Here is a 56,893-nt window from a genome sequence, read left to right on the forward strand (position 1 = left end):
TCTGCCAAGCCATCACCCGCGGGACCCTCAGCATCGACAGCGCCGACGCCCTCCGACGCGGACTCGGCAAGCCCACCGAGACCATCGCCGGGGAAATGCTCAGCGACGTGGCCGAGCGGCTCATCCGGGAGAAATCAGACCTCAGCGCCGACCGGCTGTACAAGGCGGCGCGGGTCGAGCGGGAACTCATCGACCTCGATGGCATCCAGGCCAGGCAGCAGGAACTCTACGACCGAGGCGGGTTGAAACTGTTTCCGCAACCCGACGGCATGTGGCGACTGAGCGGCCAGGTCGACCCGGAATCGGCGGCCATCCTGACGACGGCGCTCGACCCCTACACGAGCCCGCGGCGCGGTGGTCCGCGCTTTACGAGACCCGACGACATCGCTCGAGCGAAGGCCATCATCGACGACCCGCGCACGACCGAGCGCCTGACGCTCGACGGACTCCTCGAACTCGTGAAGCTCGGGGCAGGCGTCGACCCTCAGAAGATGCAGCCGAAACTGCGCACGCTCGTCAAGATCGTCACCACTGTCGATACTGCGTGCAGCGATACTGCTGACGATGCCGACGATGCCGACGATGCTGCCGACGGTGCCGGCGACGCGGAGTCGGCGGGCGGATTCGGTGTGATCGAGGGTAATGGCGAGGTGGTATCAGCCGCGACGATTCAGCGCATCCTGTGCGACGGCGACGCGATCGAACTGACCCTTGATCGCAACGGCACGCCGCTCGACCTCGGGCGAACGAGCCGGCTCTACGATCGCCGCCAGCGCGAAGCGCTCGCGGTGCGCGACGGCGGATGTCTTTGGCCCGGCTGCGACCGGCCACCCGCCTTCACCGAAGCGCATCACACGAAACAGTGGAAACGCGACCGCGGGCGAACGGATGTCGACGACGGAGTGCTGCTGTGCCGGTTCCATCACCTGCAACTGCACAACAACCACTGGGAGATCGAGCGGCGCGGATCCGCATTCTGGCTCATTCCGCCTCCCACGGTCGACCCGGCGCAGGCACCCATACTGCTGCAGACCAAGAGCACACTCATCGAGCATCTTCGAAGAAGCGCTGCCGGCTGACGCTGCCACCAACTGCGACGGAGGGCGTCCCGGGGCAGTCGACACCTGAGAATTCACCCTAAAACTGACCGATCGGACAGTTTCTGACCGATCGGTCAGCTAGCGTTGATCACATGTCCACCAGTGCAGAAGACCTGCGCACGATCGCGCTCGAAGAGTTCGCCACAGCAGGCTACGCAGCCACCTCGCTCCATCGCATTGCCGACCTCGCCGGTCTCTCCAAGTCGAGCGTCCTCTACCACTACGCCTCGAAAGACGCTCTGCTCGAAGCCGCCGTGGCGCCGGCGATCGAACAGATCAGCAGGATCCTCGAAACCCTGGCGACCCGGCCCGTCACGAAGGAGAGCCGCAACGAATTCATCATCGAGTTCGTCGACTTCCTGCTCGCCCACCGACTCGAAGTGCACCTCTTCATCAATCAGGGCCCCTCCCTGGTGGATGTCCCTGTCGTCGATCGCGCCAACGAGCTCGTCCAGCGCCTCGCAGAGTTCTTCGCTTCCGCCGCACCGACGACCGAGCACCGGATGCGATTCGGCGTCGCCCTCGGCGGTGCCGCCTACATGCTCGTCGCGCAGCACGCCATGGGCTTCGAGTCCGCCCCGGAGGACGAGACACGAAGCGCACTCGTGACGATCCTCAGCGAGCTTCTCGCCTCCGTACCCGTTCCAGCACACCAGGAGTAACGACGTGGCGACCCTTCTCTACCGGCTCGGCCGGTTCTCCTTCCGGCGCCCCTGGCGGGTGATCGCCACCTGGCTCGTGCTCCTCGTCGCGATCCTCGGCGGTGGTATCGCCCTCGGCGGGCAGAGCCAGGAATCGTTCGCGATTCCCGGTACCGAGTCTCAGCAGGCACTCGATCGGCTGGAAGCAGTCTTCCCCGAGGTCGCCGGTGCGGGTGCCGAGGCAGTGTTCGTCGCCCCGGATGGGAACGACATCACTGGCCCCGCCTACGAGAAAGCGATCGACCGGATGGCGACGGACATCCGCGCCATCCCCGGCATCAACTCTGTGACCACCCCCTTCGACGAGTATGCGGGCAAGCAGCTGAGCGACGACGGGTCGATGGCGATCACGCGCATCCAGTTCGACGGCGCGTCGACCGAGGTGACCGATGCGATGCTCCACGAGCTCACGGCGACCGCCTCGATCGCCGAAGATGCCGGCCTGCGCGTCGAGTTCGGCGGTCAGGTCTTCCAGGAGACGAGCTTCGGAATCACCGTCACCGAGGTCTTCGGCGTGGTGTTCGCCGGGATCGTGCTCCTCGTGACCTTCGGCTCGCTGCTCGCCGCCGGGATGCCGCTGCTCAGCGCCCTCATCGGGGTCGGGATCGTGATCGGCGGGATCACCACGGCATCCGCGTTCACGACGATTTCGAGCTCGGCGCCACTGCTGGCGCTCATGATCGGGCTCGCGGTCGGCATCGACTACACGCTCTTCATCCTGTCGCGGCATCGCAATCAGCTCGCGGCGGGGGAGGGTCTCGAAGAGTCCGCGGCGAAAGCGGTCGGCACCGCGGGGAGTGCGGTCGTCTTCGCGGGAGTGACCGTCATCATCGCCCTGCTCGGGCTGCTCGTCGTCGGTATACCGTTCCTGAGCGTCATGGGCATCGGGGCCGCGTTCGCCGTGCTCATCGCCATCGGCGTCGCGACGACACTCCTGCCGGCCATGCTCGGTGTCGCCGGTGAGCGCCTGCGTCCGAAGCCGGGCTCCCGTGCCGCGCGTCGGGCCCTCGCGCTCGCGGAAGGCGGGATCGTGCCCGACGGCGACACCGAGGCTTCTGCGGGCGCTGGGACCACAACACGCCGACGTGGTGGCAGCATGGGCTTGCGATGGGTGACCGCCGTGCTGCGGCATCCGATCCTCGCCTCGGTCGGTGTCGTCGGACTGCTCGGGGTGCTCGCGATCCCGGCCCTCGACCTGCAACTGAGCCTGCCCGACGGCGGTTCGGAGCCGGCCGCCTCCACCCAGCGGCAGGCCTACGACCTCGTGAGCGAAGGCTTCGGCGCCGGCTACAACGGTCCGCTCATCGTTGCGGTCGACATCACCCAGACGACCGACATCGTCGACGATCTCGACGGCATCGCGGACCGACTGCGGAGCCTTGACGACGTCGCGTGGGTCAGCCAGGGGCTTCCGGATGCCGGCCTCGACACCGCGATCATCCAGGTCGTGCCGGGCAGCGCCCCCGAGGCGGAGCAGACGAAGCAACTCGTACAGGCGATCCGCGACCTCGCCCCCGCGATCGAGGATGAGTACGGCACAGCGGTATGGGTTACCGGGACGACCGCCGTCGGCATCGACATCTCGAGCCGGCTGAGCGCAGCTCTCGTTCCGTTCGGCCTTGTCGTGGTGGGGCTCTCGATCGTGCTGCTCATGATGGTGTTCCGGTCGGTGCTCGTTCCGGTCAAGGCCGCACTCGGCTTCCTGCTCTCCGTGGTCGCCGCATTCGGCGTCACGGTCGCGGTGTTCCAATGGGGCTGGCTGGGCGACCTCGTACAGCTCGAACGCGCTGGGCCGATCCTCAGCTTCATGCCGATCATCCTCATGGCGGTGCTCTTCGGCCTCGCCATGGATTACGAGGTCTTCCTCGTCTCGGGGATGCGCGAGGAGTTCGTCCACGGCAGACGTCGCGGCGACGGCGACGCGAGGGCCGCGATCCCGCGCGGTTTCGCGAACGGCGCGCGCGTCGTGACCGCAGCAGCACTCATCATGTTCTTCGTCTTCTTCGCGTTCGTTCCGGAAGGCTCCGGCATGATCAAGCCCATCGCCCTCGGGCTCGCCACGGGGATAGCCTTCGATGCGTTCCTCGTGCGGATGACACTCGGCCCGGCGCTCATGGCGCTCATGGGAAGGGCGGCGTGGTGGATGCCGGCCTGGCTCGGCAGGGTCCTCCCCGATGTCGACATCGAGGGTGAGAGCCTGCGCGCGCACATCACCGCGGACGCCTGGGCGCGCAAACAGCGAGGCATGGCGATCACGGCGGAAGGGCTCGTCGCGGGTACCGCCTCGTCGAGGGTCGGGCCGATCGGTATCGCGGTCCCCGAGGGCTCTGTGCTGCTCGTCAACGGCCCGGCCGCCGATCGCCGGATGCTCGCCGCGACGCTCGCGGGGCGACTCGGGATAGTCGGCGGCCGGGCGCAGGTGGCGGGGCATCCTCTGCCCTCCGAGGTCGACCGCGTCGCCCGTCGCGTGGCGATGATCGACGTGGGCGGAGCAGATCGTTCCGCAGGGGACTCCGCCGCCTGGGCCGATCCGACCTGGCGCGAGCTCGTGGAGGAGCGGCTCCGTGTGACACTGCCCTGGTACCGGAGCTGGATCACCGGTCGCGCCACCGCGGAGTGGATGCGGCGGGTGTCGGCCGTTTCGCCGATCGCACCGGATGCCGGACTTCGCACCGTACCCCGTCTCGAGCGGGCGATCGCGCTCGCGAGCGTGGCACTCGCCGAGTCGCCGGCGGTCGTCATGCTCGACGCATCCGAGTACCTTCCGGGCCCGGAGGAGGAACAGGCGTTCCTCGACGCCGTGGCGACCATCGCCCGGGCCGACACCACGATCGTCGTCGGTTCGACCGAGCCGCTTGCGGTGGCAGCCGTCGCTGGCCGCGCGGTCGTCCGACTCGACCTCGACAGGGACCAGGCGACCGCATCGCCAGCCGGGCCCACGGCATCCGACAGCACGGCAATCGACAGCATCGCATCCGACAGCACGGGAGGCAGTTACTCATGAGCACGATGACACCCGAAACCGTGACGGGCGGCGGTGGACGACGTGGCCGAGGGCTTGGGGGCTCCCGGTGGCTGGGGATCGCCGCGGTGGTGCTCGTACCGCTCGCGTTCGCGGGGCTCTTCGTCGGCGCGCTCTCGCAGGCCGACACCGCGCTCGACCGCATTCCGGCCGCGATCGTCAACAACGACACCCTCGTCTACACGACCGCCGAGGACGGCACCCGGAGCCCGATGTTCGCCGGCCGCCAGCTGGTGACCGAACTCACCGGCGGTTCGGCTGGATTCGACTGGCTCGTCACGAATGAGGCCGGCGCGAAGGCGGCGCTCGCCAAGGGCGACGTGTACGCGGTGCTCACGATCCCGGATGACTTCTCCCGCTCGATCCTGTCGCTCAGCTCGAGCGACCCCACGCGTGCCGACCTCGGTATCACCACAGACGACGCGCACAGTTACCTCACGGGTGCTCTCGCGCAGTCGGTCGGCGAGTCGATGGCGAACACCTTCGGTACCGCGATCACGGCGCAGTACATCGAGGGCGTCTACTCGAGCGTCGGGCGACTGGGCGCGTCGCTCGGCGACGCAGCGGGCGGGGCCGAGGCGCTGTCGGGCGGTGCATCCGACCTGAGCAGTGGACTGTCGGCGCTGGCGGATGGAGTGGCGTCCGCGCACGGAGGCGCCGAGGACTTCGCCGCAGGGATGCGCGCGTACACCGGTGGCGTGGACGGGCTGAGCGCCGGTCTCACCCGATTGAAGGCCGGCTCGGCCGGGCTCGGCGGAATCGGTACCGGCGTCGCGAACTTCACCGGATCGGTCTCGGCGATCGCCGCGCAACTCGCCGTGGCGAACGCGGACCTGCAGGCCGACCCGGACGACGCCACCGCTCTCGCGACGGTGAATGCGCTGAGTGCGCAGTTGAGCGCGGCGGCATCCGGTGGTGCGACCCTTTCGGCCCGGACGACCGGGGCGATCAGCGGGGTGAGTGCGGGTATCGCCGAGAGCGCTGCTGGTGCGGCGAGGATCGCTTCGGGCTCTGCCGACCTGAGGTCGGGGGCGGAGTCGCTCGCGGCCGGGCTCGGCAGCCTGACCGGGGGAGCGTCGAAGGCCTCCGCGGGGGCCGGGTCTCTCGCCGAGGGTGCTACAGAGCTCGCCGACGGCCTCGCGGCCGGCGCGGCGCAGCTGCCGGCCGCGGATGGCGACGCCGCTGCGGTGTCGGCCGAGGTGGCCGCCGACCCGGTCTCGCTCACCGTCACCCGGGACAACGAGGTGTCGGGGATCGGCCAGTCCATCTCGACGTTCTTCATTCCGCTCGGCCTCTGGGTCGGGGCCCTCGCGGTGTTTCTCGTGCTGCGCCCGGTCAACCGCAGGGAGCTGGCCTCCACCGCCGGGAACGGTCGGCTGGTCTTCGACGCGCTGGCCCGGGCCGGGGCGGTCACGGCCGCCCAGGCACTGTTGCTCGTCGCGCTCCTGCACACGGTCGTCGGGGTGAGCTGGACTGCGCTGCCGGCGACCCTCGGGTTCTCGCTGCTCATGGCCATCGCCTTCACGGCGTTCCACCACCTGCTCACGATCGGTCTGGGTCGCGGCGGTCTCGTCGTCTCGCTCTTCGTGCTCGCGGTGCAGGTGACGGCGACCGGTGGACTGTATCCCGTGCAGTTGCTCGCGACGCCGTTCCAGTGGGTGAGTCCACTGCTGCCGCTCACCTATGGGATGTCCGGGATGCAGGGGATCATCGCCGGCGGTGCGCCCGGTCAGGTGCTGGGCGCGGCGTTCGTGCTCGCGCTGTTCGGCATCGGGAGCGTGCTCGTGGGACTCTTCGCGATCCGGCGGACGCGCCGGGCATGGGCGCTCGGGCTCGTACCGGTGAGTGTCGGCTGAGGTTCCCGGCAGGTTCCCCGAGGAGGCCCGGAGGGGTCGCCCGGAGGGGGTCGGCCGGAGGGCGGTCAGTCGGAGGAGCGCAACGCCGCGAGCGCGCGGCGCCCCGCACGGCGAATCGCGCCGACCGCATCGGCGGGGCGCGGATGCCAGAAATGCTTCCTTCGCTCGGTGCCGAGGTGGGCCTGCGCGAACGCCAGGGTCTCCCGCAGCAGCTCGAGCCTGGCATCCTCTGTGCGCGCCTTGCGGGTGTTCACCTCCGCGACGACAGAACCGTGCCAGTCCTGACCCACGAGGTATTCGAGCACCTCGGCGACGGGTTCGTTCCCGCGTCCGGGCAGCAGGTGCTCGTCGAAGATGCGCCCTTCGTCCATCGAGCCGGAACCGTCGCACAGGTGCACGTGCCGCAGCCTCGAACCCATGGCCATCGCGAGCTCGAGCGAGTCGCGGCCGGAGAGGGAAGCGTGCGAGAAGTCGAGGGTCATGGCGTCGCAGTCCATGGTGGTCGGGTCCGAGCCTGGCGCGTAGGCCTTGAGGTTCTGCCGCGCGAGCTTCCAGGGGAACATGTTCTCGACGGCGATCTCGACGCCGTAGGTGCCTGCGGTCTCACGCACGATCCGCAGGAAGTCGCGCGCGTACTGCGCCTGCCAGCGGAACGGCGGATGCACGACGACGGTCGACGCGCCGACCGAGCGCGCCAGTTCGGCGGAGCGCTCGAGCTTGACGCGTGGGTCGCGCCCCCAGACGAAGTGGGTGAGCAGCAGGACGGGGGCGTGGATGGCCAGGATGGGCAGTTCGTACCGGTCGGAGAGTTCGAGCAGGGCACGCGCATCCTGAGTCACCTCGTCGTTGGTGACCATGACCTCGACACCGTCGAAACCCGCGAGCCTGGCCAGCCGGAAGGCGTTCTCGGTGGGCAGCGGGTAGACCGCCGATGTGCTCATTCCGATCCTGATCATCGGTTCCAGTGTACGGGGCCGCCCGGATCGGGGCGCAGGCGCGGCCAGCTGCGGGCCTCAGGCGCCCTCGCACGCGGGCTCCGGGTTCCCCGGGTGCAGTTCCGGGCCCGCTGGTAGCCTTGGTGGATGCCGTCGTGGGGGTTCCCCGGCGTGCAACAGGACGGAAGCACCCTCGAATGACGACGCGCCCGGATGCGGAGGAACGGTTCTACGACTTCGTCGTCGTCTCCAACCGTCTCCCGGTCGACAGCGTCGTCGGCGGCGACGGCCGTCAGCGCTGGACGCAGTCGCCCGGCGGACTCGTCGCCGCGCTCGAGCCGGTCATGCAGTCGCGCGACGGGGCGTGGGTGGGCTGGCCGGGCCAGGCCGACCTCGATCTGGAGCCTTTCGACACCGACGGAATGCACCTCGTGCCGGTGCCCCTCAGCGCGCTCGAGGTGGAGCACTACTACGAGGGCTTCTCGAACGACACCCTGTGGCCGCTCTACCACGATGTCATCGCCGCCCCGTCGTTCCACCGTGAGTGGTGGGACACCTATCGGCTCGTGAACACCCGGTTCGCCGACCGCACCGCCGAGGTGGCGGCTCAGGGCGGACTCGTCTGGGTGCAGGACTACCAGCTGCAGCTCGTCCCGAAGCTGCTGCGCGAGCTCCGCCCCGACCTCACGATCGGGTTCTTCGACCACATCCCGTTCCCGCCGTACGGACTGTTCTCGCAGCTGCCCTGGCGCACGCAGGTGGTCGAAGGGCTGCTGGGGGCGGATGTCGTCGGTTTCCAGCGGGACGCCGATGCCGGCAACTTCCAGCAGGCGGTGCGCCGCCTCAAGGGGTACGCGACGAAGGGATCGCACATCGAGGTTCCCCTCGTAGACACGTCGCCGGGGGTGCGGGTGTACGGGCCGATCAAGCGGGGGCAGGCCTCCCGCACCGTCATCGCGAAGAAGTTCCCGATCTCGATCGACGCCGCCTTCTACCGGGAGGCGGCGGCGCGGCCGGACATCCGGGCGAGGGCGAGACAGATCCGCGGCGACCTCGGCAACCCGAAGACGATCATGCTCGGCGTCGACCGGCTCGACTACACCAAGGGCATCCGGCATCGTCTGGAGGCCTACGGCGAGCTGCTCGCCGAGGGCAGGGTCAACCCCGAGGAGGTCATCCTGGTGCAGGTGGCGAGCCCGAGCCGGGAGCGGGTGCTCAGCTACATGCAGTTGCGCGACGAGATCGAGCTCACGGTCGGGCGCATCAACGGCGACTATTCGGAGATCGGGCACCAGGCGATCAGCTACCACCACCAGAACTACCCGCGCGACGAGATGGTCGCCCTCTACCTCGCGGCGGACGTCATGCTCGTGACGGCCCTGCGCGACGGGATGAACCTCGTGGCGAAAGAATATGTCGCCTCGCGCTTCGACAGTGACGGGGTGCTGGTGCTCTCCGAGTTCGCCGGCGCCTCCGACGAGCTCACCCGCGCCGTACTCGTCAACCCGCACGACATCGACGGGCTCAAGGATGCCATCATGGCGGCCATCGAGCTACCGGCACGCGAGCGCGAGTCGCGGATGCGATACCTGCGCAAACGCGTCTTCGAGAACGATGTGGAGAAATGGTCGAGCGGGTTCCTGCACGTGCTGGTGCATCACCATGCGATCGTCGCGAGTGCGAGTGCGAGTGCGAGTGCAGGTGCGGGTGCGGACTCGAGTTCCGAGGCATGAGCGACAGCAGTGCCGAGCCGGCAAGCCCATCGCCACAGGATCCCGGGTCGGGTCTCGAGCCCGGATTGCGTGCCGACCTCCAGCGCATCGCAGGCGCCCCCGCCCTGCTCGTCGCGCTCGACTTCGACGGGACGCTCGCACCGACGGTCGACGACCCGGATGCCGCCCGCGCGCTGCCGGCGGCCCGTGCGGCCGTCGTGGCTCTCGCCGGGCTGCCCGCGACCCGCGTCGCGGTGGTCTCCGGCCGTGCGATCGCGAGCCTGGAGCGGGTTGCCCAGCTGCCGTCGGAACTGCTGCTCGTCGGCTCGCACGGGGCGGAGCTGCGCATCGACGGCGAGGAGTCCGGCCCCGACCTCTCAGCAGAGGACCTCGATCTGCTCGGTCGTCTCTACGGGGCCGTCGCCGGGGTCGCCACGCGGTATCCGGGCGTGCGCGTCGAGGAGAAGCCCGCCGGCTGCGGGCTCCACACGCGGACGGCATCGCCGGAGGATGCCGCGGCCGTAAGGAGAGAGGCGCTCGCCGCGGTCAGGTCCCTGGCCGGCGGCGAGGGCATCGCCGAGCGCTATGGCAAGGACATCCTGGAGTTCACGGTGCGCACGGCCGACAAGGGAACGGCGCTCCAGGTCCTTCGCGACCGCACCGCAGCATCCGCCGTGCTGTTCGTGGGCGACGACGTGACGGATGAGGACGGCTTCGCGGTGCTCGCCGGAGACGACCTCGGTGTAAAGGTCGGAGCCGGGGATACCAGGGCGACCCGGCGGGTCGATGACCCGGAGGCCGTGGCGGAACTGCTCGGCCTGCTCGTGCGATACCGAGAGCGGATCGCCCCATAGCCCCGGTAGAATCGTGCTGCGGATGAACACAACTTCGGGGTAATTCCATGCGCCGAGCGCCTGCCGCACTGACGCTCTGGGAGGAATCGTGCTCGCATTCCTCATCGTGTTCGCCCTGGCCCCCCTCGTCGTACCTCCGCTGACCCGCTGGCTCGGCCGAAGGATCTTCGTCGGGCTCGCATTCATTCCCGCCGCGGCATTCGTCTTCACGCTCACGCAGACCCCAGCGATCCTGGCCGGCTCGCCGCCCGCCGAGGTCATTCCTTGGATTCCCCAGCTCGCGGTGAGCCTCGCGGTGCGCGTCGACACGCTGTCCTGGCTGCTCGCCCTCGTCGTCACCGGCATCGGGGCGCTCGTGCTCCTCTACTGCGCGTGGTATTTCACGGATGCCGAGGAGGGCCTCGGCCGTTTCGCAGCCGTGCTGCTCGCCTTCACCGGCACGATGTACGGACTCGTGATCTCCGACGACGTATTCCTGCTGTTCGTGTTCTGGGAGGCGACGAGCGTCTTCTCCTACCTGCTCATCGGTCATTACACCGGCCGGCGCGCGAGCCGGGGCGCCGCGCTGCAGGCCCTCATCGTGACGACGGCGGGCGGCCTGGCGATGCTCGTCGGCCTCGTCATGCTCTCGGTGCCTGCCGGGACCTCCCGTGTCTCCGAGCTCGTGGCGATGGCGCAGGATGGCCGGCTCGACCTCGGCGCGCCTCTCGTGGTCGCCGCCGTGATCCTCATTCTGGTCGGCGCGCTCAGCAAGTCGGCGATCATCCCGTTCCACTTCTGGCTGCCCGCGGCGATGGCGGCGCCGACCCCGGTGAGCGCCTACCTGCACGCGGCGGCGATGGTGCAGGCCGGGATCTACCTCGTGGCGCGCCTGGCGCCAGGGTTCTCGGCGACACCGGGGTGGCATCCGCTGCTGCTCGGGCTCGGCCTGGCCACGATGCTCGTCGGCGGATGGCGTGCCCTCCGCCAGCACGACCTCAAGCTCCTTCTCGCGCACGGCACGGTGAGCCAGCTCGGCTTCCTCATCGTCGTCACGGGTTTCGGCACGCGCACGGCAGCGCTCGCCGGGGTCGCACTCCTGCTCGCGCACGCGCTCTTCAAGGCCGCGCTCTTCCTCGTCGTCGGGATCATCGACCACCGGGCCGGAACGCGCGACCTGCGCAAGCTCTCCGGGCTCGGCCGCGAGGCGCCGGTGCTCACGATCGTCGGTGCGCTTGCCGTGCTCTCGATGGCCGGTGTGCCGTTCACGGCCGGGTTCGTCGCCAAGGAGACCGTGTTGAGCGCGTTCCTGGATGCGGCACAGGGTGGAGCGGGAGCCGCAGCGGGTTCTGCTCCCGGTGCTGTGGCCGGCTGGATCGTCCTCGTCGGCATCGCCCTCGGCTCGACCCTCACGGTCGCCTACAGCGCGCGGTTCCTGTGGGGCGCCTTCGCCCGCAAGAGTGGTGTCGAGAAGGTCCGCCCGGTGCACGAGAGTGTGTCGTTCCTCGCCTCGCCCGCAGTCCTCGCGGTCGCCGGGATCGTGCTGGCCCCGCTGTTCCGGCTCGTGGGAGACCTGCTCGCCGGCTACCCGGCGCTCTTCCCGCCGGATGCGCGCGATTATCACCTCGCCCTCTGGCACGGCTTCGATGCAGCGCTCCTCGTCTCGGCGCTCACACTCCTCGCCGGGCTCGCCCTGTTCTGGGCCCGCGTCCCCGTCGCGGCGGCCCAGGCGAAACTGCCTCCCGTCGTCAACGCGAGCGAGCTCTACGGCAAGACGATGCGCGGACTCGACCGGCTCGCCGCCCGGGTGACCTCGACGACGCAGCGCGGCTCGCTCCCGTTCTATCTCGGCGTCATCCTGCTCACCCTCGTCGGCTCGGTGGGGACGACGCTCGTGCTCAACCGCACCTGGCCTGCCGAGTGGCGGCTCTGGGACAGCCCGGCACAACTCGCGATCGGGGGAATCATGGCGGTCGCCGCCGTCGCGCTGACGAGGGCCGACAAGCGCTTCGCCGCAGCACTCCTCGTCGGTGTCACGGGCTACGGGATGGCGGCGCTCTTCGCCTTCCACGGCGCCCCGGACCTCGCCCTCACCCAGGTGCTCGTCGAGACCGTCACGCTCATCGCTTTCGTGCTCGTGCTGCGCAGGCTCCCGGCCCGGCTCGGCCAGACCCATGGCACGGCGCACCGGGCGGTTCGCGCGATCGTGAGCGTGAGCCTCGGGCTCATGATGGCGGCCGTCGCGATCGTCGCCCTCGGCGCTCGCACCGCCCTGCCGATCTCACTCGACCTGCCCGACCTCGCGTACGAGGTGGGGCACGGCAGCAACGTCGTCAACGTCGTGCTCGTCGACGTACGCGGCTGGGACACCCTCGGGGAGCTCTCGGTGCTCATCGCCGCGGCGACCGGCGTTGCGAGTCTCGTGTTCCTGCGCAGCCGCACCGACAACCTGCCCCGGGTCCCGGATGCCGTGGGGCGCAGCCTGCGCTCCCGCCTCCGCCCGGTGCGCGAGACCGTCGCCGCGGAGTACGTGCCGGGCGTGCAGGACCCGTCGATCCGCAACGCCTGGCTGCTCGCCGGGCTCAAGCTCGCACCGGAGAATCGCTCCATCCTGCTCGAGGTCGTCGTCCGGCTCCTCTTCCACGCCGTCGTGGTCGTCTCGGTGTTCATCCTGTTCACCGGGCACAATTCGCCCGGCGGCGGGTTCGCGGGCGGCCTCGTCGCCGGACTCGCGCTCGCCGGGCGCTACCTCGCCGGAGGCCGCTACGAGCTCGGGGCGGCCGCCCCGGTGGATGCCGGGCGCCTCCTCGGCGTCGGCCTGCTGCTGGCCGCCGGTACCGCGACCGCTCCGCTGCTCTTCGGCGCGAATGCCCTCACCTCGACGTGGTTCGAGGCGACGGTACCCGTTCTCGGCCACCTCGAGTTCACGACATCCACCATCTTCGACATCGGGGTGTACCTCGTCGTCATCGGCATGGTGCTCGACGTGCTGAGGAGCCTCGGCGCCGAGGTCGACCGCCAGCAGGAGGACGCGAGCGAAGAACTCGAAGAGGGGAGCACGATATGAGCGTCTCCCTCGTGCTCGTCGCCGTCATGGCGGTGCTCTATGCCGGCGGCGTCTACCTGCTCCTGGAGCGCAGCATGACGCGCGTGCTGCTCGGGTTCCTGCTCGTCGGCAACGCGACCAACCTGCTCATCCTCGTGGTCTCCGGCCGCGCGGGTGCCGCCCCGTTCCACGGCGAGACTGAGCCGCTCGCCGACCCGCTCCCGCAGGCCTTCGTGCTCACCTCGATCGTCATCACCTTCGGGGTCTCCGCCTTCCTCATGGCGCTCATCTACCGCTCGTGGCGGCTCGCCCACGCGGATGTCGTCGAGGACGACACCGAGGACGTCGCCGTCGGCCGCCGCGACGTCTCGGTCGCGGCGGAACCGGAGCTCGCGAGCGACGACACCGAGTTCGGAACGCGGGCGACCGCCGCCGTCTCCACCGCGGTCGACCTCGAGGAACTGGAACGGGCGGAAGAGGTGGCGCGCCTCGAGGAGTTGCGCAGGCTGGATGAGCTGCGCCGGCTCGAGGAGGAATCGCTCGAGGGTGCCGACAGCGCCGATAGCGGCGACCGCGGTGGCAAGGGCGCCGAGGGCCGTGGCGACGAGGGTGGTGGACTGCCGTGAATATCCTCGTCCCGTTGGTCGTCCTGCTGCCGCTGCTCGGCGCGGCCGTCGCGCTCACCCAGGCGAAGCATCCGAGAGTCCAGACCCTCATCGCGGTCGGCGTGCTGGTGGCCGTTCTCGCCATCGGCGTCATCCTGCTGTTCGCCGTCGACGCCGACGGTGCGATCGCGGTCGCGATCGGCGGCTGGGACGCCCCCATCGGCATCGTGCTCGTCGTCGACCGGCTCGCCGCACTGCTCCTCGTCGTGTCGGCCGCCGTCCTGCTGTCGGTGCTCGTGTTCTCGGTCGGGCAAGGGCTCGCCGACGGCGACCGGGAGACCCCGGTGTCGATCTACTACCCGACCTACCTCATCCTCGCGACGGGCGTCTTCAACGCCTTCCTCGCCGGGGACCTGTTCAACCTGTACGTGAGCTTCGAGATCCTGCTCGTGGCGAGCTATGTGCTCATCACCGTCGGCGGTACGGAGCTTCGCATCCGCGCGGGCATCACCTACATCGTGGTGAGCCTCGTCTCCTCGATCATCTTCCTCGCGGCGATCGCCATGATCTACGCCGCGGTCGGCACGGTGAACATCGCCCAGCTCGCGATTCGGCTGGGGGAGTTGCCGCACGACATCCAGCTCGTGCTGCACGTCATGCTGCTCGTCGCCTTCGGTATCAAAGCGGCTGTCTTCCCGCTGTCGTTCTGGCTGCCCGACTCCTACCCGACCGCACCTGCGCCGGTCACCGCCGTCTTCGCCGGCCTCCTCACCAAGGTGGGCGTGTACGCGATCATGCGCACCGAGATGATCATGTTCCCCGGCGACGAGCTCGGCATACCCATCATGATCGTCGCCGCGCTCACCATGATCGTCGGCATCCTCGGCGCCGTCGCGCAGGCGGACGTCAAGAGGCTCCTCTCCTTCACCCTCGTGAGTCACATCGGCTACATGCTGTTCGGAATCGGGCTCGGCACGGCGGCTGGGCTCTCCGCCGCGACCTACTATGTCATCCACCACATCACGGTGCAGACGACGCTCTTCCTCGGGGTGGGGCTCGTCGAACGCCAGGGCGGCACGACCTCCATCAACCGGCTCGGCGGGATGCTCAAGGCCTCCCCGCTCATCGGCGTGCTCGTCTTCATCCCCATGCTGAGTCTCGGCGGCATCCCGCCGTTCTCCGGGTTCCTCGGCAAGCTCGCGCTGTTCGAAGCGGGGGCCCAGGACGGCTCGATCCTCGCCTGGGTGCTCATCGCATCCGGTGCGCTCGTCTCGCTGCTCACGCTGTACGCGCTCACCCGGGCCTGGAACATGACGTTCTGGCGTGACGCGGACGAGGTGGCCGACTACGACAATCCGCTTCCGGTACTCAGCCACGTGGGAGTCATGACCGAGGTGCGGTCGGCGCGCAGCATCCCGCGCATCATGGTCGGGGCGACGGCGGCCATGGTCGCGCTGAGTGTCGCGCTCACGGTGTTCGCCGGGCCGCTCTACGACGTGAGCTCGCGTGCGGGCGACAACATCGACGGCCCCGAGTACTACATCACCCTCGTCGTCACGGGGGAGTCGGAATGAGCGCAGGGAAGGAGATCGTGCCGAAGAAGACCGTGCCGGAGAAGACCGCGCTGGAGAAGACTGCGCCGGGGGAGAAGGACAACGAGCTGGGGGCCGACAGCCGCGAGGTGCGCCAGCGCCTGTGGCAGCAGCTGCCGCTGCTCGTCGCGCTCGTCGTGCTGTGGATGGTGCTCTGGGGGCAGTTCACCTGGCTGAGCCTCGCCACCGGGATCGTGGTCGCCATCGTCGTCACTCGCGTCTTCTACCTGCCGGCGATCGAGCTCTCCGGGCGGGTCAACCCGTGGTACGTGCTCGTGTTCCTCGCCCACTTCTTCCTCGACGTCGCGATCGCCTCCTTCCAGGTGGCGTTCCAGGCGCTCTGGCCGAAACCCATCCCACACTCCTCGGTCATCGGCATCCAGCTGCGCACGCGGTCGGACCTCGTGATGACGCTCGACGCGATCGCGATGTCGCTCGTGCCGGGCTCGCTCGTCGTCGAGGCCGACCGGGAACGCTCCGTCCTGTACCTGCACACCTTCGCGACCGAGACGCAGGAGGATGTCGAGGCGATGCGCAGGAAAGTGCTCGTCGTCGAAGCGCGCATCGTGCGGGCGATCGGGTCGAAGGCCGATCTCGAGCGCATCCGCGCCGCCGATCCGGCGAACCGGGGGGCCGGCTCATGACCGAGTGGGTGTTCCTCGTCGTCGGGGTGCTGCTGACCGCCGCGGCCGTCATGGCGCTGTATCGGATCGCGCGGGGGCCGTCGATCCTCGACCGGATGATCGCCTCCGACATGCTGCTCACGACCATCATCTGCGCCATGGGCGCCGAGATGGTCTACAACGGGCACACGCGCAACCTCACGGCGATGCTCGTGCTCGCCGCGGCGGCGTTCCTCGGCGCGGTCGTGGTCGCGCGCTACGTGTCGAGAAGGGGGAGCAAGTGAACCTCGACCTCGTGCTCGACATCCTCACCGGGATCTGCCTCGTACTCGGCGCGTTCCTGTCGTTCGCGGCCGGTGTCGGCCTCCTGCGGTTCCCGGATGCGATCGCGCGCATGCACGCGACGACCAAACCGCAGATCCTCGGGCTCATCTTCATCCTCGGGGCGATCGCCCTGCAGGAGCGGCGCTGGACGACCGTGCTCGTCCTCCTCGCGATCCTGCTGTTCCAGATGATGACCGCGCCGATCTCCGCGCACATGGTGGGTCGCGCAGGCTACCGCACCGGAGTCGTCGCGCCGGGGTCGCTGCTCGTCGACGAGCTCGAGCGGGCGGTCGAGGAGGCGCAGCGCGAGCGCGGTGAGGACGACGCTCCGCCACCGTGACCCGTTCGCCGCGAGTAGTAGGACGACCAAGCACCGAAGAACCCGAATGCGGGGAAGTTCTAGACTCGGGTGCATGCCTGAGCATGATCTGAAGCCCCGCTCGCGTGTCGTCACCGACGGGATCGAAGCCATGACCTCGCGCGGGATGCTCCGCGCGGTCGGCATGGGCGACGCCGACTGGGACAAGCCGCAGATCGGCATCGCGAGTTCGTGGAACGAGATCACCCCCTGCAATCTGAGCCTCGACCGGCTCGCCCAGGCCTCCAAGGAGGGCGTGCACTCCGGCGGCGGCTACCCGCTGCAGTTCGGCACGATCTCGGTCTCCGACGGCATCTCGATGGGCCACGAGGGCATGCACTTCTCGCTCGTCTCCCGCGAGGTCATCGCCGACTCGGTCGAGACCGTCATGATGGCCGAGCGCCTCGACGGCTCCGTGCTGCTGGCCGGATGCGACAAGTCGCTCCCCGGGATGCTCATGGCCGCAGCCCGCCTCGACCTGGCCTCGGTGTTCCTCTACGCCGGGTCCATCGCGCCCGGCTGGGTCAAGCTCTCCGACGGCACCGAGAAGGACGTCACGATCATCGACTCCTTCGAAGCCGTCGGCGCGGTCAAGGCCGGCACGATGTCCGCCATCGACGCCCACCGCATCGAGTGCGCGATCGCGCCGGGCGAGGGAGCCTGCGGCGGCATGTACACCGCGAACACCATGGCGAGCGTCGCCGAGGCCCTCGGGATGAGCCTTCCCGGGTCCGCCGCCCCGCCCGCAGCCGATCGCCGCCGCGACTACTTCGCGCACCGTTCCGGTGAAGCCGTCGTCAACATGCTGCGTCTGGGCATCACGACCCGCGACATCCTCACCAAGAAGGCGTTCGAGAACGCGATCGCCGTCGCCATGGCCTTCGGCGGCTCGACCAACGTCGTCCTGCACCTGCTCGCGATCGCCCGCGAGGCGGATGTCGAGCTCACCCTCGACGATTTCAACCGCATCGGGGACAAGACCCCCCACATCGGCGACCTCAAGCCCTTCGGCAAGTACGTCATGAACGACGTCGACCGGCACGGCGGTGTTCCCGTCGTCATGAAGGCGCTCCTGGATGCCGGGCTCATCCACGGCGACGCCCTCACCGTCACCGGAAAGACCGTCGCGGAGAACCTCGCCGAGCTCGACCCGCTGCCGCTCGACGGCGAGGTGCTGCGGACGCTCGACAATCCCATCCATGCGACGGGCGGCCTCACCATCCTGCACGGGTCGTTCGCTCCGGAGGGCGCCGTCGTCAAGACCGCGGGCTTCGACCTCGATGTCTTCGAAGGCCCCGCGCGCGTCTTCGAGCGCGAGCGCGCGGCCATGGACGCCCTCACCGAGGGGAAGATCGCCAAGGGCGACGTCGTCATCATCCGGTACGAAGGGCCCAAGGGCGGGCCGGGGATGCGCGAGATGCTCGCCATCACGGCAGCCATCAAGGGCGCAGGGCTCGGCAAAGATGTATTACTCTTGACGGACGGCAGATTCTCAGGCGGCACAACCGGCCTGTGCATCGGCCACATAGCTCCCGAAGCGGTGGACGCAGGTCCCATCGCCTTCGTGCGCGATGGTGATCTGATACGGGTCGATATCGCAGCTCGCTCCCTCGATCTACTGGTCGAGCCTGAAGAGCTCGAAGCTCGCCGCACCGGCTGGGCTCCGCTTCCTCCGCGCTACACCCGTGGCGTTCTCGCAAAGTATTCGAAGCTCGTGCACTCAGCAGCTGAGGGCGCGATCACCGGATAGCGGCGCGCCTTCGTTCTCGCCCACGGCGGACGACCGGACAGACAACCACAAAGGACACACCCCATGCCCACGGAATCGAAACCCGTGCCCCCCGCGGCCAGGTCCGCTACGCCGCTCCTGCCGCCGAAGAAGACACCGGCTGCCACCGCCAAGCCGGAAGTCCTCACCGGCTCCGGCGCGATCCTCCGTTCGCTCGAGAAGCTCGGCGTCAAGGATGTCTTCGGGCTGCCCGGCGGCGCCATCATGCCGTTCTACGACGAGCTCATGTCCTCGACGACGATCCGCCACATCCTCGTCCGTCACGAGCAGGGCGCCGGCCACGCAGCAGAAGGCTACGCCTCCTCGACCGGCAGGGTCGGCGTGGCGATCGCGACGAGCGGACCCGGCGCCACCAACCTCGTGACGGCGATCGCGGACGCCCACATGGACTCCGTGCCGCTGCTCGCGATCACCGGCCAGGTGTTCTCCACCTCGATGGGAACGGACGCGTTCCAGGAGGTCGACATCGTCGGCATCACCATGCCGATCACCAAGCACTCCTTCCTCGTCACGCGCCCAGAGGATGTTCCGGCCACGATCGCGGCCGCGTACCACATCGCCACAACCGGTCGGCCAGGCCCCGTGCTCGTCGACGTGACGAAGGATGCGCAGCAGAACAGCGCGCCGTTCATCTGGCCGCCGGCGGTCGACCTTCCCGGCTACCGCGCGGTGACCAAAGCGCACGGGAAGCAGATCCAGGCAGCGGCGAAACTGCTCGCCGAGGCGAAGCGACCGGTGTTCTACGTGGGTGGGGGTGTCATCCGCGCCGAGGCGTCGAAGGAGCTCTTCGCGCTCGCCGAGAAGACCGGCGTCCCCGTCGTCACGACGCTCATGGCCCGCGGCGCCTTCCCCGACTCGCACAAGCAGCACCTGGGCATGCCGGGGATGCACGGCACGGTGCCCGCGGTGCTCGCGCTGCAGGAATCCGACCTGCTCATCTCGCTGGGCGCCCGTTTCGACGACCGGGTCACCGGCAAGCCGAGCGAGTTCGCGCCGGATGCGACCGTCGTGCACGTCGACATCGACCCGGCTGAGATCTCCAAGATCCGGGTCGCAGATGTTCCCATCGTCGGCGATGCCAAAGATGTCATCGCCGATCTCACCGAGGCCTACACCGAGGCGGTCAGGAAGACGAAACCGGACATCGCCGCCTGGTGGGCGCGTCTCGAGGAGCTCAAGACGCGTTTCCCGCTCGGCTACGACGACCCGGATGACGGGCTGCTCTCCCCGCAGTACGTCATCGAGCGCATCGGCGCCATCACCGGCCCGGAGGCGATCTATGCCGCGGGCGTCGGCCAGCACCAGATGTGGGCCGCCCAGTTCATCAAGTACGAGCGGCCGAACGCCTGGCTGAACTCGGGCGGCGCCGGCACCATGGGCTACGGCGTCCCCGCCGCGATGGGGGCGAAGGTCGCCAACCCCGACCGCACGGTGTGGGCGATCGACGGCGACGGATGCTTCCAGATGACCAACCAGGAGCTCGCCACCTGCACGATCAACAACATCCCGATCAAGGTCGCGATCATCAACAACTCCTCGCTCGGCATGGTGCGGCAGTGGCAGACCCTGTTCTACAACGGCCGCCACGCCTTCACCGACCTGAACACCGGCGCGGACACCGTCATGATCCCCGACTTCGTGAAGCTGGCCGAGGCGTACGGCGCGCTCGGCATCCGGGTCACGAAGCAGGAAGAGGTGGATGCGGCCATCAAGCTCGCCAATACGACCAACGACCGGCCCGTCGTCATCGACTTCATCGTGAGCGCGGACGCCATGGTGTGGCCGATGGTCCCGCAGGGGGTCGGGAACTCGAGCGTGCAGTACGCGCGCGACAAGGCGCCGGAATGGGAGGAGGAGTAGCCATGAGCCACGTCCTGTCGCTGCTCGTCGAAGACAAGCCCGGCCTGCTCACGCGCGTCGCCGGCCTGTTCGCCCGCCGCGGGTTCAACATCGAGTCGCTCGCGGTCGGCAAGAGCGAGATCCCAGGGCTCTCCCGCATCACCGTCGTGGTGGATGTCGAGCAGGGCCCGCTCGAGCAGGTCACGAAGCAGCTCAACAAGCTCGTCAACGTGATCAAGATCGTGGAACTCGACCCGACCCAGACCGTCGAGCGGGAGCACCTGCTCATCAAGGTCAAGGTCGACAACACGACGCGCAGCCAGATCCTCGAGGCGACGAACCTGTTCCGCGCGCGGATCGTGGACGTCGCGACGGATGCCCTCGTGATCGAGGTCACCGGCGACACCGCCAAGACGCAGGCGCTGCTGCGCGTGCTCGAGCCCTACGGGATCAAGGAGATCGCCCAGTCGGGCCTCCTCGCGATCGGGCGCGGGTCGAAGAGCATCACCGAGCGCGTCTACAAGAACTAGCAGTTCCCCCTCCCCGGTCGAGTCCAGCACTCTCCGGTCGAGCCCGTCGAGACCCACCAACCGAAAACCCAGAAGCAAGGAGCACAACCCCATGGCCGAGATCTTCTACGACAAGGACGCCGACCTCTCCATCATCCAGGGCAAGAAGGTCGCGGTGATCGGTTACGGCTCCCAGGGCCACGCCCACGCCCAGAACCTGCGCGACTCCGGCGTCGAGGTCGTCATCGGGCTGAAGCCCGACTCGAAGTCGAAGCAGAAGGCCGAGGAGGCCGGCTTCACCGTACTGCCGTCCGCGGAGGCGGCGAAGTGGGCGGATGTCGTGGTCATCCTTGCCCCCGACCAGCACCAGCGCGGTCTCTACGCCGCCGACATCAAAGACAACCTCGCCGAGGGCGACACCCTCGTCTTCGGGCACGGGTTCAACATCCGGTTCGGCTACATCGAGGCTCCGGCGGGCGTCGACGTCATCATGGTCGCCCCGAAGGGACCAGGGCACGTCGTCCGCCGCGAGTTCGAGGCCGGGCGTGGCGTTCCGGTCATCGTCGCGGTCGAGAACGACGCGACCGGTAACGCCTGGCCGCTCGTGCTCAGCTACGCGAAGGCGATCGGTGGCCTGCGTGCCGGCGGCATCAAGACGACCTTCACCGAGGAGACCGAGACCGACCTGTTCGGCGAGCAGTCGGTGCTGTGCGGCGGCGTCTCGCAGCTCATCCAGTACGGTTTCGAGACGCTCACCGAGGCCGGCTACCAGCCGGAGGTCGCCTACTTCGAGGTGTTGCACGAGCTCAAACTCATCGTCGACCTCATCAACGAGGGCGGCATCGCCAAGCAGCGCTGGAGCGTCTCCGACACGGCCGAGTACGGCGACTACGTCTCCGGTCCGCGGGTCATCGACCCGCACGTCAAGGAGAACATGAAGGGTGTGCTCGACGACATCCAGTCCGGGGCGTTCGCGGAGCGCTTCATCGCCGACCAGGATGCCGGGGCGCCCGAGTTCATGGCGCTGCGCAAGAAGGGCGAGGACCACCCGATCGAGGCGACCGGACGCGAGCTGCGCAAGCTCTTCGCGTGGAAGCAGAAGGACGACGACTACACCGAGGGTACTGCGGCGCGGTAGGTCACCGTTCCCTGCTTCGCTCCCTGAGGAGCCGACGTAGTCGGCGTCACGAAGGGAGCCGCCGGTGACTCTAATCCGCGGGTCGCGGGCTGAGGAGGACGAGCGGGATCTCGCGGTCGGTTCGCTCCTGGTAGGCGGCGTAGTGGGGGTGGCGGGCAGTGACGCGCGGCCACAGGTCGGCGCGCTCGGCCGCCGTGGCGATGCGTGCCGTCATCGGTCGTGCAGGGCGTCCCTGCACGCCGACGGTTACCTCGGGGTTATCCCGCAGGTTCAGGAACCAGGCCGGATGCGTGTCTTCCCCGCCGCGGGAGGCCACGACGATGTAGCTGTCGCCGACCTGTAGGGGTGAGGTCAGCAGGGTGGTGCGCTGCTGTCCGGACTTCCGACCTGTCGTCGTGAGCTCGAGTACGGGCATGCCACGCAGCTCCCAGCCGATCCGTCCGCCGCTCAGCCGCTGCGCCATCCGGTTGAGCCCGTTCATGGCCTTGAGCATGCGGTCGCCGGGCATCCCCTCACCATACGCCCGTCCCAAATGAAGGCATTTCAGTTGGTCCCGCCCGCAGTTGCCCGTGAACACGTAGCGCATGTCGCCGAATGCCTTCATTTGGGACAGGCACTGGGGCGATAGGGTTTCTGCATGGGCGCGGATCCTGACGACGAGGCACTGAGCTGGGCCGGTGAGACCGACCCCACCCACGTCGCGGCGCCGGCATCCACGAAGGATGCGGCGAAAGCCGCCCCGCCGACGGGGGAGGCGAAGACCGGACTGGGATCCGTCCTCCTCATCGTGTTCGGCATACTGGCGGGGATATACCTTCTGTACGCGATCGGCTGGGGCATCCACGCCTTCTCGCACTCGGTGCCGGTCGCCGGGGTGTTCCCGGTCATCATGTACCAGCTCGGCGAATTCCTCGCGATCGTGAGCCCCTTCCTGTGGGCGGGTGCGGTGTGGCTGCTCCTGAGAAAGCCCGCGTGGCGACTGTTCTGGCTCTTCGTCGGAGTGCTCGTGCTCGCGCCATGGCCGTTCATTCTCGGCGGATAGGGGAGAGACGGATGGCGAAGAACGAAACCCCGGCGGCCGACCGCGGCCCGGCAGCGGAGGCTGCGCGGAAGGCACCCGACCAGAAGCAGGTGGTCCGCGAACCGGCAGCACACCCGGTATCCCCGGCGCGTGGGAAGGCGGCAGGAGGCAAGCCCGAGGCGGGATCCGCGAAGAAGCTGCCCTGGTTCCGGCTCACCGTCATCGTCCTGTTCGCCCTCGTCTACGTCTGGGACCTGTTCGAGGCGATCTCCGACCTCTTCGGCGTTGCCACCCAGATATCGAAGTACAACGAGAACGCGACGCTCATCGGGCTCAACACGATCGCGATCCCGTGGGCCGTGCTCGTGGCCAACCTCCTGCTCCCGCCCGTCGTGTTCGGACTCGCGCTCGTGGTCGCCCGCAAGCGCAACGTCGGCATCCTTGCGATCGTGCTGCTCGCCGGCCTCGGTGTCGTCGCCGCCGTGAGCCTCAGCCTTGCGGAGCTCGTCGGCGTGCTCTCCTGATCCCGGCCGGCCGCGTCACAGAATGGCTCGGGCAGCGAGCCAACCACTAGAGTGGTGAAATCTGGCGCCCCACGGTCGCGGCGCACCCATCATTGCCTGCCGCAATCGCAAGGAGCGCCGTCTTGTCGAAACCTGCCGTGTCGAAACCCGTCGTACTCATTGCAGAAGAGCTCTCACCGGCGACGGTGGATGCCCTCGGACCGGACTTCGACATCCGCTCCGTCGACGGTACCGACCGCGCGGCGCTCCTCGCAGCCATGCCCGAGGCGCACGCCATCCTCATCCGCTCGGCGACGCACGTCGACGCCGAGGCGATCGCGGCGGGCCGGCAGCTCAAGGTCATCGCACGGGCCGGTGTCGGCCTCGACAACGTCGACATCAAGACGGCGACCGAAGCCGGGGTCATGGTCGTGAACGCCCCCACCTCGAACGTCGTCTCGGCGGCCGAACTCGCGATCGGCCACCTGCTCTCGCTCGCGCGTCACATCCCGGATGCCAACCACTCGGCGAAGGCAGGGGAGTGGAAGCGCTCCGCGTTCACCGGCGCAGAGTTGTTCGAGAAGACCATCGGCATCATCGGCCTCGGCCGGATCGGCACCCTCGTCGCCCAGCGCCTCGCCGGTTTCGACGCGACGATCATCGCCTACGACCCCTACGTCACGCCGACACGCGCCCAGCAGCTCGGCGTGCAGCTCGCGAGCCTCGAGGAGGTCATGGAGCTCTCCGACTTCGTGACGATCCACATCCCGCGCACGCCCGAGACGACCGGCCTCATCGGCGCAGCGGAGTTCGCCAGGGCCAAGCCCTCCTTGCGCATCGTCAACTGCAGCCGCGGGGGGATCATCGACGAGGACGCGCTCTTCGAGGCGCTCTCGACGAAGCGCATCGCCGGGGCCGCCCTCGACGTGTTCGTGACCGAGCCGCCGACCGGCTCACCGTTGCTCGGCCTCGACAACATCATCCTCACCCCGCACCTCGGTGCGTCGACGGAGGAGGCGCAGGAAAAGGCCGGCGTCTCGGTCGCCCGCTCGGTGCGGCTCGCCCTCGACGGCGAACTGGTTCCGGATGCCGTGAACGTCGCAGGCGGGGTCATCAACCCGACGGTGCGTCCGGGAATCCCGCTCATGGAGAGGCTCGGCCAGGTGTTCAGCGGGCTCGCCGACAGCCCGGTCACGAGCATCGACGTGGAGGTGCGCGGCGAGATCGTCGAGTTCGACGTCAACGTGCTGAAGCTCGCCGCGCTCAAGGGCTACTTCACGAACATCGTGAGCGAATCCGTCTCCTACGTGAACGCACCGCTGCTGGCCGAGCAGCGCGGCATCCCGGTGCGCCTCGTGACCGACCCGGTGAGCGACGAGTACCGCAACCTCCTGACCATTCGCGGCGGCCTCGCCGACGGCACCGAGATCTCGGTCTCCGGAACGCTCACCGGCCAGAAGCAGATCGAGAAGATCGTCGGCATCAACGGCTACGACGTCGAGGTTCCGGTCGCCGACCACCTCATCGTCATGGTGTACACCGACCGACCAGGCATCGTCGCGATCTTCGGTCGCGAGTTCGGTGACGCCGGCATCAACATCGCGGGCATGCAGGTGAGCCGCAAGGTCGCCGGCGGCCAGGCGCTCAGCGTGCTGACCGTCGATTCTCCGGTTCCGGATGGCCTGCTCGAGAAGGTGCGCACCGCGATCGAGGCCGACCTGTTGCGCGAAATCGACATCACCGCGTAACCGAGCACGTCACCGGCACGGCAAAAGCCCGGCGACAGGGCCGCCGGGCCGTTGCCCCTGATCCGCTGCGCGCGGTGACGACGCGCAGTACGAGAGGCCTGCTTTGGGGGACTTCAGTTCCGCGGGATCAGACGAGCGGGTCGCTGTTGCTGCTGTCTGCACGCCTCTCGTGCTCGGTGATGCGCTCACCGGCCCCGTCGACGTGACGGATCGTCTCCACACTCGACCGCTTGCGCATGACGAGCACGAGCGAGATGACGAAGACGACGAAGCCGGCTCCCATGAGGATGTAGCCGATCAGGTCGAGGTCGGCCCAGCTGACATCGAAGTTGAGCGCGAAGGTGACAATCGCGCCGATGACGAAGAGCACTATTCCGGTTCCGATTCCCATGATCCTGCGTCCTTTCTCTGGTGGCCATCACCTTTCTCGCATCTCCTGTGGGATACCTGTACGAGTGCTGGGTGCTGCCTGTATCGGGCTCCCGGATAGGCTCGCTCTCGTGAAGCGATCGTGGGCAGCCCTCGCCATCCTGACTCTCGGGTTCGCCCTCGGGTCGCCGCTCGCCGCAGCGGCGGTCGCGTCCGAGGGCCGGCCCGCCGACGCCGGGCACTCCGTGCGTGCCGGAGTGCAGGACTTCGAGTTCGAGTCCTACTCGGCCGACTACTACCTCGGCCGGGACGCTCAGGGGCACGCGACGTTGCGCACGGTGGAGACCTTCGTCGCGAGGTTCCCGTCCTTCGACCAGAACCGGGGCATGATCAGGGCCATCCCGAACGACTACGACGGGGTCCCACTGCTCACGGACGTGCAGTCGGTCGTCGACGAGAACGGTGCCGATGTGCCCTACGAGGAGACGGTCAGCGGCGGGTTCACCGAGCTCGCGCTCGGCACCGACGACTTCGTGCACGGCCGCACGACGTACACGATCACCTACACGCAGCAGAACGTCGTGCGCGCCTTCGCCGACACGAGCGACGACGAGTTCTACTGGGACACCAACGGCACCGGCTTCCCCCAGCCGTTCGGCACGGTCTCCGCGCGCGTGCACCTCGACCCCGCGCTCACGCAGTATCTCACCGGCAACAACGCCTGCTACCGCGGCGGGCAGGGCGCGACCGACACCTGCCCGGTCGAGCACGCCCCGGATGCCGCCGGCGACGTCTTCACGGCATCCGTTCGCGACATCGGGGCCTACGAGAACCTCACGGTCGTCATCGGGTTCACCCTCGGGACGTTCGTCCAGGTTCCCGCGGAGGTGGAGCCCGACGATGGTTTCCCCGGCGACGTCAATCCCTTCTTTCCAGGGCAGACCGAGTCGCCCTGGTGGCTGAATGCGGCATCCATCGGCTCGGTCCTGCTCATCGTGCTCGGCACGGCGTTCACCGTCGTCTGGCGGTTCGTGAAGCCTGCCTCGGCGAAGGGCAGTGGCATCATCGTTCCCCAATACACGCCGCCGAAAGAACTCAACCTGCTCGAGGCCGCCGAGATCATCGGGCGTCGGGGCAGCGGGCTTCCGGCCCAGATCGTGAGCTTCGCGGTGCGCGGCAGGCTGCGAATCCTCGACTATCCGGTCACCGGAAGCGGCGCGAGCTACACGCTGCAACTCCTCGACCTCGACGGGCTCGACCCGACCGAGCTCGACCTCATGAAGGCGCTCTTCGGCGACAGCGCGGTCGACCATCTCGCCCGTCTGCAGACGAGCGGAATCCTGGATGAGGCGACGATGAGCGCCGTCGCCTCGTTCTTCGGTGGAGACTCGGCGGTGGTGGATGCGAGCCTCCCGCAGATCGGGGCGATCCAGGAAGTGGGAGTCGTCGACGATGCCGCGGCCACGGCGATCGCAGGAGTGCGTGCAGAAGTGCGGAGGTCGGTGATGGCGCGCGGGCTGCTGCAGAAGCGTTCGCCGCTCGTCGGGATCCTCGCGGCGGTCTTCATGTTCGTCATGAGCTTCGTGTCGATGGGGCTCTTCATGGTGTCGATCTTCTTCACAGACGTGAACGCCTGGGGAATCGTCGGATTCCTGCTCGCCATCCTCGGGTGCTTCGTGTGCGCGGGCTTCGCCTACCGGCCGGCCGTCGCCTCGGCCGCCGGGGCGGTGCATCGTGACTACCTCCTCGGCATCCGCGACTATCTGCAGCTCGCCGAGGCGGACCGGTTCCGGATGCTGCAGAGCCCGGAAGGCGCCGAGCGCGTGCGGGCGGAAGGCCTCGACATCCGCCAGCCCGCCCAGCGGGTCAAGCTCTACGAGAAGCTTCTGCCGTTTGCGGTGCTGTGGGGCGTCGAGAGGGAGTGGACGAAGGAGCTCACAATCCTCTACGGCGAGACCGCGCCGGACTGGTTCGTCTCGACCGGTTCCTTCGACGGGACGGTCTTCTCGAGCGCGCTCGGTTCGATCTCCACGTCGACGATCGCGCGGCAGACGGTTCGCTCATCCTCTTCCGGTTCGTCCTGGTCGCGCAGCGGCGGGGGAAGCTTCTCCGGTGGTTCCTTCGGCGGGGGCTTCTCCGGCGGGGGCGGGGGCGGCGGGGGCGGCGGAGGTCGCTGACCGTCGCGGTACTCTGGAACCCCAGCATCCACTCGGAGGTTCCATGTCGCGCACGCTCGATCTCGCCGTCATCGCGGGAGACGGAATCGGCCCCGAGGTCATCGCCGAAGCCGTCAAAGTACTGCGTGTGGCGGTGCCCTCCGACACGAAGGTCGAGACCACCGATTACCCGTTCAGCGCGGCGCACTACCTCTCGACGGGCGTGATCCTGGGCGACGACGACCTCGAGAGCCTCCGAGGCCACGACGCGATCCTGCTCGGCGCCGTCGGCGGCGACCCCCGCGACCCGCGGCTCGCCGGGGGAATCATCGAACGCGGGCTCCTGCTCAAGCTGCGGTTCGCCTTCGACCACTACGTGAACCTGCGCCCCACGCTCACCCTCCCGGGGGTCCAGAGCCCGCTGCGGGACCCCGGCGCCGTCGACTTCGTCGTCGTGCGGGAGGGCACGGAGGGGCCGTACGCGGGGACCGGCGGCAGCATCCGCACCGGCACGCCGCACGAGATCGCGAGCGAGGTGAGCGTCAACACCGCGTACGGCGTCGAGAGGGTCGTTCGGTTCGCCTTCGCGCAGGCCGAGGCGCGGCGCAGGAAGCTCACCCTCGTTCACAAGACCAACGTCATGACCTACGCCGGTTCGCTCTGGCAGCGCACCGTCGACGCCGTGGCCCTCGAGCATCCGGATGTCGAGGTCGGCTACCAGCACGTCGACGCCGCGACCATCCATCTCGTCACGAATCCGAGTAGATTTGACGTGATCGTCACCGACAACCTCTTCGGCGACATCATCACCGACCTGGCCGCCGCAATCAGCGGAGGCATCGGACTGGCGGCATCCGGCAACATCAACCCGGACGGCACCTTTCCCAGCATGTTCGAACCGGTTCACGGCTCGGCCCCGGACATCGCCGGCAAGCAACTGGCCGACCCGACCGCCGCGATCCTCTCTGTAGCACTCCTGCTCTCGCAGCAGGGCTACCCAGAGGTCGCGGAACGGGTCACGGCGGCCGTGACGGCGGATCTCGCCGCCCGCGGCGCCCAGACCCGGTCGACGACCGCCATCGGCGACGACATCGCCGGACTGCTGGCCAGAGCCTGATCGCACCACCTATCGACCTGAGAAGGACCCCATGAGCATCACCGCTGATTCAGAGAGTTCCACCGACCTCGAGTGGGCGGTCACCCGCAACCTCGTGCCGCGCAGCGCGCAGGAGCGCGCCGAGATCCTCGCCAACCCCGGGTTCGGCAAGTTCTTCACCGACCACATGGTCGACATCTGCTGGTCAGTCGGCGGAGGATGGCACCGGCCGCGCGTGCAGCCCTACGGGCCCATCTCCCTCGACCCCGCGGCAGCGGTGCTGCACTACGGGCAGGAGATCTTCGAGGGCATGAAGGCGTACCGCCACGCCGACGGGTCCATCTGGACCTTCCGTCCCGAGGCCAACGCCGGTCGGATGCGCCGCTCGGCGGAGCGCCTCGCCCTGCCGGAGCTTCCGCTCGAATACTTCGTCGACTCGCTGCGCCAGCTCATCGCCGTCGACGCCGACTGGGTGCCGTCGGCGCCGGAGACGAGCCTGTACCTGCGGCCGTTCATGTTCGCCAAGGAGGCGTTCCTCGGCGTGCGCCCGGCCGAGAAGGTCGCGTACTACGTCATCGGCAGCCCGGCCGGGGCCTACTTCCACGGCGGGGTCGCTCCCGTCTCCATCTGGCTCTCGACCACCTACGCGCGCGCGGGCAAGGGTGGAACAGGGGCGGCGAAGACCGGCGGCAACTACGCATCATCGCTCATCGCGCAGGCCGAGGCCTCGGAGAACGGCTGCGCCCAGGTCATGTTCCTCGACTCCTCGGAGGGCAAGTATCTCGAGGAACTGGGCGGTATGAACATCGTGCTCGTCTACAAGGACGGCACGCTCGTCACGCCACAGTCCGACAGCATCCTCGAAGGCATCACGCGCGACTCCATCCTGCAGCTCGCCCGCGACCGCGGCCACACGGTCGAGGAGCGCAGGGTCACGATCGACGAGTGGCGTGAGGGGTCGGCATCCGGCGACATCGTTGAGGTGTTCGCCTGCGGGACAGCGGCCGTCGTCACGCCCATCGCCCAGCTGAAGGCCGCCGACTTCACGATCGGGTCGGCGGATGCTCCGGCCGGCGAGCTCACGATGGCGCTGCGGCAGGAGCTCACCGACATCCAGTACGGGCGGGCAGAGGACCGTCACGGCTGGCTGACCAGGCTCGACTCCGTACGCGGCTAGGCTGGAATACGTGAAAATCGCGCGGTTCAGTACGGCCGGTGAAGATCCCCGCTATGGGATCGTGGATGACGAGGAACTCGTCGTGCTCGCCGGAGATCCCATGTTCAGCGGCTTCGACACCACGGGGGAGCGGGTCGCGCTCGCTGACGCGAAACTGCTGGCGCCCGTCATCCCGCGTTCGAAGGTGGTGTGCGTCGGCATGAACTACGCCGCGCACAAGGCCGAGCTGCACGCCGACACACCGAACAACCCGCTCATCTTCCTCAAGCCGAACACCGCCGTCGTCGGGCCGGGCGACACCATCCAGATCCCGCCGGTCGACGGTCGCATCGTGCACGAGGGCGAGCTCGCGATCGTCATCGGCAAGATCGCGAAGCTCGTGTCGGCGGCCGATTGGGCGGACTACGTCTTCGGCTTCACCATCGCCAACGACATCTCGGCGCGCGATGTCATGTTCGCGGACGGCCAGTGGGCGCGGGCCAAGGGGTACGACACGTTCTGCCCGATCGGGCCCTGGATCGAGACGGAGCTCGACATCTCGAACCTCGAGATCCAGACGTTCGTCGACGGTGAGCCGAGGCGGCACGGTAACACGGGGGACATGCTCTACACCGTTCCCGAGATCATCGAGTTCGCTTCGAGCGTGTGGACGCTTCTGCCGGGGGACATCATCTGCACGGGGACGCCCGCAGGCCTCGGCGGTTTCACGGACGGCCAGACCGTCGACATCACGATCGAGGGCATCGGGACGCTTTCGAACCCTGCGCGCAACCGAGCCGCGTGAGCCTCGGAGAGGTGGTCCCGGCAGCCATGAACCGGTTCGTGCCTCATGACGGCGAATGTTCGCCCTCACGAGGCACAACCCCCTCATGACCTCGGCCTCGTGCGAACTCTCGCTCGCAGGATGACGGGTTTTCCGGCTGTCACCCGCCTCCTGCCGGGGCTGGCGGCTGCGGCTGCAGCCGTGGTGGTCGCCTTCGCGGTGCACACGCTCGTGCCCGCGGTGCCGTTGCTGACCGCATCCGTCGCCCTCGGCATCCTCGTCGCCCAGCTGCCGTTCGCACGGGCCTGGCTCGACGGACCCCTCGCCCCTGGCCTGCACTTCGCGGCGAAGACGCTCATGCGCGCGGGTATCGTGCTGCTCGGGCTCAAGCTCAGCCTCGTCGACATCGGCCGGCTCGGTTGGCTCGCGATCCTCGTGATCGTGGCGCTCGTGATCGCGACGTTCTTCGGGACATGGTGGCTCGGCCGGATGTTCCGCCTGCCGGGCGACGAGCCGCTGCTCGTGGCGGCGGGGTTCGCGATCTGCGGCGCATCCGCGATCGGGGCGATGGGATCGGTGACCGGGAGCAGACGCGAGGAGCAGGCGACCCCCGTGGCGCTCGTGACCCTGTGCGGCACGCTCGCGATCGCCGTGCTGCCCTTGCTGCAGACGCCGCTCGGGCTCACGAACCTCGAGTTCGGGCACTGGGTCGGCGCGGGGGTGCACGACGTCGGGCAGGTCGTCGCGACCGCGCAGATCGCCGGGCCCGCCGCGCTCGCGATCGCGGTCGTCGTCAAGCTCACACGCGTGCTCATGCTCGCGCCGATGGTGGCCGGCGCGTCGCTCGTCGTGCGGCGTCGCTCGGCCGGTGCGACCGCATCCGGGAGGAACGAAAACGAAGGAGAAACGCGCCGTCCCGCCATCGTTCCGCTCTTCGTGGCCGGTTTTCTCGCGGCCGTGCTGCTGAACTCCTTCGTTGTCGTTCCTGCGCCGGTGCTCGCCGGGGCGGATGCCGTGCAGACCGTGCTGCTGGCCGCCGCGCTCTTCGGCCTCGGCTCGGCCGTGCGGTTCGCGACCCTCGTGAAGACCGGCGCGCGCTCGCTCGCGGTCGGCGGCCTCGCCTGGCTGCTCGTCGCGGCGCTCGCCCTCGCCGCCGTCCGTTTCGCGTGAACCAATTCGAAGGAGATCGGGCTCGGCACGCTCTACCCGATGCTCACCCGCCTGCGGACGCGGGGACTCGTCAGCAGTTTCGACCGGGCATCCGCCTCGGGACCCGTCCGCGAGTACTATCGCCTGACGGATGCCGGCACAGCCGAGCTCGACGCGTTCCGGGCGCAGTGGGCACCGTTCAGCAGCACCGTCGGCGAGCTCATCGGAAAGGACAGCACATCATGAGCCAGCGAACCCAGCCGCAGGTCGTGCGTGGGGGTACACCACAGGCGGGCGACCCGCGCTGGTACACGGTGCTCGCGAGCCTGCTCGTAGCATTCGGTGGGATTGTCGTTCCGCTCCTCGGCTGGGTCTTCGGGATCGCCATGGTGTGGATGTCGAAGACCTGGAGTACCGGGGAGAAGTGGGTCGCCACCGCATCCATTCCGGTGATCGCCGCAACAGTCGCCTTGCTCAGCTTCATCGGCTCAGGGTTCATGGCCTGGCACCTTCTCCTGCTCTTGGGAGTCCTGGGCAACGTCGTGGTCGGCCTCTGGCTGCTCTGGCGCGGGCTTCGTTCCGGGCGCTGAACGTCTGAGACCAGAGGGTGTGATCTCGAACCGGCGAATCTGCAGTGTTCCCGCCCTCGCCTAGAATTGCAGCGATGACTGCCTCCTTCACGACCGCGACCGGCTCCGACATCCGGGTACGGTTCTGCCCCTCGCCGACCGGCACACCGCATGTCGGGCTCATCCGCACGGCGCTGTTCAACTGGGCCTACGCCCGGCACACCGGCGGCAAGCTCATCTTCCGCATCGAGGACACGGATGCCGCACGCGACAGCGAGGAGAGCTACGAGCAGTTGCTCGACGGGCTCTCCTGGCTGCACATCGACTGGGACGAGGGCGAGGGCAAGGGCGGGCCGCACGGGCCGTACCGGCAGTCGCAGCGCAGCGACATCTACGCCGACGTGATCGAACGCCTGCGCGCATCCGGGCACCTGTATGAGAGCTTCGTGACGCCGGAGGAGATGGAGGCGCGCAACACGGCGAACGGGCGTGACCCCAAGCAGGGCTACGACAACTTCGAGCGTGACCTCACCGAGGAGCAGCGCGCCGCCTACCGCGCCGAGGGGCGGGAGCCGGCGCTACGCCTGCGCGTGCCAGACACCGACCTCGGGTTCGACGACCTCGTGCGCGGGGAGATCACCTTCCCGGCGGGCAGTTTCACCGACTTCGTGGTGGTGCGCCCGAACGGCAAGCCGCTCTACACCTTCGTCAACCCGGTCGACGACGCGCTCATGGGGGTGACGCACGTGCTGCGCGGTGAGGACATCCTCTCCAGCACCCCGCGCCAGATCGCGCTCTACCACGCGCTCATCGAGCTCGGCATCGCCACCGCGATCCCGCGCTTCGGGCACCTGCCCTACGTCATGGGCGAGGGGAACAAGAAGCTCTCCAAGCGCGACCCCGAGTCGAGCCTGTTCCACCACCGCGACCGCGGCTTCGTGCCCGAGGGGCTCATCAACTACCTCGCCCTGCTCGGCTGGTCGCTTTCCGCCGACCGCGACGTCTTCACGATCGAGGAGATGGTGGCGGCGTTCGACGTGGCCGACGTCAACCCCAACCCGGCGCGGTTCGACCTGAAGAAGGCGGAGTCGATCAACGGCGACCACATCCGGATGCTGGATGTCGCCGACTTCGCCGACCGGATGCTGCCCTACCTCGGCGACCTCGTCGCCACGGATGCCGACCGCGCCATGCTGCACCGTGCCGCCCCGCTCGTGCAGGAACGCATGCAGCTGCTCGGCGAGGCTCCGGGGCTGCTCGCGTTCCTGTTCACCGCGGATGACGCCCTCGAGTTCGACGCGGATGCCCTGCCCGGCGACGGCGGCCCCGAGGTGCTCGCCGTCGCGACGCGCGCGCTCAAGGATCTCGACGACTGGACGCCGCCGGGAATCGAGGCTGCCCTGCGCGGCGCGCTCGTGGACGAGTTGGGCCTCAAGCCGCGCCTCGCGTTCGGGCCGCTGCGCATGGCGATCTCCGGCCGCCGCATCAGCCCGCCGCTCTTCGAGTCGATGGAGCTGCTCGGTAAGGAGTCGACGCTCGCGAGGATCGCGAGGCTCGCGGAGCGGTTGTAGGAGCGTCGCCTCGAAGCAACCCGCACGATACGCTAAAGTAGACAGTCGGCCCGGCTTCGGTCGGAACCGGTGGGGTATGGTGTAATTGGCAACACGGAAGATTCTGATTCTTTTGTTCTTGGTTCGAGTCCAGGTACCCCAGCAGACTCCCTGACCTCCCTTCGCTGTCGTCCTCGCATGTCGGCGCCCTCCGCTACTCTGATGCCACGTTCCAGAGTTGCGTCCACAGGTACCTGGCCGGCCGCACGACAACCCGAATCCATCGATTCCCGGGTGTCCCAGGGGAAGAACGGGCCCACGAGATCTCGTGGTGCAAGAGTCGATGGGGGCGAGCCCCCGGAGAGGGGGAACACCCCCGTGTCCACGAAAGACAGCAACGAGCCGGTCACCCAGGGCGACTGGGCCGGATTCACCCGGGCACGCGCGATCGCCTGGTGCTGGAACCTCTACCAGTACGAGCCGCACGGCTTCGTGTCGCCGGGCTCCATCCTCCGCGAGCAGAGGACCCGCGAGCTGGAGGCCGGCGGCATCCCGAACGGGTTCGGCTACGCCGATCGCGCCCGGCAGTTCGAAGCGTCCGGCGTGAGCCCTGAACGATACCGGGCAGCGCGGGAGACTCTCGGGTCCCCGATCTTCAGCGCCGCAGACATCCGGTTCGGGCGCGGCTAGCGCAGGACGGCTGTTTCGCTCGTTCGTCGGTGGCCATCGGGACACGCTCGCGGACGTGACTGGAGGCTGGGCCGGTAGCGAGCGCTACCGGCCCAGCCTCACGACGAGAACTCCCTAGAACTGGTCGGGGAACTGCGCGACGATGCCGGCGGAGAGCGCATCCGCCATGTCCATCATGTGGTTGAAGGCGATGTCGTAGTCCGCGATCGACTTCTTGTAGTCGCCCTTGAGCAGGTCCACCGAGTAGGCCACCGTCGTGTCGATGTGGGCCTTCATCATCTCGCTCGTGGTTCCTGCGGGCCACGAGTCGGGGTTCGCCCCGGTGAGGAAGTCGGCGATGTCCTGCGCGTTGGCGTACCAGTCGTCGAGCCCGGCCTGCAGGGCCGCATCGTCGCCGGCCTGGGCTGCGGTCAGGACCGGCACGGCAAGCTGGATGTGCTCAGTCAGGAGGTCGGTGAGGGCCTGTCCGGCGTCGTCACCGTAGTACGTGGCGATCGCGTCGCCCAGGAAGACCTGGTTCTGCAGGAGCCGGTCGAGAGTGTCGGGCAGCGCGTCCTGGTTGTGGAAGAAGTCCTTCACCGTCGCGTAGGTCCACTGCATGTGGTCGGCCCACAGCTCCCGCATCGCGCCGTACAGCGCGGACTGCGCACTCTGGCTCGCTGGCGTCTCCATCTGCATCGCCGAGTGATCCTGCGCAACGGGCGCAGGGCCCGAGCCCGGGCCGGACGGGGAGCAGGCGGTCAACAGCCCGCCGCTGAGAAGCAGGGCCCCCGCGAGCGCGATGGCCGAAAGACGCGTATGTGGCTTCAACATGAGATTTCTCCTCTTGGGTTCCGGCTTGACGCCGTGCGGTCGATCGCGACTCCCGATTCGTCTGGATCGGGAGGCCCGTTTCGTGGCCGTATCGAACCGTCTGCCCCATGAGTGCCGAAGTGCGCCAGGAGTCTTACCGAAATGCGACGAATTCCTTCTCCATGAGATTTTTTGGGGGAAATCGGTAAGGAATGGCATCCGCGCGGACACTCACGAAGTATGACCAGCTCACCCGCCCACCACTCCGGCATCCCGAAGACGGTTCCGGGGTTTCTGACGCGGCTGGAGATCCGCTTCAGGCGCGAGGAGCTCCTTCGCGCGAGGGTCGACGAGATCACGGCCTACCGGCACGCGAAAGACCCGGCCTTCGATATTCACGCGCTCATCGAAGACGCTGAGGCTGGAGCTTGCGGGGCGACTCAGTACTCTGAGAGAGACGTCACAGAGAGAGGGGCCAGGTCATGAACGAGACACTCGCTCTGCCCGTCGACGACGAGTGTGACGGAATCCTTCGTGATGAGGATGATGAGCGGCGGTCGTGGCAACCTCACAGCGCCCCGATCAGCAACGAAGAATGGATGCGGCGGCTCACGACCACCGGCCGTGTCCGGGAGGATGCGATCGGGCACCTTCGTGAACTGATGCTCAGGGCGGCCGGGCATCAAGTGCATCGCATGCATGGGGTGGACCGTATCGGTGCTGCCCGGGTCGAAGAAGTCGTGCACGCGGCCGCAGACGAGGCGACCCTGGTGGTTCTCTCCCGGCTCGATACGTTCGAGGGGCGCAGCCGGTTCACGACCTGGGCGTTCAAGTTCGGGGTTCTGCACGCGAGAGTCGAAATGCGGCGACTGGTGTGGCGCGACCGTGAGATCCAGCTGGACGACTCCTTCGACATCCCGACACCGGTCGACGACGCGCCAGAGGCCACTGCCGAAGTGAATGATCTGCACCAGGCGGTGCGGCGTGGTCTCGCCGAAGCGCTCACGCAGCATCAGCGCCGCATCGCGACCGCCCTGTTGATCGATGAGGTCCCCATCGATGTACTCGCCGAGCGGTTGGGAACGAGTCGGGGAGCGCTCTACAAGACTTTGCATGAATCGCGGAAGAAGCTGCGTGTCTACCTTGAAGCACGCGGCCTGCTCGATGCCGATTCGCGCAGTGAGAATCAAACCACACCGGTTTGGGAGACAAGATGATGCGAGAACAACCGAATCCCGAAACAAGCACGACACCGCCATGGGGCGACCCGGTGATCCGTGAGCTCATGCTGGACACGGACCCGTACCAGTCGTGCGACGACTGCTTCGATCAGATGGATGAGATGATCGAGGCCTTCATCACCGGGACGAGCACCTTCTCCGAGGCGTTCCGCGTGCATCTCCGCGGATGCCGGGCATGCTGCGAAGAAGCGCTTTCGCTGGCCGAGATCATCGCTCCGGAATACGGCAAGAACCCTGACACGGTGGGGACGGAGATCCAGCAGCTGGTGCGCGGGTAGGGCGCACACTCCCGCAGCGGATGGCTACATCGCGTCGCCGATGTAGGAGTACTTGATGAAGACCTCGGCGGCGAGGCCGGCCTCATCGAGCACGCCCTGCACCGCGGTCATCATGTAGCGCGAGTCCCAGCCGAGGTAGAGGTGGTGGGTGGCGTCGAAGGCCTCCCACTCGCCGTTCCAGGCCTGCGATTCGAAGAGCGGGCCGCCACGGCGATCGCTGAACCGCACGACATCCGCCCGCGCATCCGCCCAGAGCCGCAGGAACACCCGGTGGAACAGGTGCTTGACGTCGTGCACCTCCCAGTGCTCTCCGCGGTACTCCACGTAGTCGAACTCGCGCTGCCAGCCGTGCGGCCAGCCGCGCCGTGAGTGGGCGTCGAGGATGGGCGTGAGCCCGTCGTCATCGATCTCGAGCGCGCCTGGCCGCTTCCAGAGAGTGAGGAACTGCTCGGTCAGCAGCGACGAACGCTCGGTGATCGCCGCAGTGCTCCAGGCCGGCACCTCGGCGAGCGACCGCGTCGCCGGGATCGCGCTCGAGGCGTAGAACCGGTCCCGCTTCACCGGGAAGGATGCCCCCAGCGCGCGCTCGAGAAGCGGCTCCTCCAGCAGGACGAGGTTGCCGAGGGTGGGGGCGAGGGCGCGGTGGCTGTTCTGCTCGTCCTCGGTGTAGTCCGCCCAGGCCCGCACACCGTCGCCGCTCCACGTGTCGAAGGGGGCCAGCGGGACGATGTGGTCGACCTCGGCATCCGTGCCGTCGACCCCGGCGAGCCGCCCGAGCACGTAGCCGGCGAAGGGAAGCTCCGCGTACTTGAGGGCGACGCGCACGCGCTCGTCGGAGGGGGTGATGCGGGCGATCGCACGCTCGAGACTCTCGACGCCGGCCTCGCGTGCGCGACACATCCGTGCCACGAGCCGATCGATGCTCACGCCGACGACGGCCCGGCGCAGGAGCAGCGACTGGACCTGCTCGAGCGTCTCGACCAGGGCCGCCTTCTCGATGTCCCCGCGCGCGTGGTCGTGGTACGCGCGGAGGACGAGCGGGTACATCCCGCGACCGAAGGCGTTGACCCAGGCGAGCTGACGTCCGATCTCGGCATCCTGTTCGAGCGATGGGTCCAGCAGGATGCGGTAGATCTCCGAGAACTCCCGCCACTCGGCCGCCTGCTGGCGCAGCGTTTCGAGGCCCAGCTGCGGGAACCGCTGCCGGAAGGCGTCGTACACCCCGCGTTCACCGGCGACCGCGACCTCGCGCCCGGTCGTCATGACGAGGTAGTGGCGCCAGAAGCTGCCGATCGACTCGCCGGTGTTCTGCTCGATGGGCACCCAGAAGGAGTCCTCGATCTCGAGCTGCTCCTCGTGCGAGAGGCCCATGAGGAGGTAGTTGTGGATGAGCTCGTGATCGCGCAGCGGCGCGCCCGTGGAGTTGAGGCTCTCGAAGATCTGCTGCGCGTTCGCGTCGGTGCCGAGCGAGATGGCGACGTGCTCGAGCTTCTGCAGGCCGCGCCAGATCCTCGGCACCTCCTCACCACGCACCTGGCTGCGGAAGAAGGCGTAATTGTCGTCGAACCTCGAGTCGCGGGCATCGTGCTCGGAGAGTCGGCGATCGAGCACGACACTGTCGAAGATCTCGGCCCAGGCGCGGTGCGGGCGCAGGCGGGTCCGTGTCGGGTCGTCGGCGTGCACGAGCACGGCCGACAGTTCGGCCGCCAGCCCGGGATCGTCGTCCTTGACCGTGTGGTGCAGGGCGGCGATGAGCAGCATGAGCGTCGTGATGCGCTGTTGCCCGTCGATGAGCACGAGCTCTCCGGATCCATCGCCGGCGTTCGCCGAGGACAGGATCGAACCGAGGAAGTGCCGGTGGCCGGGGCCGGCATCCGAGACGGCGCGGATGTCGGCGAGCAGCCGCTCGCATCCGCCGATGTCCCAGCGGTACTGCCGCTGGTACACCGGAACGACGATCGTGGCCTCGGAGGTCGAGAGCCAGCCGATGGTGCTGACTGCCGTGGCGTCGACGTTGGTGGCGGTGACCATCTTCGAGGTCTGCTCCTTGAGGGGTTCAGCGGTACTGCTGGACCCGGGCTCTCCGCACAATGCCAGCCAGTACGCAGCCTACCCGATGTTAGGCTTACCTAAGTTGGGCCTGTTAAAACGTGCTGGCCCCGAAGAAAGGTACCAATCCACCTCATGGGTTACATCAAATCCGCCGCGCTCGAAGAGACCGGCTACGTGGTCCTCGACCGCTACAACCAGGAGCTCGACCCGAAGGAATGGCTCGACATCGAGTTCGTCGACTGGAAGTCGTCGGGCGAGACCCGCTTCGCGCCGCTGGCCTCCAAAGAGGGCGAGATCGAGTGCAATGGCTTCTGGCACGGGCAGAACCCCCGCACCGACAAGGACGGCGTCTGGATCCCGTCCCAGGTCGAGAAGGCCCCGAACCTGACCCGCCGTGCCCTGGAGCCGGGCTCCAACGTCGGCCGCTGCCGCGTCATCGAGCTGCAGCCCACCGACTATGCGGACTGCCTCTACAACCTCCACCAGGACGACAACAACCGTCTCAACCCGGATGGCACCGGCTGGGTCGTGCGCGGATTCTTCAACCTCAGCGACGACAAAGACAGCTACTTCGTTCTGCGGGAGAACCGCACCGACCCGAGCATCGAGCACCACATCGCCCTCCCGGCCGGCGCCCAGCTCATCGTGGACACCCAGCGCCTGTGGCACGCCACAACCCACAACGGCGAGACGCCGCGCTATTGCCTCATCACGTCGTGGGAGTCCGGGCCGGAACTCGACGCCTACATCGCCAAGTACAACGGCAAGTCCCGTGTGCCGAACTACGAGGTCTCGCAGGACATCCTGGATGCCGGCCAGGCCGAGCAGACTCGTCGTCTCGCCGAGCGCGCCGCCTACTACGCCGCCAAGGGCAAAGCCGAGGTCACCGCGATGAGCGAGGCCTGATCCTCGCCTGACGTCACGAGGGGCCCGGTCATTCGACCGGGCCTTTCGTCTGCCCGGACTGCGCTGCCAGGCGCGGTTACAGGTCGATCGAGTCGCCGGGCTCGAGCGGGAAGAATTCGCCGCCGCCGGCCTCGGTCATGGCCTGGATGCGCGCGTTCGACATGGCCTTGCCGGCCACAGACAACACCATCTCGTGCACCGGGAAACTGCGCCTGGGCGCCACGGCCGTCACATAGTCCATGACCTCGCCGATCTTCAGCCAGGGTGCTCCGGCGGGCACCGCGAGAGTCGGGACCTCGACGCCCTCCGGGATCGTGAAGGAGTCGCCCCCGTAGTAGAGCTCGTCGTCGATCAGGACACCGACGTTGTCGATGACGGGGATCGAGGAGTGGATGACGGCGTGGCGGCCACCGAAGAAGCGCAGGGAGAACGGCTCGACCTCGACCGTGTCGCCGGGCCCCACGACCTCGACCGCGAAACCGGATGCCGCAGCCGCGACGCCGGCGGGGCCGAAGATGCGCGCATCCGGATTGCGGTCGAGGATGCGTTCGAGCTGGTCGGCGGTCCAGTGATCCTGGTGCTCGTGGGTGATGACGATCGCGACGACGTTGCTCATGCCGACGAGCAGGGTCGTGAACGACCCCGGATCGAGGATGAGAGTCCTGCCGGCGCTCTCGATGATGAGGCAGGAGTGCTCCTGCTTGGTGACCTTCATGGAGCAAGCCTATTGCGGTGGCTTGTCATAGATACCCCCTAGGGGTATGCTTGTGAGCATGATCGCAGACTTGAAGAAACGCGCGCTGCACCGCAGCCGCATCCTCGAAGGCCAGATGCGCGGCCTCGAGAAGATGATCGACAACGAGGACTACTGCATGGATATCATCACGCAGTCCCTCGCCATCCAGAAGTCGCTGAGGAGCCTCAACAAGCTGCTCGTCGAGAACCACCTGCGCACGCACGTGAGCGACATGTTCGCTGCGGGCGGCGACAGCAGGGACCACGCGGTCGACGAACTGCTCAAGGTCTACGAGCTCGCGAATGTGAGGGGAGAATGAGCATGCACGAGCACCATCACACGGATTCGCCGGTCGATTCGACTTCTCCGGTCGAGCTGGCTTCTCCGGTCGATTCGACTTCTCCGGTCGAGCTGGCTTCTCCGGTCGAGCTTGCCGAGACCCATCACGATCACTCAAGTCACGACCACCACGACCACTCCGGCCATGGCGACCACAGTCACCACGACCCGGCCCAGTTCCGCCGCAAGTTCTGGCTGAGTCTCATCCTCACCATTCCGACGCTCGTGTTCTCGCACGGCCTCCAGGACATCCTCGGCCTCAGCGGCCCGCGCTTCCCCGGCAGCCAGTACATCCCCGCGGTGTTCGGTCTGGCGATCTTCGTCTACGGCGGCTGGGTGTTCGTCACGGGAGCGGTCGCCGAGCTCCGGATGCGCCAGCCCGGCATGATGACGCTCATCTCCCTCGCGATCGTGGTCGCCCTCGGCTACTCCCTGGCTGTCACCCTCGGTCTGCCCGGCATGGACTTCTGGTGGGAGCTCGCCACCCTGATCACGATCATGCTCCTCGGGCACTGGATCGAGATGTCCGCCATCTCGGGCGCCCAAGACGCCCTCGGCGAGCTGGCGAAGCTCATTCCCGACGAGGCTGAGCTCGTGCACGGCGACCACATGATGACGGTGGCGGTGTCGAGCCTCGCGCTCGGCGACCACGTGGTCGTGAGGCCCGGGGCGCGGGTCCCCGTCGACGGGGTCGTCATCGAGGGGGAGTCCGACGTGGACGAAGCGCTCCTCACCGGGGAGTCGACCGCCGTCGACAAGGCGGAGGGGGCATCCGTCATCGCCGGCAGCATCAACGGCAGCGGCTCGCTCACCGTGCGCGTCGACAGGGTCGGCGGCGACACCGCGCTCGCGGGCGTCATGCGGATGGTCGCGGACGCTCAGGCGAGCAAGTCCGGTGTGCAGGTGCTCGCCGACCGCGCGGCGGCCTGGCTCTTCTACATCGCGATCGCGGCCGCCCTCATCACGCTCGTCGTGTGGCTGCTGCTGCGCCCGGATGAGCCCAACTTCGTTCTGGAGCGGGTCGTCACCGTGCTCATCATCGCGTGCCCGCATGCGCTGGGGCTCGCAATCCCGCTCGTCGCCCAGATCTCGACCGCGCTCGGCGCGAAGAACGGCCTGCTCGTGCGCAACCGGCGCGCGCTCGAGGATGCGCGTCGCATCGACGTGGTGCTCTTCGACAAGACCGGAACGCTCACCCGCGGCGAGCAGGGGGTCGCGGAAGTCGCTGTCGCCAACGATCACGATGCAGGCAGTGCCGACACCGACGACGCCGAGGAGGCGAACCGAGTGCTCGCGCTCGCCGCGGCGGTCGAGGCGAAGGCGGAGCATCCGATCGGGCGGGCGATCGTCGCGGAGGCGAAGGCCAGGAAGCTCAGGGTGGAGCGAGCGTCGAAGTTCGAGGCGCTCCCGGGGCGTGGGGCGCAGGCATCCGTGGCCGGGCGAACCGCCACCGTCGCTAGCCGTCGCGTCGTCAACGAGCGCGGACTGCTCATGCCGGCGTCGCTCGTGCACGCCTCGCGTATGGCCGCCGAGGCGGGCCGGACGATCGTCTACGTCGTGGACGACGATGCGGTGCTCGGCATGATCGCGCTCGCCGACGTGGTTCGGGAGGAGTCGGCCGAGGCGGTGTCGGCACTGCGCAAGCGAGGCATCCGGGTGGCGATGCTCACCGGCGACTCACGTGAGGTCGCCGACTCGGTGGCTGCGCAGCTGGGCATCGAGGAGGTGTTCGCGGAGGTGCTTCCGGGCCAGAAGGCCGAGGTCGTGAAGCAGCTGCAGGCCGGGGGCACGGTCGTGGCGATGGTCGGCGACGGGGTGAATGACGCCCCGGCACTCGCGCAGGCGGATTTGGGCATCGCGATCGGCGCGGGCACGGATGTCGCGATCGAGTCGGCGGGGATCGTGCTCGCCTCGAGCGACCCGCGCGGCGTCGCGAAGGCGCTCACCCTCTCGCGCGCGACCTACACGAAGATGCAGCAGAACCTGTTCTGGGCGACCGGATACAACGTCGTGGCGATCCCGCTCGCGGCCGGCGTGCTCGTCGGCGCAGGCATCCTGCTGTCTCCGGCGCTCGGGGCCGTGCTCATGTCGGTGTCGACGATCGTCGTCGCCCTCAACGCGCAGCTGCTGCGCCGACTGCGCCTGCGCTAGTCGTGTTGTCCCGAATGAAGGCATTCGGAGCCGGGCAGCCTGCGGATGCCATGCCCCGCGTGGGTCTCCGGCTCCGAATGCCTTCATTCGGGACGTGGCGCGGCAGAAGCGTGCGATTCGGCGTCGAACTCCTTCGTTTCGTTCACCACGGAGGGGGCGAAACCGCCATAATCGGGGGATGACGACGACGAAGCCGCTGAGCATCGTCGTCGCCATCAACCCGCAGGCCTCGTTCGGCAGGAGCCGCGCGGTCGGTCCCGCGGTCGTCCACACGCTGCGCGCGGCCGGGCACGACGTGACGGGCCTCACTGAGCCGGACTACGAACAACTGCGCGCCGCCGCGGCCGCCGCGCTCGCGAAGAAACCGGATGCGCTGGTCGTCGTCGGTGGCGACGGGATGGTCAACCTCGGCGTCAACCTGGTCGCGGGCACGGGCATCCCGCTGGGCATCGTGCCCTCCGGCACCGGCAACGACATGTCGCGCGGCCTCGGCATCCCGGTGGGCAACACCGAACGCGCCATCGACCTGCTCCTCGGGGCGCTCGGCCGACCGCCGCGTACGATCGACGCCGGCCACGTCACCCACGGCGACGGCTCGACGAGTTGGTACGCCTGCGTGCTCTCGGCCGGCTTCGACGCGATCGTCAACGAGCGGGCCAACCTCATGCGCTGGCCGCGCGGTCGCCAGCGCTACAACCTCGCACTCCTGCGGGAGCTCGCCATGCTGAAACCCATCCGCTACCGGCTCGAACTCGACGGGGTCGCCAGCGAGACGGATGCCGTGCTCATCGCCGTCGCCAACAACACCTCCCTCGGCGGCGGCATGCTCGTGACCCCGGATGCCCGCCTCGACGACGGCCTCCTCGACGTGCTCGTCGTGCAGCCGCTTTCGCGCACCGCGTTCCTGCGGATCTTCCCGCGCGTGTTCAAGGGCACCCATGTGACCGATGCGAGGGTGTCGATCAGCCGGGCCCGTCGCATCCGGATCGACGCGGACGACATCGTCGCCTACGCGGACGGCGAGCGTGTCTCCGCACTGCCGGTCGAGGTCGAGGTGCGGCCCGGAGCGCTCAGGGTGTTGGCGCCGATTCCGTAGTCGTCTGGTCGGGGTCGGTCGAGATGCACGAGTAGAGCTGGTCGGCGTCGGCCTCCTCGGTCTCGGCGAAGACGAGGAACTCCTGCTTCGGTCTGGTGTCACCCGTGATGGCGGCCTTGAACACCTCGAAGGTGTCGGCGCAGGCGACCGAGACCGCATTCTGCAGCGAACCGGCCGAGGTCACATCGGATGCCGTGAGCGTCCCCTGCCCGATCACGAGGTAGTCGTGTTGAAGTGAGCAGGGCATGACCGTGACCTCGGCGACGACCCCGCCGTCGGCGGAGTTGAAGGTGAAGCAATCACCCTCATGGAGGTCCCTAGCCGAGATCGTCGTGCTCTCCGTCACCCGGCCATCGTCGTCGCGGGGCGGCCCCGGGTTCAGGAGCGAACATCCGCTCACGAGACCGGCGATGGCGAGTACGGCGATACCCGCGGACAGCGTGCTTCTACGCATATCGTTCCCTCGTGCTGTGTCGGTGACCCGGGAATTTCGCCGGGCTGCGCGTCTATGGCATACTCTATGAGTTGTCCACTACGGCCCCATCGTATAGTGGCCTAGTACGCCGCCCTCTCACGGCGGTAACACCGGTTCGAATCCGGTTGGGGTCACCATAGCGAAAACCCTCCCTGGAGTACTCCCCGGGAGGGTTTCTTCTTCCCTTCCCGCGGAGTTGGGCGAACTCGTAGACCCACATGCTCACTGCTCTTGTGAACATTTGCTTTAAGCTATACGATCTCGATCAGTGTTCATCCGAACGTATAATATGTGCGTCTGGCATCGGGCACCTACTCATCAACGAGGAGAGTGAAAATGTTCCCTAACCACCCAGAGATCATTGCGCGTGCCCGAGACGGTCGACGCAATCGCGTCGTCACCCGGTTCCTCGGCGTGGGCGCCATGACGATTGCGGGTGCTCTTGCGCTCGCCGGTTGCGCGGTCGACGGAAACGCGAACGAAAGCGGCAAGATTGAACTCACGATGTGGCAGCAATGGGGCGGTGGGCACGAGCGCGACACCCTCAAAGCACTCATCCACGAGTACGAATCACTCCACCCGAACATCACGATCACCGAGGAACCTGTGACAAATAACGCCGAGATCCTCTCGTCGATCACGGGAGGCAATCCGCCCGACATCATTGACCTGGGAAACTCGCTCTCACTCGGCGGCTGGGCAGCGGCCGGTGCCATCCAGCCACTCGATGACTACATCAAGGCTGCCGGTCTCGACACGAGCCAGTACATTCAGAGCGCGTACGAAGGCATGACCGTCGATGGCGTCACGTATGCGCTGCCGTTTCAGGTGTTCAATGCGGGGTTGCTCTATAACAAAGAACTTTTCACAGAAGCCGGCCTCGACCCCAACTCGCCGCCGACGACGCTGGAAGAGCTCGCCGACTTCGCGAAGAAACTCACGAAGACGGATGCGTCCGGCGCGATCACCCAGATGGGCTTTCTTCCCACTTACCCCGGTCCCGACCAGGGGCAGACCTGTCCGCTCATCAGCTACGGCTACGCCTTTGGTGGCAGCTGGACCGATGCCAACGGTAATCCCACTCCGACCGCGGATGAGAACGTCGCTGCGCTTGAATGGGAGAAGTCGTTCTTCGATGAGTACGGCGTTGCCAACATCCAGAACTTCATCCAGAGCGCGGGCAGTTACCTTACCGGTGGCGATCCACTCGAATCGGGCAAGCTTGCGATGATGTTCGATGGACCGTGGTCGGCCGCGTTCACGAAGGACAACAATCCTGCCGTGGCCGCACAACTCGCTGCAGCTCCGTTCCCCGGCGCCGCAAGTTCGCCGTCAAGCACCGGCGCGACCTACATCGACGCGAACGCTCAGCTGATTCCTTCGGGGGCAAAGCACCCGCAGGAAGCATTCGACTTCATCGCGTGGATGACCACCAATGCCGAGCAGACCGCGATTTTCTCCAATGATGTGGCGAACATCCCACAGCTGAAGAAGGTTCCGGCTTTCGAGCGTCAAAACGACCCGATCTATGCGACATATGTGGAGATCGCTAACGGCGAGGGCGCCCGCAGTTGGACTCAGACCGCGACGTCGTCGACCTATGGTGCCAACCTGTGCCAGGCGCAGGATGCCGCGTTGCTCACCGGGGTCGACCCGCTGGAGGCACTCATGGCCGTCAAGACTGAGTAACCTGGCTCGCGCGTTCGCTCTGAACCGTGCCGATGCAACAACAGGAGAACAACACCGTGCGCACATCATTGCGAACGCGAGGTCGCCGCAGAACGCGGGGTGAGGGCCGTCACGCAGTTTGGTACCTCACCCCGTGGGGCATAGGGGTGGCCTGGCTCGTCGTCATCCCCTCGGCTCTTGCCCTGTACTGGAGTTTCACCGACTTCAACCTCTTCAACGAACCGAAATGGGTGGGGTTCGACAACTATGCGAACCTGTTCGCCGACCCGGTATTCCTGAAATCGATCACCAACACACTGTTCATGGCGGGAGTCGGCGTCGCGGTCGGTACTGCCATGGGTCTTGGATCGGCCGTGCTGCTCAACCGCAGCGGCACCTCCACGACGATCTTCCGCTCGCTCATCTTCTTGCCTGCAGTCGTGCCACCAGTCGCGACCGGGATCGTCTGGACGTTCATCCTGAACCCGCAATACGGCCTGCTGAATGCTGGTGCTCGCGCGTTGGGACTTCCTCCGATCGGCTGGCTCAGCGACCCGAACTTTGCCAAATACGGGCTCCTGATGATGGTGCTGTGGGGCTCCGTCGGCCAAGTGATGGTCACCTTCGTCGCTGCACTGCAGGATGTGCCAGAGGACATCCTCGAAGCTGCATCTCTTGACGGTGCCGGTCGGTTACGTACCTTCGTGAGCGTCGTCTTCCCGATCTTGCGGCCGGTGTTGCTGTACAACGTCGTCATTGCGACGCTCTTCTACTTTCAGTTCTTCGAGCAGGCGTTCGTCGTCAACCCGACGAACCTGGGCGCGCCGGCGCAGTCCACGCTCACTTACGCCCTGTACCTCTACCAGCAGGCGTTCACCTATCTCAAGATGGGTAACGCGGCTGCCATGTCAGTTCTCCTCCTGGTCGTATCGTCCGTCGTCATCGCGGTGTTCTTCGCAATCAACAAAAGGATGGAACGCTGATGATCACGCTCCGGCAGGCTGAGGCCAGAACTCCGGCGAGAGAGCGCCGACGCAGAGCCGATCGCGTGCGCGAAACCATCCGCTTCGCCATCGGCTTCGCCCTCGCGGCAGCCTTCCTGATACCCATCATCTGGATGGTGAGTGGTTCCCTCAAGAGCAACGAGGCGGTGACCGCCTCGCCACCGCAGCTCCTTCCTGACGGGCTGCACTGGGAGAACTACGCCGCCGCTGTCACGTACATCGACTTCGGCACCTACATCACCAACAGCGCGATCGTCACGGTGTTCACCATTGCGGGCACACTCCTCGCTTGCGTTCCCGCCGCATACGCCTTCGCAGTACTGCGGTGGCGCGGACGCGAGGCGACGTTCGGCGTGGTGCTGTTCAGCATGATGTTGCCGTTCCCCGCAGTCATGGTGCCCATGTACCTCATTTTCCGACAGCTCGGAATGATCGGCTCACTGACCCCTCTCCTTGTGACGCCGTTCGTCGGTCAATTCATCACGCCCGCATTCTCCTCAGCGCTCGCGATCTTCTTGCTGCGGCAGTTCCTCGCCCAGCTTCCCTATGAACTCATCGAGGCTGCCAAGATCGACGGATCGAGCAGTCTGCGCATCCTCGTGCAGATCCTCCTGCCGCTGGCGCGCCCGATTCTCGTGACGGTGACGATCATGACGGCGCTGAGTTCGTGGACCGCATTTGTGGGTCCGCTCATCTTCCTCAGCGATGAGTCGCTGAACACTCTGTCCCTCGGGCTGCAGCAGTACCAAAGTCAGCATTTCACGGCGTATAACCTCCTACTCGCCGCATCCACCCTCTTCGTCATTCCCGTCATGGTGCTGTTCATCGCCGGCCAAAAATACTTCACCTCGGGGGCGACCTCCGGTGCCATCAAGTAGCACATCATCCCCACGCAATCCGAAAGAAGCTCAATGATTACCTCGAAAACACCATTCGAAGCCGACATCCTTGAGCAGCCGGCTGCCTTGCGACGTCTTGCCGCTTCGCCGCTGGGTGGCACCCCCGCTGCCGAGCTCGTGCGTGATTGGGACCGTATCGTCTTCACCGGCATGGGTTCTTCGTATTTCGCGGGCATTCCAACCTGGCGGGCATTGATCGGCACCGGCCGTGCGACCTGGTCGGTCGACACGGGGCAGCTGCTCGATACACCGGGACTCGTGACTGAACGCACGCTACTCGTTGTGACGTCGCAATCCGGCGCGAGCGGCGAGATCGTCGAACTGGTCGATCGCATCGCAGCCGGGCAACTGAAGCCACAGCTGCTCGTCGGAGTCAGCAATGACGAATCCAGCGCGCTCGCTGTTGCCTCCCAGCTCTACTTTCCGCTGGAGAGCGGGCCAGAAGCGACGGTGAGCACCAAAAGCTATCTCAACACGCTCGCTGTTCACCGGTACATCTCCGCGGCATTCCTGGGCGAGTCGAGTGCCGCCGTCACCGACCAGGTTCTCATCACAGCCGATTCGGTGGAACGGATGATCGGGGAGGCGGATCTCTCCACGGTTGCCACCGAGGCACTTGCCATCCCGGGGTATCGGCTCGCAATGGTGGGCAGGTGCGACCACGGCGCCACCGCGTTGTTCGCCGCCCTCATCACCAAGGAGTCGGCCAAACTGCCCGCGGAGGGCTTTATCGGTGGCCAGTTCCGCCACGGCCCGTTCGAGCTTGCGGGCGACGGACTCACCGCGGTGATCTTCGGCCTTGACGTGACCCGCCCGGACCCAATTCTCCGTCGCCTTGCCAGCGACCTCGTCGCAACGGGATCATCAGTCGTCGTCGTGGGTCACGACGAGCTCCGCGGCACGGTTTCCGTTCCGGCACCGGGCAGCTTCGTACTCGAGAGTCTCGCAACAGCAGCCGTCGCCGCCGAGTTGCTCGCGGTGGGTCTTTCGCGTGCCAACGGCGTCGTACCCGGTAGCTTTGCCTATGGCAGCAAAATCACCACGGCCCGCTGATGGTTGAGTCAGCAGCATGGGTTCTCGGTATCGACCTCGGGGGGACCGGATGCCGGTTCGTCGCGCTCACTCCCAGTGGCGAGGTGCTGGCACGTACCATCGTCGCAACGCCGGTCGAGCCCGACATCGACGTTCGCGGATTCCTTCGCCGACAGGTGGAGCGCCTTGATCGCCTTTCGTCACCGACTGCCGTGGGTATCGGAGCGAGTGGGCCGATCGACACCGCCGGCATCATCCGCAACTCCGATACGCTCGCCGCGTTCACCGGCATCCCCTTGCTCGCTATGGTTCAATCCGAGTTCGGTGCGCCATGCGTCATAGACAACGACGCGGTTGCAGCGGCAGTTGCCGAGGCTCGTTCTGGGGCGGCCATCGGCGCAGACAGTCTGCTGCACGTGACCTTGGGCACCGGGGTCGGGGTGTGCCTCCTTCAGGGCGGTGAGCCATTTCGTGGAGGTGATGGTGCCCATCCCGAGAGCGGGCACTTCTCGGTCAGCGGCCCCCCGGCCCCCTGCTACTGCGGACGAGAGATCTGCTGGGAGCAGCGCGCATCACGCACCGCGCTCCAGGCCGCCGCAGCAAATGCCGGTTTCGCCGCGAATGGCGACCTGCGCGATATCCGGATTGCCGCAGACGCGGCGCGTGCGGGGGATACGGCGGCCTTGCGTGTGTTCACCGATTACGGAGCTGCGGTCGGCGAGGGACTTGCGACGCTGCTGGCGCTCTATCGGCCCACGACCGTGGTGATCGGCGGAGGCTCGGCTACATTTCTCGCCGAGTACCGGGACGCCATGATGTCTGTCGTTGAACGCACGTCGCTGTGGCACTCCACCTTCACTGTGCGTCCAACGGAACTAGACGACTTCGGCGGCGCAATCGGCGGCGCTTACCTCGCTCTCGCGACGCTCGCTCGCTGACTTCCTATTGCGCACGGATCACGCGCGCTCCGTGTTCGCTCACCGTCTCCAGATCGGTGTCCGACAGTGTCTTATCGGTGAAGATCACGTTCGGCGTCTCGATCGAACAAATGCGAACGAAGCCGGTCCGACCGAACTTGCTCGCGTCGGCGGCGGCGATGATGTTCGCGCTGGATTGCAGGGCCTTGCGTTTGACTGCGGCGTCTTCCGGATTCCATTCGGTGATCCCGCCGCGTACTGAAACGCCGCTCGCCGTCATGACGTAATGGTCGAAGTTGTGCGCGTCGAGGTAGTCGGTAACGTCGGCGCCGATGAAGCTTTGTTCGCCCTGTCGAACGGCGCCGCCGGGAACCCGCAGGTTGATGGTCGGGGAGGTTGCCAGGAACGTGGCTGCGCGGAGTGACAATGGGCAAATGGTGAGCACCCTCGAGAACAATGCGTGGGCTACGGCAAGCCCGGTCGAGCCCCCGTCGAGGAGGATCGTGTCACCATCACTGATCGCATCGCTCACCAGCCGGGCGATCGACTCCTTGGCTTCGACATGAATCTTGCGTCTCGCCGAAAACGGAGGTTCGAAGCCTGAGCCGATCGGCAGCGTGGCACCGCCATGAACTCTCTTGAGGGCGCCATCCGCCTCAAGAATTTCGAGGTCTCGGCGAATGGTCATTTCGGTCACACCCAGTGTCTCGCGCAGTTCAGTGACCTCGACCCGTCCCCGCTCGTGCAGAATATTGAGCACGATCTGGTGGCGTTGGTCTCTCGCGTTCATGCCGTCCGGCTTTCGATAATGGCCCCTCGACCCGGCATGGAGTGCCGTTCGGTATCGCATAGAGGCGTTCAGCTTTATTTTTGTTCTTTCGAACATATCGGATGTGTGCCGGTTTTTCTTCGACCGTGAGAGGGGCGTAAAGGTTCTCCTCGCGGCGGAGGTGAGGCATCGTCTTGTGGATGCTGGCGTCGGGACGGTGACTGCTGTGTCTGGCACGATTATTTGTGTTATCGCGGGGGCGTCAGGTCCGCACGGGCCGGTAGGTCATGTGCGTGACGAGCGAGGTCGCCCGCAGCGATTGCTGTCGCTCTTACGGCCAATCCCGACACGCGGGCGTTCGGGGCACTCGTCGCCATCCCAGGTTCATCTCGCCTTCCAAGGTCCCTTCGCCATCGCAGTCCTCCTCGGGCGACTGCTCAACACGATTCGCACCGTTGTGTACGAATGGGATGACACCGCGGCGCCCGCCATATATCGCCCGGTTGTCACACTCGTCTTGGGCTACGCCAAGTCGCCGATCGTCGCGATCAACGCCTAACGGGCGCTCTACGCTTGCCGCCACAAGCGGCGCGTGCGCCGCCACGTCTAGTCGTTCAATGGCAGTCAAATCCCGTGCTTCACCGAGAACATGCGCGTCGGACCCCGGCGTCGTGTTCGCGTTGGCGCACCCGGGCCACTTCGCCATGCCGCCGTACAGGCCCCCGCGCCATGGCTACAGAATGGCTACGACCGCTGACGACAAGGGCCTCGCGTGACCACCCCACGCACTTCCGAATCCCGACAAAAACTGGGATCTGGGCGCTACTGCCAGGGCGTATGGCCTCCAGAAGCCCCTCTCACGGCGGTAACACCGGTTCGAATCCGGGTGGGGTCACCATAGCAAAAGTGCTGGTCAGCGATTTTTGCATTCCTCGTGTTCGGCGCTCGTGCCTCCCTGGCGGGCCGGAATTCCAATTATCATGCGATAGCCGCTATCGTGAAGCGGTAGTCAGGGGGGATTACGATGTCGTATCGGGCGCCGCGGAGGTCGGCAAGGTTCTCGTCGCTCGACCGGATGATGTTCGACGTGCGGGTTCGGCGCGGACACCTGCGGCGGCGACCAAGGCGTATGTCGGCAGCGTGGGGGCTGGCCGCAGGGCTGGGTCTCGTCCTCTCCTCGATGTTCATCGCTCAGCCTGCTCTCGCCGTGCCAGTGGCGCTCCGCTTCGATACGGTGACGGTGACGGCGAACCCGAACGGCTATCGGATCGACACGATCGGGAACACGATCGATGGGAGTACGAGCGGCGGAAACTACGGCCGCATCTTCACGAACCGGGCAGATGCCGCGGGCGTCGTGATCGAGTACGGCTTCGCCACCCCGAAGATGCAGTTGAACAGCCTCCGCTTGTGGAACAACGGCGGCGGGATTCTCACCGATGAGGACGGGATCGGGGGTGCGCTCGTCGAGGTCTTCGATGCGAGCGACAATCTCCTGTGGAGCGGGCCCCTGACAGCCGGAAACGGAGGTGGCATCTTCGTGACGGCGTTCCCGTCGCCGCTTGACGGTGTCTCGACCGTGCGGTTGTCGCAGATCACCAACCTGGGCACCGCGGCAGCGCCGGACATCATCTGGCGCGAACTCCAGGCGATGCAGAATGTGCCGCAGCCGACCCTGACCACTCAGATCAGCTCCGACGGTTTCTCGGACGACGTCACCGTGTCCGCGACCGAGGGGCTGGCGGGCTCCCTGGACTGGACTCTGTATGGTCCCGTCCCCGCGGTCGGCGATGCCTGTACCGGTCTGGACTGGACCGGTGCTCCGGTGTTCGCCTCGGGGACGGTCGCGGTGACCGGCGACGGGACCATGACGACGACCCCGGCGGGGGTGCCGACCGCCGGTGGCTGTTATTCCTATGGCGATGTGCTGAGCAGCCCGTACTACTCCGATGTGGTGAGCGCGGTGGGGCAGCCGGCCGAGACGTTCTTCATCAGCGCGCCGGCCATCGACCTGGTCAAGTCGGCTTCACCCCTGACGATCACGGTCGGGGTGCCGATCACCTACACCTTTGTCGTGACGAATTCGGGCAACGTCGATCTGTCGAACCCGGTCGTGACCGAGGTCTCCTTCAACGGGGCGAACCTCGCGGGGATGACCGCTCCCGACTGCGGCTCACCCGCGCCGACGCTGCTGGCGCCAGGCGCCCAGATGACCTGCACCGCCACCTACACCCCCGTGCAGGCCGACGTCGACGGAGCGGCGCTGACGAACACCGCGACGGCCACTGGAACGCCGCCCTCTGGTCCGGCCGTCGTGAGCCCACTGCGGTCGGTGATGCTTCCTGCAGTGCAGGACCCGTCGATTGACCTCGTGAAGACCGCGGGGCCGGGAGACTTCACCACGGCGGGACAGGTCGTGACCTACAGCTTCCTTGTGACCAACACCGGCAACGTCACGCTGACCGACGTCGGGGTCGCGGAGGGGACATTCACCGGGTTCGGGACGATGTCCGCGCCGGTCTGCCCCGTCGGTGCGACCTCGATGGCACCTGGAGCACAGGTGACGTGCACCGCCACCTATGCGCTGACCCAGGCCGATGTCGACTTTGGCGAGATCACCAACACGGCCAGCTCGACCGGATCTCCCCCGACCGGCCCGGTGACCGTTTCGGCGCCCGATGACGCAGTCGTGCTCATCGAACCCTCACCGGCGATCACGGTGCTGAAATCCGCAAGTGGCGGGCCATTCACTGGTGCCGGCCAGCTTGTCGATTACAGCTTTATTGTGACGAACACCGGCAACGTCACCCTGACCGGGGTCGGCATCACCGAAACCGCGTTCTCCGGGACCGGGCCGACACCGGTGGCGGACTGCCCGGCAACGGTTCTCATCCCGGGAGACTCCACGACCTGCACCGCGACCTACAGCCTCACTCAGGCGGACGTGGATGCCGAAGAGGTGTTCAATACGGCGACCTCCCACGGCACCCCACCGGTCGGGGCGGCAGTCGCATCGGCTCCCTCCGAAACCACGGTGCCGGTCACGCCGACCGCCGCAATCCACCTCCAGAAGCGCGTCGACCGGACAAACGTCGCCGGAGCGGGGGAGCGGGTGGTGTTCTCGTATCTTGTCACCAACTCCGGCGACTCCACCCTCGACGGAATCACCATCACCGAGACCAGCTTCACCGGGACCGGCTCCCTGGCCGGCGCCGTATGCCCGACCACCACGCTCGCCCCCGGTGCGTCCACCACCTGTACCAGCGCGTATCTGATCACCGCAGCGGACGCCAGCGCAACTCGCGTCGACAACACCGCCACTGCCAGCGGGACCACCGCCTCCGGCGCGACCGTCACCAGCAGCCCTGCCGCCGCAGCGGTCACGATCGGTCTGCTCCTTGCCCTCACGGGCAATGCTCTGTCCACCGGAATCGCCGCTCCCGCTACTCTCCTTCTGGCGACCGGCATCGCCCTGCTGGCACGTCGATCCGCAGGATGGCGAAAGACTGGCTAGAAGCGCTGACGACGCCGGGTCCTCGTGCGCACCCTTTCACGTCGGTTACACCTGCCCTCATCCGGTGAGGACAACGGGTTAGAGGACTCGCAGCATCAGGCCCGCACCGGCCGGTAGGTCATGTGCGTGACGAGCGAGGTCGCCCGCACCGACACCCGCTCGAGCGCCTGGGCCGGCACCCCGTCGAACACGCGCTCTCCCGCGCCGAGGATGCAGGCCGTCACGTGCAGCCGCAACTCGTCGAGGAGGCCGGCCGCGAGGTACTGGTTGACCGTCGACGCGCCGCCCGCGATCGAGATGTTCCGGTCGCCAGCCGCGGCGCGCGCCCGCTCGAGCGCAGCATGGATGCCGTCGGTGACGAAATGGAACGTCGTGCCGCCCTCCATCTCGATGGGGTCGTGCGCGAAATGGGTGAGCACGAAGACGGGTCCGTGGTACGGCGGGTCCGCGCCCCACCAGCCCCGCCAGTCGCGGTCCCACTCGCCGCGCACCGGACCGAACATGTTGCGGCCCATGATCGTCGCGCCGGAGTCGACGATCGCATCCACTTCCGCCTTGTTCTCCTCGTAAGCGTCGAACATCCACCCGTGCAGCCAGTTCTCGGGGAACTCGCCGAGCGGCGCATCCTCCCGCTGGTTGGGTCCCGCCGCGAACCCGTCCGCCGAGACCGCGATGTCGCTGTAGACCGTGCTCATATCCTCACTCCTCTCGGAAAACCCGAGCCGATTCGACGATTATCGACCATTCGGCTTCCGGTGCCCAGTGCGGGAGAGGCCCGTGGCATCCGCTAGCATTGCGGGAGCGAAGGGGAGTATCCCACTTCATCGCACTCGTCAGGACGGTCAGCAACGGCGCTGCCCCGGATGCGGTGGTGTCGTGATCGTACGGCACGGGAGAGACTTTCGAGTCCTGTCAACCCCTTCACGAACGGATCCTGAGTGGAACTGTCCATCCCTGTCTGGTTCGAGGTCGGATCGCTTGTCGTCCTGAGCCTCATCATCATCGCCGATCTCGTGCTGGCCTATAAGCGGCCGCACATCCCGGGTGTGCGGGAGTCGGCGCTGTGGGTCGGGTTCTACGTCGCGCTGGCGCTGGTCTTCGCCGGCCTGCTGGTGTGGCTCGGCGACCTCGAGCACGCCGGCCAGTTCGTCGCCGGCTGGCTCACCGAATACAGCCTGAGCATCGACAACCTGTTCGTCTTTCTCATCATCATGGGTCAGTTCAAGGTGCCGAGGAAGTACCAGCAGGAGATCCTCATGGTGGGCATCCTCATCGCCCTCGTGCTCAGGGCGATCTTCATCATCATCGGCGCACAGCTCATCGAGAGCTTCTCCTGGATCTTCTACCTCTTCGGCGCGTTCCTGCTCTACACCGCGTGGAAGCAGGCCTTCACCGGCTACGAGGATGAGGAGGAGACGGAGAACCGCATCATCCGCTTCCTGCGCCGGCACGTGGCGATCACCGACACCTTCGACGGCGGGAAACTGCGCACGGTCGTCGACGGGAAGCGGATGTTCACCCCCGTGCTCGTCGTCTTCATCGCGCTCGGCGCCACCGACCTGGTCTTCGCGCTCGACTCGATTCCGGCGATCTTCGGCATCACGCAGAACGCGTTCCTCGTGTTCTCGGCGAACGTGTTCGCGCTCATGGGCCTGCGGCAGCTCTACTTCCTGCTTGGCGACCTCATCGAGAAGCTGGTCTACCTGCACTACGGAATCGCGTTCATCCTCGGCTTCATCGGCGTCAAGCTCGTGCTGCACGCCCTGCACGAGAACGAGGTGTTCTTCATCAACGGCGGGCAGCCGGTCGACTGGGCGCCGGACATCAGCACCTGGCTGTCCCTCGGCGTCATCGTCGGAGCGATGGCGGTCGCGACGATCGCGAGCCTGGTGAAGCTGCGCGTCGAGCGTGGTCGGCGGGTCTAGGCAGCGCTGCGGCCGGGTGCGAGAAACTGTCTCGACGGAAACCGAGTGAGGCTCTACAGTCTGTAACAGGGCCGACGTCGGCACCCTCGAAGAGGACGTTACGGGAGAGAACAATGCGGGAACGCCCTGGTTCGCCACTCAATGTGCTGACGCTCGTCAGCTACCTCGCCTCGGTTGTGCTCCCCAGTCTCGGCGTCCTCCTGCTCACGGTGCAGGCCATGACTGTCATGGTCTCATCCACGGCCTGGACCACAGTGATTCCGATTCTCCAACCCGGCTTGCTGGCCATAAGCGGTGCGTTTGCCGCCGTCGCGGCCCTCAGAACC

General features: G+C 67.2%; 53 protein-coding genes, 2 tRNA genes and 1 riboswitch (1 of these 56 cut by a window edge). Of the genes, 46 read left to right on the top strand and 9 right to left on the bottom strand.

Annotated features, from left to right (window positions below; all coding sequences use genetic code 11):
• The 4 genes from ABD678_RS13360 to ABD678_RS13375 all read left to right on the top strand — a co-directional run.
• A partial coding sequence (locus ABD678_RS13360; RefSeq protein ID WP_344757596.1) for an HNH endonuclease signature motif containing protein occupies nucleotides 1-1,079 on the top strand: 1,079 nt, incomplete at its 5' end.
• Between the two features lie 113 nt (nucleotides 1,080-1,192).
• Complete coding sequence (locus ABD678_RS13365; RefSeq protein ID WP_344757597.1) at nucleotides 1,193-1,762, top strand: TetR/AcrR family transcriptional regulator; 570 nt, start codon at nucleotides 1,193-1,195, stop codon at nucleotides 1,760-1,762.
• A gap of 4 nt (nucleotides 1,763-1,766) precedes the next feature.
• Entirely contained in the window at nucleotides 1,767-4,805 is a 3,039-nt protein-coding gene (locus tag ABD678_RS13370; protein WP_344757598.1) for an MMPL family transporter, read from the top strand.
• Entirely contained in the window at nucleotides 4,802-6,679 is a 1,878-nt protein-coding gene (locus tag ABD678_RS13375) for a YhgE/Pip family protein (protein WP_344757599.1), read from the top strand. Before ABD678_RS13370 ends, ABD678_RS13375 begins: the two co-directional genes overlap by 4 nt.
• 65 nt (nucleotides 6,680-6,744) lie before the next feature.
• Here the strand turns inward: ABD678_RS13375 and ABD678_RS13380 are convergent, their stop codons facing one another.
• Nucleotides 6,745-7,635 (bottom strand): sugar phosphate isomerase/epimerase family protein, encoded by an 891-nt coding sequence (locus tag ABD678_RS13380; protein WP_344757600.1) that lies wholly within the window; start codon nucleotides 7,633-7,635, stop codon nucleotides 6,745-6,747.
• A 176-nt stretch (nucleotides 7,636-7,811) separates the two neighbouring features.
• Here ABD678_RS13380 and ABD678_RS13385 point away from each other — a divergent pair, with 176 nt between their 5' ends.
• The 12 genes from ABD678_RS13385 (at nucleotide 7,812) to ilvC (ending at nucleotide 21,982) form a co-directional block, all read left to right on the top strand.
• Nucleotides 7,812-9,347, top strand: coding sequence for an alpha,alpha-trehalose-phosphate synthase (UDP-forming) (locus ABD678_RS13385; RefSeq protein WP_344757601.1), 1,536 nt, complete (start codon nucleotides 7,812-7,814; stop codon nucleotides 9,345-9,347).
• The gene (gene otsB, locus ABD678_RS13390) at nucleotides 9,344-10,180 is read left to right on the top strand and encodes a trehalose-phosphatase (RefSeq protein ID WP_344757602.1); all 837 of its coding nucleotides are present in this window, start codon (nucleotides 9,344-9,346) and stop codon (nucleotides 10,178-10,180) included. The genes ABD678_RS13385 and otsB overlap by 4 nt, the downstream gene beginning before the upstream one ends.
• A gap of 88 nt (nucleotides 10,181-10,268) precedes the next feature.
• Nucleotides 10,269-13,226: a Na+/H+ antiporter subunit A gene (locus ABD678_RS13395; RefSeq protein ID WP_344757603.1), complete on the top strand. Its 2,958-nt coding sequence runs from the start codon at nucleotides 10,269-10,271 to the stop codon at nucleotides 13,224-13,226.
• Entirely contained in the window at nucleotides 13,223-13,831 is a 609-nt protein-coding gene (locus tag ABD678_RS13400; protein WP_344757604.1) for a Na(+)/H(+) antiporter subunit C, read from the top strand. Before ABD678_RS13395 ends, ABD678_RS13400 begins: the two co-directional genes overlap by 4 nt.
• Entirely contained in the window at nucleotides 13,828-15,384 is a 1,557-nt protein-coding gene (locus tag ABD678_RS13405) for a Na+/H+ antiporter subunit D (RefSeq protein ID WP_344757605.1), read from the top strand. The genes ABD678_RS13400 and ABD678_RS13405 overlap by 4 nt, the downstream gene beginning before the upstream one ends.
• Nucleotides 15,381-16,046, top strand: coding sequence for a Na+/H+ antiporter subunit E (locus tag ABD678_RS13410; protein ID WP_344757606.1), 666 nt, complete (start codon nucleotides 15,381-15,383; stop codon nucleotides 16,044-16,046). The genes ABD678_RS13405 and ABD678_RS13410 overlap by 4 nt, the downstream gene beginning before the upstream one ends.
• Entirely contained in the window at nucleotides 16,043-16,309 is a 267-nt protein-coding gene (locus ABD678_RS13415; RefSeq protein ID WP_344757607.1) for a monovalent cation/H+ antiporter complex subunit F, read from the top strand. The genes ABD678_RS13410 and ABD678_RS13415 overlap by 4 nt, the downstream gene beginning before the upstream one ends.
• Nucleotides 16,306-16,689 (top strand): monovalent cation/H(+) antiporter subunit G, encoded by a 384-nt coding sequence (gene mnhG, locus ABD678_RS13420; RefSeq protein WP_344757608.1) that lies wholly within the window; start codon nucleotides 16,306-16,308, stop codon nucleotides 16,687-16,689. The genes ABD678_RS13415 and mnhG overlap by 4 nt, the downstream gene beginning before the upstream one ends.
• 73 nt (nucleotides 16,690-16,762) lie before the next feature.
• Nucleotides 16,763-18,457, top strand: a complete 1,695-nt coding sequence (gene ilvD / locus ABD678_RS13425) for a dihydroxy-acid dehydratase (protein WP_344757609.1) — start codon at nucleotides 16,763-16,765, stop codon at nucleotides 18,455-18,457.
• Between the two features lie 63 nt (nucleotides 18,458-18,520).
• Nucleotides 18,521-20,356 (top strand): acetolactate synthase large subunit, encoded by a 1,836-nt coding sequence (locus ABD678_RS13430; protein ID WP_344757610.1) that lies wholly within the window; start codon nucleotides 18,521-18,523, stop codon nucleotides 20,354-20,356.
• A 2-nt stretch (nucleotides 20,357-20,358) separates the two neighbouring features.
• Nucleotides 20,359-20,865, top strand: coding sequence for an acetolactate synthase small subunit (gene ilvN / locus ABD678_RS13435; protein WP_344757611.1), 507 nt, complete (start codon nucleotides 20,359-20,361; stop codon nucleotides 20,863-20,865).
• 91 nt (nucleotides 20,866-20,956) lie between these two features.
• Complete coding sequence (ilvC, locus tag ABD678_RS13440) at nucleotides 20,957-21,982, top strand: ketol-acid reductoisomerase (protein ID WP_344757612.1); 1,026 nt, start codon at nucleotides 20,957-20,959, stop codon at nucleotides 21,980-21,982.
• A 70-nt stretch (nucleotides 21,983-22,052) separates the two neighbouring features.
• Here ilvC and ABD678_RS13445 read toward each other — a convergent pair whose 3' ends face one another.
• Nucleotides 22,053-22,490, bottom strand: coding sequence for a nitroreductase family deazaflavin-dependent oxidoreductase (locus ABD678_RS13445; protein WP_344757613.1), 438 nt, complete (start codon nucleotides 22,488-22,490; stop codon nucleotides 22,053-22,055).
• A 129-nt stretch (nucleotides 22,491-22,619) separates the two neighbouring features.
• On the opposite strand from ABD678_RS13445, the gene ABD678_RS13450 reads away from it, so the two are divergent.
• From ABD678_RS13450 to serA, 3 genes are all read left to right on the top strand, one after another.
• Nucleotides 22,620-23,024 (top strand): hypothetical protein, encoded by a 405-nt coding sequence (locus ABD678_RS13450; protein WP_344757614.1) that lies wholly within the window; start codon nucleotides 22,620-22,622, stop codon nucleotides 23,022-23,024.
• A gap of 11 nt (nucleotides 23,025-23,035) precedes the next feature.
• A complete protein-coding gene (locus ABD678_RS13455) occupies nucleotides 23,036-23,527 on the top strand; it encodes a hypothetical protein (RefSeq protein ID WP_344757615.1) in 492 nt (163 codons plus the stop codon).
• 137 nt (nucleotides 23,528-23,664) lie between these two features.
• Entirely contained in the window at nucleotides 23,665-25,254 is a 1,590-nt protein-coding gene (gene serA / locus ABD678_RS13460) for a phosphoglycerate dehydrogenase (RefSeq protein ID WP_344757673.1), read from the top strand.
• Between the two features lie 127 nt (nucleotides 25,255-25,381).
• Here serA and ABD678_RS13465 read toward each other — a convergent pair whose 3' ends face one another.
• The gene (locus ABD678_RS13465) at nucleotides 25,382-25,645 is read right to left on the bottom strand and encodes a DUF6458 family protein (RefSeq protein WP_344757616.1); all 264 of its coding nucleotides are present in this window, start codon (nucleotides 25,643-25,645) and stop codon (nucleotides 25,382-25,384) included.
• Between the two features lie 109 nt (nucleotides 25,646-25,754).
• Between ABD678_RS13465 and ABD678_RS13470 the strand changes: the two genes are divergently transcribed.
• The 10 genes from ABD678_RS13470 to ABD678_RS13515 all read left to right on the top strand — a co-directional run bounded on the left by ABD678_RS13470 (nucleotide 25,755) and on the right by ABD678_RS13515 (nucleotide 34,773).
• A complete protein-coding gene (locus tag ABD678_RS13470) occupies nucleotides 25,755-27,800 on the top strand; it encodes a DUF2207 family protein (RefSeq protein ID WP_344757617.1) in 2,046 nt (681 codons plus the stop codon).
• 43 nt (nucleotides 27,801-27,843) lie between these two features.
• A complete protein-coding gene (locus ABD678_RS13475; RefSeq protein WP_344757618.1) occupies nucleotides 27,844-28,896 on the top strand; it encodes a 3-isopropylmalate dehydrogenase in 1,053 nt (350 codons plus the stop codon).
• A 31-nt stretch (nucleotides 28,897-28,927) separates the two neighbouring features.
• The gene (locus ABD678_RS13480; protein ID WP_344757619.1) at nucleotides 28,928-30,052 is read left to right on the top strand and encodes a branched-chain amino acid aminotransferase; all 1,125 of its coding nucleotides are present in this window, start codon (nucleotides 28,928-28,930) and stop codon (nucleotides 30,050-30,052) included.
• Nucleotides 30,053-30,062: 10 nt separating this feature from the next.
• Nucleotides 30,063-30,836, top strand: a complete 774-nt coding sequence (locus ABD678_RS13485; RefSeq protein ID WP_344757620.1) for a fumarylacetoacetate hydrolase family protein — start codon at nucleotides 30,063-30,065, stop codon at nucleotides 30,834-30,836.
• A gap of 120 nt (nucleotides 30,837-30,956) precedes the next feature.
• Nucleotides 30,957-31,985, top strand: a complete 1,029-nt coding sequence (locus tag ABD678_RS13490; protein WP_344757621.1) for a YeiH family protein — start codon at nucleotides 30,957-30,959, stop codon at nucleotides 31,983-31,985.
• Nucleotides 31,986-32,000: 15 nt separating this feature from the next.
• Complete coding sequence (locus tag ABD678_RS13495) at nucleotides 32,001-32,210, top strand: PadR family transcriptional regulator (RefSeq protein ID WP_344757674.1); 210 nt, start codon at nucleotides 32,001-32,003, stop codon at nucleotides 32,208-32,210.
• Entirely contained in the window at nucleotides 32,207-32,554 is a 348-nt protein-coding gene (locus tag ABD678_RS13500) for a hypothetical protein (protein WP_344757622.1), read from the top strand. Before ABD678_RS13495 ends, ABD678_RS13500 begins: the two co-directional genes overlap by 4 nt.
• A 74-nt stretch (nucleotides 32,555-32,628) precedes the next feature.
• Entirely contained in the window at nucleotides 32,629-34,104 is a 1,476-nt protein-coding gene (gltX, locus tag ABD678_RS13505; RefSeq protein ID WP_344757623.1) for a glutamate--tRNA ligase, read from the top strand.
• A 70-nt stretch (nucleotides 34,105-34,174) separates the two neighbouring features.
• A tRNA-Gln gene (locus tag ABD678_RS13510) sits at nucleotides 34,175-34,246 on the top strand.
• A gap of 66 nt (nucleotides 34,247-34,312) precedes the next feature.
• Nucleotides 34,313-34,429: riboswitch (SAM riboswitch) on the top strand.
• Between the two features lie 32 nt (nucleotides 34,430-34,461).
• Nucleotides 34,462-34,773, top strand: a complete 312-nt coding sequence (locus ABD678_RS13515) for a hypothetical protein (protein ID WP_344757624.1) — start codon at nucleotides 34,462-34,464, stop codon at nucleotides 34,771-34,773.
• A gap of 114 nt (nucleotides 34,774-34,887) precedes the next feature.
• Here the strand turns inward: ABD678_RS13515 and ABD678_RS13520 are convergent, their stop codons facing one another.
• Complete coding sequence (locus ABD678_RS13520; protein WP_344757625.1) at nucleotides 34,888-35,586, bottom strand: hypothetical protein; 699 nt, start codon at nucleotides 35,584-35,586, stop codon at nucleotides 34,888-34,890.
• 219 nt (nucleotides 35,587-35,805) lie between these two features.
• Here ABD678_RS13520 and ABD678_RS13525 point away from each other — a divergent pair, with 219 nt between their 5' ends.
• The 3 genes from ABD678_RS13525 to ABD678_RS13535 are packed head-to-tail and all read left to right on the top strand — an operon-like array spanning nucleotide 35,806 to nucleotide 37,084.
• Nucleotides 35,806-36,051: a hypothetical protein gene (locus tag ABD678_RS13525; RefSeq protein WP_344757626.1), complete on the top strand. Its 246-nt coding sequence runs from the start codon at nucleotides 35,806-35,808 to the stop codon at nucleotides 36,049-36,051.
• Complete coding sequence (locus ABD678_RS13530; RefSeq protein ID WP_344757627.1) at nucleotides 36,048-36,782, top strand: RNA polymerase sigma factor; 735 nt, start codon at nucleotides 36,048-36,050, stop codon at nucleotides 36,780-36,782. The genes ABD678_RS13525 and ABD678_RS13530 overlap by 4 nt, the downstream gene beginning before the upstream one ends.
• A complete protein-coding gene (locus ABD678_RS13535) occupies nucleotides 36,779-37,084 on the top strand; it encodes a hypothetical protein (protein ID WP_344757628.1) in 306 nt (101 codons plus the stop codon). Before ABD678_RS13530 ends, ABD678_RS13535 begins: the two co-directional genes overlap by 4 nt.
• A 24-nt stretch (nucleotides 37,085-37,108) precedes the next feature.
• On the opposite strand, the gene ABD678_RS13540 is transcribed toward ABD678_RS13535, so the two are convergent.
• Nucleotides 37,109-39,115 (bottom strand): GmrSD restriction endonuclease domain-containing protein, encoded by a 2,007-nt coding sequence (locus ABD678_RS13540; protein WP_344757629.1) that lies wholly within the window; start codon nucleotides 39,113-39,115, stop codon nucleotides 37,109-37,111.
• Between the two features lie 153 nt (nucleotides 39,116-39,268).
• Between ABD678_RS13540 and ABD678_RS13545 the strand changes: the two genes are divergently transcribed.
• Nucleotides 39,269-40,042: a hypothetical protein gene (locus ABD678_RS13545; protein ID WP_344757630.1), complete on the top strand. Its 774-nt coding sequence runs from the start codon at nucleotides 39,269-39,271 to the stop codon at nucleotides 40,040-40,042.
• Nucleotides 40,043-40,118: 76 nt separating this feature from the next.
• Here the strand turns inward: ABD678_RS13545 and ABD678_RS13550 are convergent, their stop codons facing one another.
• Nucleotides 40,119-40,757, bottom strand: coding sequence for an MBL fold metallo-hydrolase (locus ABD678_RS13550; protein WP_344757631.1), 639 nt, complete (start codon nucleotides 40,755-40,757; stop codon nucleotides 40,119-40,121).
• Between the two features lie 58 nt (nucleotides 40,758-40,815).
• Here ABD678_RS13550 and ABD678_RS13555 point away from each other — a divergent pair, with 58 nt between their 5' ends.
• The 3 genes from ABD678_RS13555 (at nucleotide 40,816) to ABD678_RS13565 (ending at nucleotide 44,364) form a co-directional block, all read left to right on the top strand.
• A complete protein-coding gene (locus ABD678_RS13555; RefSeq protein WP_344757632.1) occupies nucleotides 40,816-41,097 on the top strand; it encodes a metal-sensitive transcriptional regulator in 282 nt (93 codons plus the stop codon).
• Nucleotides 41,094-43,268 carry a heavy metal translocating P-type ATPase gene (locus tag ABD678_RS13560; RefSeq protein ID WP_344757633.1) on the top strand — a complete coding sequence of 725 codons (2,175 nt, stop codon included), beginning with the start codon at nucleotides 41,094-41,096 and terminating at the stop codon, nucleotides 43,266-43,268. The genes ABD678_RS13555 and ABD678_RS13560 overlap by 4 nt, the downstream gene beginning before the upstream one ends.
• Nucleotides 43,269-43,446: 178 nt before the next feature.
• Nucleotides 43,447-44,364, top strand: a complete 918-nt coding sequence (locus tag ABD678_RS13565; RefSeq protein WP_344757634.1) for a YegS/Rv2252/BmrU family lipid kinase — start codon at nucleotides 43,447-43,449, stop codon at nucleotides 44,362-44,364.
• Here the strand turns inward: ABD678_RS13565 and ABD678_RS13570 are convergent.
• Nucleotides 44,339-44,818, bottom strand: a complete 480-nt coding sequence (locus ABD678_RS13570) for a hypothetical protein (RefSeq protein ID WP_344757635.1) — start codon at nucleotides 44,816-44,818, stop codon at nucleotides 44,339-44,341. The two genes, ABD678_RS13565 and ABD678_RS13570, sit on opposite strands and share 26 nt — an antisense overlap.
• Before the next feature lie 82 nt (nucleotides 44,819-44,900).
• On the opposite strand from ABD678_RS13570, the gene ABD678_RS13575 reads away from it, so the two are divergent.
• From ABD678_RS13575 to ABD678_RS13600, 6 genes are all read left to right on the top strand, one after another.
• A tRNA-Glu gene (locus ABD678_RS13575) sits at nucleotides 44,901-44,976 on the top strand.
• Between the two features lie 199 nt (nucleotides 44,977-45,175).
• The gene (locus tag ABD678_RS13580) at nucleotides 45,176-46,528 is read left to right on the top strand and encodes an ABC transporter substrate-binding protein (RefSeq protein WP_344757636.1); all 1,353 of its coding nucleotides are present in this window, start codon (nucleotides 45,176-45,178) and stop codon (nucleotides 46,526-46,528) included.
• Nucleotides 46,529-46,674: 146 nt separating this feature from the next.
• Nucleotides 46,675-47,490 (top strand): carbohydrate ABC transporter permease, encoded by an 816-nt coding sequence (locus tag ABD678_RS13585; RefSeq protein ID WP_344757637.1) that lies wholly within the window; start codon nucleotides 46,675-46,677, stop codon nucleotides 47,488-47,490.
• Nucleotides 47,490-48,389, top strand: a complete 900-nt coding sequence (locus tag ABD678_RS13590) for a carbohydrate ABC transporter permease (RefSeq protein WP_344757638.1) — start codon at nucleotides 47,490-47,492, stop codon at nucleotides 48,387-48,389. Before ABD678_RS13585 ends, ABD678_RS13590 begins: the two co-directional genes overlap by 1 nt.
• A 33-nt stretch (nucleotides 48,390-48,422) precedes the next feature.
• Nucleotides 48,423-49,463, top strand: a complete 1,041-nt coding sequence (locus tag ABD678_RS13595; protein ID WP_344757639.1) for an SIS domain-containing protein — start codon at nucleotides 48,423-48,425, stop codon at nucleotides 49,461-49,463.
• Nucleotides 49,463-50,380, top strand: a complete 918-nt coding sequence (locus ABD678_RS13600; RefSeq protein WP_344757640.1) for an ROK family protein — start codon at nucleotides 49,463-49,465, stop codon at nucleotides 50,378-50,380. The genes ABD678_RS13595 and ABD678_RS13600 overlap by 1 nt, the downstream gene beginning before the upstream one ends.
• A 4-nt stretch (nucleotides 50,381-50,384) precedes the next feature.
• On the opposite strand, the gene ABD678_RS13605 is transcribed toward ABD678_RS13600, so the two are convergent.
• A complete protein-coding gene (locus ABD678_RS13605) occupies nucleotides 50,385-51,149 on the bottom strand; it encodes a DeoR/GlpR family DNA-binding transcription regulator (RefSeq protein ID WP_344757641.1) in 765 nt (254 codons plus the stop codon).
• 268 nt (nucleotides 51,150-51,417) lie between these two features.
• Here ABD678_RS13605 and ABD678_RS13825 point away from each other — a divergent pair, with 268 nt between their 5' ends.
• Together ABD678_RS13825 and ABD678_RS13610 are read left to right on the top strand one after the other, a co-directional pair.
• Complete coding sequence (locus tag ABD678_RS13825) at nucleotides 51,418-51,687, top strand: hypothetical protein (RefSeq protein WP_425561997.1); 270 nt, start codon at nucleotides 51,418-51,420, stop codon at nucleotides 51,685-51,687.
• Between the two features lie 570 nt (nucleotides 51,688-52,257).
• Nucleotides 52,258-54,642, top strand: coding sequence for a DUF7507 domain-containing protein (locus tag ABD678_RS13610; RefSeq protein WP_344757642.1), 2,385 nt, complete (start codon nucleotides 52,258-52,260; stop codon nucleotides 54,640-54,642).
• Nucleotides 54,643-54,737: 95 nt separating this feature from the next.
• On the opposite strand, the gene ABD678_RS13615 is transcribed toward ABD678_RS13610, so the two are convergent.
• Nucleotides 54,738-55,337, bottom strand: coding sequence for a dihydrofolate reductase family protein (locus ABD678_RS13615; protein ID WP_344757643.1), 600 nt, complete (start codon nucleotides 55,335-55,337; stop codon nucleotides 54,738-54,740).
• A gap of 243 nt (nucleotides 55,338-55,580) precedes the next feature.
• On the opposite strand from ABD678_RS13615, the gene ABD678_RS13620 reads away from it, so the two are divergent.
• Nucleotides 55,581-56,567 (top strand): TerC family protein, encoded by a 987-nt coding sequence (locus ABD678_RS13620; RefSeq protein WP_344757644.1) that lies wholly within the window; start codon nucleotides 55,581-55,583, stop codon nucleotides 56,565-56,567.
• 143 nt (nucleotides 56,568-56,710) lie between these two features.
• Nucleotides 56,711-56,893, top strand: the beginning of a protein-coding gene (locus ABD678_RS13625; protein ID WP_344757645.1) for a hypothetical protein. It continues 408 nt past the right edge of the window; only the first 183 of its 591 coding nucleotides appear in the window; it begins with the start codon at nucleotides 56,711-56,713; the stop codon falls past the right edge of the window.

Source organism: Leifsonella bigeumensis (genome assembly GCF_039537265.1).
GTDB classification, from domain to species: domain Bacteria; phylum Actinomycetota; class Actinomycetes; order Actinomycetales; family Microbacteriaceae; genus Terrimesophilobacter; species Terrimesophilobacter bigeumensis.

Bases quoted from the DNA above. Each gene is read 5' to 3' on its own strand.
- ABD678_RS13365 (WP_344757597.1), top strand. From the start codon at position 1,193: ATGTCCACCAGTGCAGAAGACCTGCGCACGATCGCGCTCGAAGAGTTC.
- ABD678_RS13375 (WP_344757599.1), top strand. From the start codon at position 4,802: ATGAGCACGATGACACCCGAAACCGTGACGGGCGGCGGTGGACGACGT.
- ABD678_RS13380 (WP_344757600.1), bottom strand. From the start codon at position 7,635: ATGATCAGGATCGGAATGAGCACATCGGCGGTCTACCCGCTGCCCACC.
- ABD678_RS13385 (WP_344757601.1), top strand. From the start codon at position 7,812: ATGACGACGCGCCCGGATGCGGAGGAACGGTTCTACGACTTCGTCGTC.
- otsB (WP_344757602.1), top strand. From the start codon at position 9,344: ATGAGCGACAGCAGTGCCGAGCCGGCAAGCCCATCGCCACAGGATCCC.
- ABD678_RS13400 (WP_344757604.1), top strand. From the start codon at position 13,223: ATGAGCGTCTCCCTCGTGCTCGTCGCCGTCATGGCGGTGCTCTATGCC.
- ABD678_RS13410 (WP_344757606.1), top strand. From the start codon at position 15,381: ATGAGCGCAGGGAAGGAGATCGTGCCGAAGAAGACCGTGCCGGAGAAG.
- ABD678_RS13415 (WP_344757607.1), top strand. From the start codon at position 16,043: ATGACCGAGTGGGTGTTCCTCGTCGTCGGGGTGCTGCTGACCGCCGCG.
- ilvD (WP_344757609.1), top strand. From the start codon at position 16,763: ATGCCTGAGCATGATCTGAAGCCCCGCTCGCGTGTCGTCACCGACGGG.
- ABD678_RS13430 (WP_344757610.1), top strand. From the start codon at position 18,521: ATGCCCACGGAATCGAAACCCGTGCCCCCCGCGGCCAGGTCCGCTACG.
- ilvN (WP_344757611.1), top strand. From the start codon at position 20,359: ATGAGCCACGTCCTGTCGCTGCTCGTCGAAGACAAGCCCGGCCTGCTC.
- ilvC (WP_344757612.1), top strand. From the start codon at position 20,957: ATGGCCGAGATCTTCTACGACAAGGACGCCGACCTCTCCATCATCCAG.
- ABD678_RS13445 (WP_344757613.1), bottom strand. From the start codon at position 22,490: ATGCCCGGCGACCGCATGCTCAAGGCCATGAACGGGCTCAACCGGATG.
- ABD678_RS13450 (WP_344757614.1), top strand. From the start codon at position 22,620: ATGGGCGCGGATCCTGACGACGAGGCACTGAGCTGGGCCGGTGAGACC.
- ABD678_RS13455 (WP_344757615.1), top strand. From the start codon at position 23,036: ATGGCGAAGAACGAAACCCCGGCGGCCGACCGCGGCCCGGCAGCGGAG.
- ABD678_RS13465 (WP_344757616.1), bottom strand. From the start codon at position 25,645: ATGGGAATCGGAACCGGAATAGTGCTCTTCGTCATCGGCGCGATTGTC.
- ABD678_RS13475 (WP_344757618.1), top strand. From the start codon at position 27,844: ATGTCGCGCACGCTCGATCTCGCCGTCATCGCGGGAGACGGAATCGGC.
- ABD678_RS13480 (WP_344757619.1), top strand. From the start codon at position 28,928: ATGAGCATCACCGCTGATTCAGAGAGTTCCACCGACCTCGAGTGGGCG.
- ABD678_RS13490 (WP_344757621.1), top strand. From the start codon at position 30,957: ATGACGGGTTTTCCGGCTGTCACCCGCCTCCTGCCGGGGCTGGCGGCT.
- ABD678_RS13500 (WP_344757622.1), top strand. From the start codon at position 32,207: ATGAGCCAGCGAACCCAGCCGCAGGTCGTGCGTGGGGGTACACCACAG.
- gltX (WP_344757623.1), top strand. From the start codon at position 32,629: ATGACTGCCTCCTTCACGACCGCGACCGGCTCCGACATCCGGGTACGG.
- ABD678_RS13520 (WP_344757625.1), bottom strand. From the start codon at position 35,586: ATGTTGAAGCCACATACGCGTCTTTCGGCCATCGCGCTCGCGGGGGCC.
- ABD678_RS13525 (WP_344757626.1), top strand. From the start codon at position 35,806: ATGACCAGCTCACCCGCCCACCACTCCGGCATCCCGAAGACGGTTCCG.
- ABD678_RS13530 (WP_344757627.1), top strand. From the start codon at position 36,048: ATGAACGAGACACTCGCTCTGCCCGTCGACGACGAGTGTGACGGAATC.
- ABD678_RS13535 (WP_344757628.1), top strand. From the start codon at position 36,779: ATGATGCGAGAACAACCGAATCCCGAAACAAGCACGACACCGCCATGG.
- ABD678_RS13540 (WP_344757629.1), bottom strand. From the start codon at position 39,115: ATGGTCACCGCCACCAACGTCGACGCCACGGCAGTCAGCACCATCGGC.
- ABD678_RS13545 (WP_344757630.1), top strand. From the start codon at position 39,269: ATGGGTTACATCAAATCCGCCGCGCTCGAAGAGACCGGCTACGTGGTC.
- ABD678_RS13550 (WP_344757631.1), bottom strand. From the start codon at position 40,757: ATGAAGGTCACCAAGCAGGAGCACTCCTGCCTCATCATCGAGAGCGCC.
- ABD678_RS13555 (WP_344757632.1), top strand. From the start codon at position 40,816: ATGATCGCAGACTTGAAGAAACGCGCGCTGCACCGCAGCCGCATCCTC.
- ABD678_RS13560 (WP_344757633.1), top strand. From the start codon at position 41,094: ATGAGCATGCACGAGCACCATCACACGGATTCGCCGGTCGATTCGACT.
- ABD678_RS13565 (WP_344757634.1), top strand. From the start codon at position 43,447: ATGACGACGACGAAGCCGCTGAGCATCGTCGTCGCCATCAACCCGCAG.
- ABD678_RS13570 (WP_344757635.1), bottom strand. From the start codon at position 44,818: ATGCGTAGAAGCACGCTGTCCGCGGGTATCGCCGTACTCGCCATCGCC.
- ABD678_RS13580 (WP_344757636.1), top strand. From the start codon at position 45,176: ATGTTCCCTAACCACCCAGAGATCATTGCGCGTGCCCGAGACGGTCGA.
- ABD678_RS13590 (WP_344757638.1), top strand. From the start codon at position 47,490: ATGATCACGCTCCGGCAGGCTGAGGCCAGAACTCCGGCGAGAGAGCGC.
- ABD678_RS13595 (WP_344757639.1), top strand. From the start codon at position 48,423: ATGATTACCTCGAAAACACCATTCGAAGCCGACATCCTTGAGCAGCCG.
- ABD678_RS13600 (WP_344757640.1), top strand. From the start codon at position 49,463: ATGGTTGAGTCAGCAGCATGGGTTCTCGGTATCGACCTCGGGGGGACC.
- ABD678_RS13605 (WP_344757641.1), bottom strand. From the start codon at position 51,149: ATGAACGCGAGAGACCAACGCCACCAGATCGTGCTCAATATTCTGCAC.
- ABD678_RS13610 (WP_344757642.1), top strand. From the start codon at position 52,258: ATGTCGGCAGCGTGGGGGCTGGCCGCAGGGCTGGGTCTCGTCCTCTCC.
- ABD678_RS13615 (WP_344757643.1), bottom strand. From the start codon at position 55,337: ATGAGCACGGTCTACAGCGACATCGCGGTCTCGGCGGACGGGTTCGCG.